Annotated in this window: 39 protein-coding genes; 31 read left to right on the top strand and 8 right to left on the bottom strand. The window is 60.3% G+C overall.

Features of this window, described 5'->3' with window-relative positions:
- Nucleotides 1-190 precede the first annotated feature (190 nt).
- From DW189_RS00190 to DW189_RS00185, 3 genes are all read left to right on the top strand, one after another.
- Nucleotides 191-1,771 (top strand): MutS-related protein, encoded by a 1,581-nt coding sequence (locus tag DW189_RS00190; RefSeq protein WP_117506464.1) that lies wholly within the window; start codon nucleotides 191-193, stop codon nucleotides 1,769-1,771.
- A 115-nt stretch (nucleotides 1,772-1,886) separates the two neighbouring features.
- Nucleotides 1,887-2,039 (top strand): hypothetical protein, encoded by a 153-nt coding sequence (locus DW189_RS14320; RefSeq protein ID WP_022333364.1) that lies wholly within the window; start codon nucleotides 1,887-1,889, stop codon nucleotides 2,037-2,039.
- 149 nt (nucleotides 2,040-2,188) lie between these two features.
- A complete protein-coding gene (locus tag DW189_RS00185) occupies nucleotides 2,189-3,559 on the top strand; it encodes an FAD-dependent oxidoreductase (RefSeq protein ID WP_117506463.1) in 1,371 nt (456 codons plus the stop codon).
- Between the two features lie 198 nt (nucleotides 3,560-3,757).
- Here the strand turns inward: DW189_RS00185 and DW189_RS00180 are convergent, their stop codons facing one another.
- Nucleotides 3,758-4,360: an NUDIX hydrolase gene (locus DW189_RS00180; RefSeq protein WP_018695160.1), complete on the bottom strand. Its 603-nt coding sequence runs from the start codon at nucleotides 4,358-4,360 to the stop codon at nucleotides 3,758-3,760.
- Between the two features lie 76 nt (nucleotides 4,361-4,436).
- Between DW189_RS00180 and DW189_RS00175 the strand changes: the two genes are divergently transcribed.
- The 8 genes from DW189_RS00175 to DW189_RS00140 all read left to right on the top strand — a co-directional run bounded on the left by DW189_RS00175 (nucleotide 4,437) and on the right by DW189_RS00140 (nucleotide 18,116).
- Complete coding sequence (locus DW189_RS00175; RefSeq protein WP_259295415.1) at nucleotides 4,437-6,563, top strand: alpha/beta hydrolase family protein; 2,127 nt, start codon at nucleotides 4,437-4,439, stop codon at nucleotides 6,561-6,563.
- A gap of 396 nt (nucleotides 6,564-6,959) precedes the next feature.
- On the top strand, nucleotides 6,960-9,341 hold the full coding sequence (locus tag DW189_RS00170; protein ID WP_117506461.1) for a PCMD domain-containing protein: 2,382 nt from the start codon (nucleotides 6,960-6,962) through the stop codon (nucleotides 9,339-9,341).
- Between the two features lie 454 nt (nucleotides 9,342-9,795).
- A complete protein-coding gene (locus DW189_RS00165) occupies nucleotides 9,796-10,596 on the top strand; it encodes a DUF4493 domain-containing protein (RefSeq protein WP_259295414.1) in 801 nt (266 codons plus the stop codon).
- 14 nt (nucleotides 10,597-10,610) lie between these two features.
- Nucleotides 10,611-12,332: a DUF4493 domain-containing protein gene (locus DW189_RS00160; RefSeq protein WP_117506460.1), complete on the top strand. Its 1,722-nt coding sequence runs from the start codon at nucleotides 10,611-10,613 to the stop codon at nucleotides 12,330-12,332.
- A gap of 12 nt (nucleotides 12,333-12,344) precedes the next feature.
- Entirely contained in the window at nucleotides 12,345-14,498 is a 2,154-nt protein-coding gene (locus DW189_RS00155; RefSeq protein WP_117506459.1) for a DUF4493 domain-containing protein, read from the top strand.
- A gap of 23 nt (nucleotides 14,499-14,521) precedes the next feature.
- Nucleotides 14,522-15,361 (top strand): hypothetical protein, encoded by an 840-nt coding sequence (locus tag DW189_RS00150; RefSeq protein ID WP_117506458.1) that lies wholly within the window; start codon nucleotides 14,522-14,524, stop codon nucleotides 15,359-15,361.
- Between the two features lie 13 nt (nucleotides 15,362-15,374).
- A complete protein-coding gene (locus DW189_RS00145) occupies nucleotides 15,375-16,424 on the top strand; it encodes a hypothetical protein (protein ID WP_117506457.1) in 1,050 nt (349 codons plus the stop codon).
- A 3-nt stretch (nucleotides 16,425-16,427) separates the two neighbouring features.
- A complete protein-coding gene (locus tag DW189_RS00140) occupies nucleotides 16,428-18,116 on the top strand; it encodes a PCMD domain-containing protein (protein ID WP_117506456.1) in 1,689 nt (562 codons plus the stop codon).
- 110 nt (nucleotides 18,117-18,226) lie between these two features.
- Here the strand turns inward: DW189_RS00140 and DW189_RS00135 are convergent, their stop codons facing one another.
- The 3 genes from DW189_RS00135 to DW189_RS00125 are packed head-to-tail and all read right to left on the bottom strand — an operon-like array spanning nucleotide 18,227 to nucleotide 21,894.
- Entirely contained in the window at nucleotides 18,227-18,925 is a 699-nt protein-coding gene (locus tag DW189_RS00135) for a transglycosylase SLT domain-containing protein (RefSeq protein WP_018695149.1), read from the bottom strand.
- Between the two features lie 44 nt (nucleotides 18,926-18,969).
- Nucleotides 18,970-21,120 (bottom strand): putative porin, encoded by a 2,151-nt coding sequence (locus tag DW189_RS00130; protein WP_055202555.1) that lies wholly within the window; start codon nucleotides 21,118-21,120, stop codon nucleotides 18,970-18,972.
- A 48-nt stretch (nucleotides 21,121-21,168) separates the two neighbouring features.
- Nucleotides 21,169-21,894 carry a CDP-alcohol phosphatidyltransferase family protein gene (locus tag DW189_RS00125; protein ID WP_055202553.1) on the bottom strand — a complete coding sequence of 242 codons (726 nt, stop codon included), beginning with the start codon at nucleotides 21,892-21,894 and terminating at the stop codon, nucleotides 21,169-21,171.
- A gap of 88 nt (nucleotides 21,895-21,982) precedes the next feature.
- On the opposite strand from DW189_RS00125, the gene DW189_RS00120 reads away from it, so the two are divergent.
- The 5 genes from DW189_RS00120 to DW189_RS00100 all read left to right on the top strand — a co-directional run bounded on the left by DW189_RS00120 (nucleotide 21,983) and on the right by DW189_RS00100 (nucleotide 29,130).
- On the top strand, nucleotides 21,983-23,056 hold the full coding sequence (locus DW189_RS00120; RefSeq protein WP_055202551.1) for a mannose-1-phosphate guanylyltransferase: 1,074 nt from the start codon (nucleotides 21,983-21,985) through the stop codon (nucleotides 23,054-23,056).
- Between the two features lie 5 nt (nucleotides 23,057-23,061).
- Entirely contained in the window at nucleotides 23,062-24,123 is a 1,062-nt protein-coding gene (locus tag DW189_RS00115; protein WP_141404848.1) for a family 43 glycosylhydrolase, read from the top strand.
- Between the two features lies 1 nt (nucleotide 24,124).
- Nucleotides 24,125-25,369 (top strand): UDP-N-acetylmuramoyl-tripeptide--D-alanyl-D-alanine ligase, encoded by a 1,245-nt coding sequence (locus tag DW189_RS00110; RefSeq protein ID WP_117506454.1) that lies wholly within the window; start codon nucleotides 24,125-24,127, stop codon nucleotides 25,367-25,369.
- Nucleotides 25,370-25,517: 148 nt separating this feature from the next.
- Nucleotides 25,518-26,447: an alpha/beta hydrolase gene (locus DW189_RS00105; protein WP_117506453.1), complete on the top strand. Its 930-nt coding sequence runs from the start codon at nucleotides 25,518-25,520 to the stop codon at nucleotides 26,445-26,447.
- An 82-nt stretch (nucleotides 26,448-26,529) separates the two neighbouring features.
- On the top strand, nucleotides 26,530-29,130 hold the full coding sequence (locus DW189_RS00100) for a 4-alpha-glucanotransferase (RefSeq protein WP_117506452.1): 2,601 nt from the start codon (nucleotides 26,530-26,532) through the stop codon (nucleotides 29,128-29,130).
- A 94-nt stretch (nucleotides 29,131-29,224) separates the two neighbouring features.
- Here the strand turns inward: DW189_RS00100 and DW189_RS00095 are convergent, their stop codons facing one another.
- Together DW189_RS00095 and DW189_RS00090 are read right to left on the bottom strand one after the other, a co-directional pair.
- Entirely contained in the window at nucleotides 29,225-29,977 is a 753-nt protein-coding gene (locus DW189_RS00095) for a LytR/AlgR family response regulator transcription factor (protein ID WP_032136028.1), read from the bottom strand.
- 1 nt (nucleotide 29,978) lies between these two features.
- Nucleotides 29,979-31,361, bottom strand: coding sequence for a sensor histidine kinase (locus DW189_RS00090; protein WP_117506451.1), 1,383 nt, complete (start codon nucleotides 31,359-31,361; stop codon nucleotides 29,979-29,981).
- Between the two features lie 222 nt (nucleotides 31,362-31,583).
- On the opposite strand from DW189_RS00090, the gene DW189_RS00085 reads away from it, so the two are divergent.
- The 15 genes from DW189_RS00085 to gdhA all read left to right on the top strand — a co-directional run bounded on the left by DW189_RS00085 (nucleotide 31,584) and on the right by gdhA (nucleotide 56,009).
- Nucleotides 31,584-32,891: an MFS transporter gene (locus DW189_RS00085; protein ID WP_117506450.1), complete on the top strand. Its 1,308-nt coding sequence runs from the start codon at nucleotides 31,584-31,586 to the stop codon at nucleotides 32,889-32,891.
- A gap of 43 nt (nucleotides 32,892-32,934) precedes the next feature.
- A complete protein-coding gene (locus DW189_RS00080) occupies nucleotides 32,935-35,976 on the top strand; it encodes a SusC/RagA family TonB-linked outer membrane protein (protein ID WP_117506449.1) in 3,042 nt (1,013 codons plus the stop codon).
- A gap of 13 nt (nucleotides 35,977-35,989) precedes the next feature.
- Complete coding sequence (locus DW189_RS00075) at nucleotides 35,990-37,648, top strand: RagB/SusD family nutrient uptake outer membrane protein (RefSeq protein WP_117506448.1); 1,659 nt, start codon at nucleotides 35,990-35,992, stop codon at nucleotides 37,646-37,648.
- A gap of 23 nt (nucleotides 37,649-37,671) precedes the next feature.
- Nucleotides 37,672-39,486 carry a SusE domain-containing protein gene (locus tag DW189_RS00070; protein ID WP_117506447.1) on the top strand — a complete coding sequence of 605 codons (1,815 nt, stop codon included), beginning with the start codon at nucleotides 37,672-37,674 and terminating at the stop codon, nucleotides 39,484-39,486.
- Between the two features lie 107 nt (nucleotides 39,487-39,593).
- Nucleotides 39,594-41,912 (top strand): alpha-amylase family glycosyl hydrolase, encoded by a 2,319-nt coding sequence (locus DW189_RS00065; RefSeq protein ID WP_117506446.1) that lies wholly within the window; start codon nucleotides 39,594-39,596, stop codon nucleotides 41,910-41,912.
- A 40-nt stretch (nucleotides 41,913-41,952) separates the two neighbouring features.
- Nucleotides 41,953-43,260, top strand: a complete 1,308-nt coding sequence (locus DW189_RS00060; protein WP_117506445.1) for an alpha-amylase family glycosyl hydrolase — start codon at nucleotides 41,953-41,955, stop codon at nucleotides 43,258-43,260.
- 197 nt (nucleotides 43,261-43,457) lie between these two features.
- A complete protein-coding gene (locus tag DW189_RS00055; protein WP_117506843.1) occupies nucleotides 43,458-45,335 on the top strand; it encodes a glycoside hydrolase family 13 protein in 1,878 nt (625 codons plus the stop codon).
- 12 nt (nucleotides 45,336-45,347) lie between these two features.
- Nucleotides 45,348-47,543, top strand: a complete 2,196-nt coding sequence (locus DW189_RS00050; protein WP_117506444.1) for a glycoside hydrolase family 97 protein — start codon at nucleotides 45,348-45,350, stop codon at nucleotides 47,541-47,543.
- Nucleotides 47,544-47,833: 290 nt separating this feature from the next.
- On the top strand, nucleotides 47,834-48,160 hold the full coding sequence (locus tag DW189_RS00045; RefSeq protein ID WP_117506443.1) for a nucleoside triphosphate pyrophosphohydrolase family protein: 327 nt from the start codon (nucleotides 47,834-47,836) through the stop codon (nucleotides 48,158-48,160).
- 4 nt (nucleotides 48,161-48,164) lie between these two features.
- Entirely contained in the window at nucleotides 48,165-48,572 is a 408-nt protein-coding gene (locus tag DW189_RS00040) for a hypothetical protein (protein ID WP_117506442.1), read from the top strand.
- The gene (locus DW189_RS00035) at nucleotides 48,573-50,579 is read left to right on the top strand and encodes an OPT family oligopeptide transporter (protein WP_117506441.1); all 2,007 of its coding nucleotides are present in this window, start codon (nucleotides 48,573-48,575) and stop codon (nucleotides 50,577-50,579) included.
- Nucleotides 50,580-50,598: 19 nt separating this feature from the next.
- Nucleotides 50,599-51,816: a peptidase T gene (pepT, locus tag DW189_RS00030; protein WP_117506440.1), complete on the top strand. Its 1,218-nt coding sequence runs from the start codon at nucleotides 50,599-50,601 to the stop codon at nucleotides 51,814-51,816.
- A gap of 12 nt (nucleotides 51,817-51,828) precedes the next feature.
- On the top strand, nucleotides 51,829-53,754 hold the full coding sequence (locus DW189_RS00025) for an NAD(+) synthase (protein WP_117506439.1): 1,926 nt from the start codon (nucleotides 51,829-51,831) through the stop codon (nucleotides 53,752-53,754).
- Nucleotides 53,755-53,777: 23 nt separating this feature from the next.
- Entirely contained in the window at nucleotides 53,778-54,413 is a 636-nt protein-coding gene (locus DW189_RS00020) for a DUF4923 family protein (RefSeq protein WP_174760531.1), read from the top strand.
- Between the two features lie 240 nt (nucleotides 54,414-54,653).
- Complete coding sequence (gdhA, locus tag DW189_RS00015; RefSeq protein WP_022332465.1) at nucleotides 54,654-56,009, top strand: NADP-specific glutamate dehydrogenase; 1,356 nt, start codon at nucleotides 54,654-54,656, stop codon at nucleotides 56,007-56,009.
- A 320-nt stretch (nucleotides 56,010-56,329) separates the two neighbouring features.
- Here gdhA and DW189_RS00010 read toward each other — a convergent pair whose 3' ends face one another.
- Nucleotides 56,330-57,220 carry an IS3 family transposase gene (locus DW189_RS00010; protein ID WP_014774758.1) on the bottom strand — a complete coding sequence of 297 codons (891 nt, stop codon included), beginning with the start codon at nucleotides 57,218-57,220 and terminating at the stop codon, nucleotides 56,330-56,332.
- The coding region (locus tag DW189_RS00005) for a hypothetical protein (RefSeq protein WP_229107556.1) at nucleotides 57,217-57,671 on the bottom strand (455 nt) is incomplete at its 5' end. The genes DW189_RS00010 and DW189_RS00005, both read right to left, overlap by 4 nt.

The raw sequence follows: 57,671 nt of genomic DNA, 5'->3' as shown, positions 1-57,671 counted from the left end.
TGCAAACCGGGCACGGTTCCGCAGGCACGATGCCCCGGGGTGATGATTCCGGGCAGGGAGAGATGTTTGCGGCACAGGCCGGGGATACGCAGCCAAAGGCGGTATGACGCCGTACCGCAGGTTCAGGCAAGGATCACGCAAGCATTCGTCGGCGCGACGCGCACACGAAAACCTATAAACGCACGCGATTATGAAACCGACAAGCTATCTATCAGCCCTTTTCCGGCCTTCGGCGCCTCCCGCCGGAGAACGCCCGCCGTACGACTTCGACCTGATCAGCCGCTATTTCTACAACTGCCCGGCGGAGGACGCCAGCCACACGATCGACGCCGAAACCACGGCCGACCTCGACCTCAACGCCGTATTCGAGCGGATCGACCGCACGACCTCGAAAGTCGGGCAGCAATGCCTTTATGCCCGCATGCGCACGCTCCGGGGAGAGGAGGATGCCGCGGCTTTCGGCCGCAGCACGGACTGTTTCTCCCGAAACGGGGAACTTGCGGCCAGTTGTACCAAGTCCCTCTCCCGGCTCACCGACGAGGATGCCTACGGGCTGCAAAGCCTGATTTTCGACACGCCGGCCAAAGTCCGTTATTTCGCCTGGGTATACCCGCTCACCCTGCTCGCCGTGGCGACGCTGCTCGCCGCCCCGTTCTACCCGCTGTCGCTGCTGCTGTTCATGGCTATCTTCGCCGTGAACCTCTATATCCATTACAGCAACAAACTCAACGTCTCGCTTTATGGCTCGGCCGTAAAACAACTTTCGCTGGCATTGCGCACAGCCCGGGAACTGGCTGTCGAAGAGGTGCCCGGCACGGAGGAGGCCACCGGACAAATCCGGCAGGTCGCCGAGGTCGAACGCCGCAGCCGCGTGGTCGGGACGCAGGGCGACTCGGCAAACGAGCTGGCCGCCATCGCATGGCTTTTCATCGAACTGGCCAAAGTCGCCTTCAATATAGAGGTGATCCTCTTCCAGCGCTTTATCGGCAGCATCACGGCCCGGCGCGATGCGATCCACGGCATGTTCCGCTTCATCGGGGAGACCGATGCCGCAATCTCCGTCGCACGCCTGCGCAGCGAAACCCAGACCTGCCGCCCGCAGTTCGTCGACGGGAAATACCTCATGGCCGAGCAGGTCGTACATCCGCTCATCGACGGCTGCGTGCCCAATACGCTCGTCCTCGACGGCACGGGGCTGCTGCTCACCGGCTCCAACATGTCGGGCAAGACGACCTTCATCCGCACGCTGGTGCTCAACGCCCTGACGGCCGAGACCCTCGACATATGCTTCGCCGGCTCCTATACGGCCCCGTACATGCGGCTGCTGAGCTCGATCCGCATTTCGGACGACATCGCCGAAGGCACGAGCTACTACCTGCAGGAGGTGCTGACCGTCAAACGCTTCCTCGAAGCTTCACAGGATTCCGTCCCCTGCCTGATCGCCCTCGACGAGTTGTTCAAGGGGACGAACACCACCGAACGCATCGCCGCCGGGAAAGCCGTCCTCGCGCACCTCAACCGCGGCCCGCACATCGTGCTGGTATCGACGCACGACATCGAGCTGGCGGAGTTGCTCGACAGCGACGGCTACGAACTGCACCACTTCCGCGAAGAGGTGGTCGACGGGCAGCTGGTCTTCGACTACCAGCTGCACACGGGGCCGCTGACGACCCGCAACGCAATCCGCATCCTGGAACTGTACGACTATCCGCCCGAACTGATCGCCGAAGCCTATGCGGTGCAGGAACGGCTGCTGAAAAAACCGGAATGACGGTCAAACGACAAGCGGGAGCGCCGGCCCTTAGAGGCCGCCGCTCCCGCTTCAGATTTTCGGTTTCTGGAGCATCCGGATAACCAGCGACGCCCCGTAAATCAGCATTCCGTACATGACCGAGATAAAAGACACCTTGAAACCGCCGGCCAGCAACGTCGGCGAATACCACCCCTCGCGGGTCAACGTCGGCGGACAGGAAATCGAAATTTCCCGCAAATACAAGGACACCGCACGGCTGCGGTTCGAGTCCCCTGCGGGCGAATAACGCCCCGCAACCCGCAAACGGGAATTATTGCCAACACATCCGGCAGTGCGGCCATTTCCCCGACGGCATAAAACCCCGATATTTGCATTACGGGAACAATGAGCCGGAGAAGGCCACATGCCACCGGGAAACTTAAAACAGGGAAAGTTATGAAACAATATGATGCCGTCATCATCGGCTTCGGCAAAGCGGGTAAGACCCTCGCCGCCGAACTGGCCGCACACGATTGGAGCGTCGCGATGGTCGAACGCTCGGACAAAATGTACGGGGGAACCTGTATCAACATCGGCTGCATACCGACCAAAGCCCTGATCCACAGCGCCGGGCTCGCAGCCGCAGGGCATCCGCTGACCTTCGGGCAGCGGCGGGATTATTACAGGGAGTCCGTCGCCTCGAAAACGGCGCTGGTCGACCTGTTGCGGGACAAGAATTACCATAAACTGGCCGACAACGCCCGCATCGACGTCTACACGGGCGAAGGCAGTTTCGCCTCACCGGAAGCCATCGCCGTGAAAACCGCCCGGGGGACACAGCAGATCGGCGGCAAATACATCGTCATCAACACCGGCGCCGAGACGGTAATCCCGCCCATCGAAGGCATCGCGCAGAGCAGGCGGGTCTATACCAGCACCTCGATCATGGAGCTCGAAGAGCTTCCGCAGCACCTGGTAATCGTGGGCGGCGGATACATCGGGCTGGAATTCGCCTCGATGTACGCCTCATTCGGATCGAAAGTCACCGTGCTCGAAGGGTTCGCGGAGCTGATCCCGCGCGAAGACCGCGACATTGCGGCCGCCGTGCGGGAGGCGCTGGAAAAAAAGGGCATCGAATTCCGCATGGGCGCACGGGTCGAATCGGTGAGCGACACCGCCGGGGGCGTCACGGTCGCCGTCGCCGACACGCAGACGGGCAGAAAATACGAAATCGTCGGGGACGCCGTGCTGCTCGCCACGGGACGCCGCCCCGCCACCGCAGGGCTGAACCTCGCGGCCGCCGGAATCGAAACCGACGACCGGGGTGCCGTCAGGGTCGACGCACACCTGCGCACGACGGCTCCCCATGTCTTCGCCGCAGGCGATGTGACGGGCGGGCTGCAATTCACCTATGTTTCGCTGGACGACTTCCGGATCATACGCGACGTGCTGCTGGGCGACGGAGCCCGTACCACGGCCAACCGGGGCCCCGTTCCCTATTCGGTCTTCATCGAACCGACGCTCTCGCACGTGGGCATGCACGAGGAGGAGGCACGCAAGGCAGGGCGCGACATCCGCGTCAACAGGATCGCCGTCGCGGCATTCCCGCGTTCGCGGATACTGGGTTCGACGGAGGGTGTGCTCAAAGCCGTCATCGACGCCAAGACCGACGAGATACTGGGGTGCACGCTCTTCGGAGCCGAATCGGGCGAAGTCATCAACACCGTCGCCACAGCCATGAAGCACGGCGTCACGGCACACGACCTGAGCAATTCGATCTACACCCATCCGAGCATGAGCGAATCGCTCAACGACCTGTTCGCCTGACGGGAACCGGGATGGGGCTCCGCCGGGCATCGCCGGGAAAGTATCCGGGGAAGGGTCAGGGGAAGGTCAGGGGAAGGCTCCGAAGAGAAAGCCACGGGGAAAGCCACGGGGGAGGGCGGGGAAACACACCGGTTACGCCGGCCAGAAAAGACAGCCGGAACGCCCCGGCGTCACCGCAACCCTATGATCGCCGCCGCGCTACTTTCCCATCGCCGCCGCCACGCAGCGGATCGTCGGGAAAGCATCCCGCAGGTTGCGGGCGACCTCCGCGGGCGTACACCACGCCGCCCGCTCGATCCCCTCTTCGAGCTGGGGCACAAGCCGGTCACAGGATGCCGTGTGAAGCTCGTACCAGTGGGTGCGTTTCAGCTCCCAGCGTTCGGTCTTGGGGAAATAATAGGCATGCAGCGTATCGCACAGGGGTCGCACCACCCCGGCGCGGACACCCGTCTCCTCCTCGATCTCGCGGGCCGCGCACTCCTCGATCCGCTCGCCGCATTCGAGGTGCCCCTTGGGTAAGTCCCAGCGGCCGTTGCGGCGGATCATCAGCCATTGGCCGCAATCGTTGACGACCACGCCGCCCGCCGCCTCTATAAGCGCGAACTCCGCGGCAAAGGCCCCGAACGCTGCCCCGGGATCGGGCGTGACGACAGCCGCCTTGTTGTACGATTCGAGAATTTTCGTTACCTTCGCTCGTGATATGCCGCCGTCCGGTGCGGGCGTCACGGCATACCAGTCCTCGCCAGGGGTCTTCGCAGTGAAAACCACGGCTTTATCTGCAAAATATACGGTATAGTCCATGCTGGCTCGATTTGAACGCGAAAATACGAATAATATAGAAGAAACCCCGACCAAAATGAAAAAATTACTCCTTTTTATGGCTATTGCAGCTGTGGGACTGGGCGCATGCGACGACAGGCGCCCGCAACCACTTACGATCGACAACGCCCTGACGGCCGACGAAATCGCCGCAGGCAGGCTCACCCCCGAGGTGATGTGGAAAATGAGCCGTGCAGGCTCCTCATCGCTCTCACCCGACGGCAAGACGCTCCTCTATGCGCAGACCGACTACAACATGGCCCAGAACCGCGGCGTGACGACCCTCTGGGTGCAGGATATGGCATCGGGCGCCGTAACGCGGCTCACCGACACGGCCTCGAACAACGCCGCCCCCGAGTGGAGCTCCGACGGGCGGAAAATCTATTTCCTGTCGGATCGCAGCGGCTCGATGCAGGTATGGCGGATGAACGCCGCTGGCGGCGACGCGACCCAGATAACGGGCAGCGGCGGGGGCGAGGGTGTCCCCGACGTCGAAGGATTCGGTGTCAGCCCCGATGAAAAACACATCTGGTGGGTACAGGCCGTGCAGACGGCGCGGCGCAAATCGTCGGACGTATACGAGGACATGGACAAGTCGAAGGCCCGCATCTACGACGACCTGATGGCCCGCCACTGGGACTACTGGGACGAAGGCTCCTACCGTCATATCTTCATCGGCGAACTGGGCAAGGGCCTCGTGACGGGAGGCACGGACATCATGCCCGATGCACAGTGGGACGCCCCGCTGGCGCCCTATTTCGACATGGCCGAAATCACCTGGAACAACGCAGGCACGATGCTGGCCTATACCTGTAAGCCGCTCACCGGCACCGAATACGCCGTTTCGACCGACTCGGACATCTTCGTCTATGTGCTCGAAAGCGGCGTGACGCAGAACATCTGCAAGCCGGTCAATGTCAATACCGGGGAGCCCGTCGCAAGCGACAAGGCCGTCATGGCCGGTTACGACAAATACCCCGTATGGTCGCCCGACGATACGAAAATCGCCTTCCTTTCACAGCGCCGCGCAGGCAACGAGTCGGACAAGGCACGCCTGTTCCTCTACGACTGTCGGACGGGCGACATGCAGGATCTGACGGAAGATTTCGACTACAACGCCATGAACGTCGTCTGGGAGGACAACGACACGATCTGGTTCATCGCACCGATCGAGGCGACGCACCAGCTCTGCCGCATCTCACCCTCGGTAGGCGAGGTCGAGGTGGTAACCCGCGGCGACCACGACATCAACGCCTTCTCGATGGCCGGCGATAGGATCGTCGCCGAAATGTGCACGATCTCGATGGCCACCGAGTTCTTCGGCGTCGACCCCGCCGACGGCACGCTGACGCAGCTTTCGGCCATCAACAAACCGGTTTACGACAACATCAGGATGGGCGAGGTGCAGAAACGCTGGGTGAAGACCACCGACGGCAAGCAGATGCTGACGTGGGTGATCCTGCCGCCCGATTTCGACCCGGCCAAGAAGTACCCCACCCTGCTTTACTGCCAGGGCGGCCCGCAAAGCGTCGTGTCGCAGTTCTGGAGCTACCGCTGGAATTTCCAGCTGATGGCTGCACAGGGCTACGTCGTCGTGGCGCCCAACCGCCGCGGCCTGCCCTCGTTCGGGCAGGAGTGGCTCGACCAGATATCGGGCGACTACGCGGGGCAGAACATCCGCGACTACCTCTCGGCCATCGACGACGTGGCCGGGGAGCCGTGGGCCGACGAAACCCGCATGGGCTGCGTCGGGGCATCGTACGGCGGTTACTCGGTATTCTTCCTGGCCGGCTGCCACGAAAAGCGTTTCAAGGCGTTCATCGCCCACTGCGGCATCTTCAACTTCGAGTCGATGTACGGCGAGACCGAAGAACTGTTCTTCATCAACAACGACTACGGAGGCCCCTACTGGGATCGGTCGAACCAGGTCGCACAGCGCTCCTACGCCAATTCGCCGCACAAATTCGTCAGCAAATGGGACACGCCGATTCTGATCTTCACGGGCGAGTACGATTTCCGCATCCCCTACACGCAGTCGCTCGAAGCCTTCACGGCAGCCCGCGTGCGCGGCATCCCGGCGCGGCTGGTGGAATTCGAAAACGAGGCGCACCAGGTCTTCAGACCCCAGAACTCGCTCGTCTGGAACCGCGAATTCTTCGGCTGGCTCGACAAATACGTGAAATAACAGACAGGGGCACCCTCGTCACAAGGCCATCCGGATTTCCCGGATGGCCTTTTTTGTCCACCGTACATACTTTTACGTTTTTCATCTTATCATTTCAGTCCGGCCGCCATCCCTCAAATCAGCTGATTCATTGGAAAAATCCTCCGGTTCATTGAATTTATTTTCATTTACGGCTACGCGAATCTACTTTTGTTACGTAACTTTAAACTATTGCATATCATGGGAATTGAATTAGCCAAACAAGGGGGGGGGAAGTACTCTGTCCCTACCATCGAAGTAATCGAGATTACGACTGAAAAGGGGTTTGCCACATCAAATCCAAGCGGGCCTGTTAGTCCGATGTCCTATGACGACAGCTTCATGAGCGAATCCGACGAAGCCTAACACCGCAGCGCCATGAAAAAAATTCTTAAACCGCTCTTCTGTGCAGCCGCCATCGTATCGCTGGCCGGCTGCAACAAGTTCGACGAGGCGAATGCCACTCCGGAAACCAGCAACGGTTCGCTTATTAAAGTCTATGCCAATGTCGCCGAAAACGACGGCACCCGCGCCAACATCAATGTCGGCGAAAGCGTCTTCACGGCCGAATGGGAAGCCGGCGACGCCCTGGGCATCCTGCCGGTCAAAACCGGCGGCACGGCACCCGCCACAGCCGCTAAGTTCGACTACAACACCGCCTCGGCCGCATTCGAAGGTTCGCTCAACGATTTCGTAGCGGGCGGCGGCAATTACTATGCGTTCTTCCCCCACGCGCAGGTCACAGGTACCACGGCCAACCTCCCGTTCGGGAACCTGCGTACGCAGACGGGCAACGATTTCAACAGCGCCTACGACGCGCTGGTCGCTACTCCCCAGGCATACGGCGCAGCCGACGAGGCGGGCAAAGTGGACGGCAACCCCGTCGCTTTCACGCTGCACCGCCTCACGTCGATCCTCGATTTCTCCATCGCCACGCAGGCCGACAAGGTGAAATACCTGCTGCTGACCGCCGGCGGGGAAACCCAAAAGCTTTCGGCCTCGAGCCTCGATTTCGCCCTCGAGAACGGAGGTGCCGAAACGGCTGCCACCCTCAGCACAACCGACCAGTCGAACGTCATCGCACTGCAATACACGCCCGATGGGGCGAGCGCCGACAAGGTCGAAGCCTTCTTCAACGTCCCGGCCGACCTCTACCCCACGCTGACGCTCGACGTAATCGGCTCCGACAACCAGATGGCTACGGTCACGGTCAACCGCACCGAAGCCTTCAAAGCCGGAACGCTCTATACGAAAGCGGTCTCCGACCTGCAGTTCGCCCCCATCGACGCCCCGTCGCTCGTATGGCCGGAGGAAGACGGGAAAACAATCGACCAAGTGCATTACATTACCACCGATGAAAGTGGAATGAGCCTCAATTATTCTGCGGCCGTAACAATCAATGTCCCGGGAGGAATTGCCGGCCTTTCGGTAAATATAACGTCCGATTATCTCAACAATGATATGGGCATCACGACCCTTGACCTTTTCAACGAAACGTCTATTTTAGGAGCAATCGAATTCAAAGATCTTGGGCTGGCCTGCACATCAGAGATTCAATACAAAAAATCTACAATTTTTAATATTACCAACCTTGTCCCACTGGTAAAATTAGGCGCTGCACCTGGCAGTACGCATATCTTTGAAGTCCAAGTTACAGATTTGGCCGGGCAGAAAACCGTACAAAAACTGACGTTCCAAATTCCGACACCTATTACATACAATAACGACGCTGACTTATGGACTAATACGGCGACGTTTACTGTGACCGATGTCCCGTCGGATGCGACCAACGTCAAAGTGCAGTACCGCATAAAAGGCACAACGGATTGGAAAGATGCTTCGGACAGTGGAAATGGCATTTGGACGATTGAACCTGTATGGTCTGAGGGAACAGCCAATGCATCGGGCAAGATGACCTATACGGTTGACAATACGACAGGTGTTTTTGCCGGAAACGACTATGAATACCAACTTATATACACGGATGCCCAAAATACCCAGCAGGTAATATCGGGAGAATTCCCAAAAAAGTCAGGAGACACAATACCGACCCTTGCGGGAAGCTCATGCTACACTACAGATAATACGAATGCAACATTCTGGGGAAGCGGCAATAATATAATGACCAATGGAACTAAAACTCTCTGCTCTTTCGCTACTCCCTATACGGTAATGACGGCCTCGGGAGTGAACATCGCGAATATCATAAAGGTTCTGGCTCCTGGCAACTTGTTTACAGGGACATTTACATTCACCAAATCTGGAGTTTTAGGCGCGAGTTCTTACGGGACAGTCGGGTTCGGGCAGCCATACACCTACACAGCCCGACCTACCGCACTCGAATTGACATACAAAACCTCTTTCGGTTCCGACTTTTATACAAAGTGGAGTCATGCCAATGAACTTACGTCAGGACATGACCAGGCAAGCATTATGGTATGCATTGTCAATTGGGATGCAAGGCACAATGTAACATCAGGAAACAATGCATCACCGAGCGGAGTATGGAACCCTGAAACACTGGACGGATTGAGTGAAACCGAAAAAACAGGGTTAATTGCATACGGCGTTGTCTATCTCGAAGAGGATAAGAGTGCGGATCAATTATTGAGCATTCCTCTTACTTACTATGACAAAAATGCCCCGGCACCGAATGGGAAATACACGATTATCATATCCTGTTCAACAAGCCGTTATGGCGACTATCTGAATGGAACCGTAAATACCCTTTCAGTCAAAGATTTCCAGTGGGTATACTAACCCGCCGGAATATCCGGAAGGCCAGAGGCCTTTATCCCCGACCTCCCTGCAATCGCAGGGAGGTTTTTTCTTGCGGGGAGGGACTGCCACGGCAGGCCGTCGCGCAACCGACGGACAAGCGACACAGCGGCCATCGGGTGCATCGGGTGTTGTGAAAGGCGAAAACGAGATACGGGCATGCTCGCCGGACAGGGTGTTCGTGATGAAAAACCGCACGTTCGTTGAATTTATTTCCAAGATACGCGCCGCATGGCTATTTTTGCACATTGCCAATAAAAAACTCGTACCCATGCGCATAAAATCCCGGACATCCGGCCTCATGCAAACGCCTCGGGAGATTTCACATACCGGTAATCCGACCGGCGGTGCTGAGGCACATCCCGCCGTACTCCCGGCAGCGCACGAGGCAACCGACAATCCCGACAACATCTTTTACCGAACGATCCGGACTGCTATGAAAAAACAACTTATATATCTATTGGCATCGGCGTGCCTGCTGGCCGCCGGATGCTCCACGGAAAACAAGACGGACGAGACGGGGTACGGCACCCTGTCCGTCAATTGCACGACCGACACGTCGATCGACACGGCTTCGGCCGAGGCTTCAGGCACGCCCGAAGCGCCCGAAGCCGGGGCTTTCTCGCTCACGGTAACAGGCGAAACGGGCACGCAGAAATGGGATACGCTCACCGAGTTCGAGCAGAGCCAAACCGTCTTCCGGATGGGCGCCTACACCGTCGCGATCGCCCACGGCGACCCCGATGCGGAAGGAGCCGGCAAACCTTACTATTATGCCGAACAAAAGATCGAAGTGCTGCCCCGGCGCACGGTAAATGCAGATCTGACCGCCACGGTGGCCAATTCGCAGGTGGTAATCCGCGCCACGGAGCAGTTCCTCGCCTATTTCCACGACGCCAGGTTCACCGTGACGACGGCCTCGGGCAATGAATTCGCCTTCACGCCCGGCAGCGACCCTGCCGACGAACCGGTGTTCGTCAGGGGCGGCACGCGGCTCACGGTGACCGGCACGGCACGCCGCCAAAGCCCGACGGGCACGGGGGAAGGCCCCGAAGTGACTTTCTCCGCCCAGACGCTCGACGCCACGACGCCGCGCACCTGCCACATCATCACCTACGATGCAAAAAACGCGGGCAGCGCCACGCTGACCATCACACTCGGCGACAGCTACACTGATACCCGGACGCTCGACTGCGAGGTCAACGAGGGAGCCATCGACGATACCGAAAAGAAATAAAAACAGGGAAAGATATGAAAACATTTACCAAATTTCTCACGATGTTAGCGGTTGCGGCACTCTTCGCAACCGGCTGTGTAAACGAAGAGCCCCCGTACAAGGAGGATCCGAACCCCGAGCCCGCCGGGATGACCGGCTATCTGTCGATCGGCAACCTCTCGATGACGGTCGTCTACGACGAAACCGAAATCCGTCCCGACGACACGTCGGATGAGACGCAGGCCGCACGCACCGCATCCGGGACGCGCGCCACGGCTCCCGACGTGGACAGCTTTATCGTGGAGATCCTCGACGACGCCGACGCGCAGGTACTCGAAATGACCTATGCCGAGCTGAAGGAGCAGCTCAAGACGCCGATGGAACTGAAGGTGGGCGCCTACCGCATGGAAGTCCGCTCGGAAGACACGATGCCCGGCGCGGACTGGGAACACCCCGTCTACGGTGCGACGAGCGACTTTACGATCACCAAGGCACAGACGACCTCGCCCGAAGAGGTGGTCTGCACCCTGCAGAACATCAAGGTCTCGGTGGAATATTCGCCCGAACTGGCCGACATGCTGGCCGACACCAGCAAGGCCACCGTATCGCTGGGCGACACCAGCCTGGATTTCCCCAAAACCGAAACCCGGGCGGCCTATTTCAAACCGCAGGCACTGGAAAACACCCTGGACTTCGCATTCGACGGCACCTTCGCCGACACCGGTGTCCCCGCTAAATTCAGCAAGCAGATCACCGGGGTCAAGGCCGGGCAGTGGCGCAAGGTTTCGGTCGTAATCGGCTACGCCGACAAGGGCAACATCCTCTTCTCGGTCAAAGTCGACAACAGCATCCTCCAGGACAACAAGTTCGTCGTCGACGGTACGGAAAACCTCGGGGAAGAGCTCCTCGAAGACCCCAACGCCCCGGCACTCACCTGGCCCGGGCACGACATGACGCAGCCCTTCACGCTGACCGACGCCATGTTCGACGCGGAGGGGAACTGCATCGAGCCGTTCGCATTCGACCTCTCCTCGCGCAACGGCATCGAATCGCTGCAAGTGACCGTCGGCTCCACCAACAGCCAGTTCCTGGCGTCGATGGCCGCCATCCAGTTGCCCGAAACATTCGACCTCTGCGCCCTCGACGCATCTTCGGTGGCAGGGATTATCCTCAAGGGCTTCGGCTACCCCGTAGGCAGCGAGCTCAAAGGACAGACGGCCAAGAGTTTCAACATCGCAGGGCAGATCAGGGCGCTCTATGAATTCGACGGTACGCACACCTTCGCCTTCACGATGACCGATGCAAAAGGCGTCTCGTCCGAAGCCGTACTGACGCTCGTAGTCGATAAAAGCTCGGGGCAGACGGGCCCCCGGATCACGTGGCGCGGCTACGACATCGACCAGCAATACGAAGTGCAGAAGGACATGGTGATCGACATCGACATCGAGGCCGACAAAGGCATCAAGTCGTTCTTCGTGACGATCGACTCCGAAACGCTGAGGCCGCTGCTGCCGGTGATCAACCTGCCGGAGAAATTCGACATCTGCGACATCCCCGACGAACTGGTCGAAGTCCTGCACGGCGAATTCGGGTTCCCGATCAACGAGCAGGTAAAGAACCGGACGTCGGTGACCTTCTCGATCACCAAATTCGTCGAGATACTGCTGGAAATCCCGGGCGAGCATAATTTCGTCCTCGACGTGACGGACAACGATAATGTACTGACGCACAAGACTGTCAAACTCATCGTCCACTAAAGCCGACCGATAATGAAACGATATATCTCATATTTTGCCGTACTGCTCGCGGTGCTCCTCGGCGCGGCCTGCTCGAAAGACGACGCAGCCCCGGGCACCGACGGGCGCACGGGCTTCATGGCGATGACGGTTTCGACCCGGCAGACGGCCGACACCGGCGAATACGACCCGTTGCAGCACCAGACCGTCTACATCTACAACGACGAGGGCGGCCTGCTGCGCAAATACACCTCGAAAGAGGCCTGTCCCGAACGGTTGGAACTGTTGGCCGGCACTTATCGCGTAGCGGTCGAAGCCGGAGAGGAAGCCCCCGCCGATTTCACGAAACGGTTATACAAGGGCGAGGAGACGTTCACCGTCAAACCCGGCGAAACCACAAACGTTGCGGTCGTCTGCCAAATCGTGAACACCGTCGTAGAGGTGAAATTCGACGATTCGATCCTCCAGAACCTCGCCCCCGGCTATTCCGTATGGATCGCCGGCGGGGAAAAGGTCGACGAGCAAGCCGCCGAAGCGGGCAGTGTCCCGGCGCTCAGGTTCACGACCGAGGGGACGGGTTACTACACCCTGCCCGCAGGCACGACGTCGCTGGCCTGGCTCTTCCGCGGAACGCATGTCGAGGGTAAGAACGTGGAAATGGAAGATTACATCACCAATGTCAAAGCCGGCGGCAAGTATACCCTCACGTTCAAATATTCGCCCGATCTGCCCGGTTATATCGACTGCGTGCTGATCAGCGTCGACCCCGGTACCGACGACAAGGACGACGAAATCATCTTCAGCCCCGATCCGGCCGTCATCAGCGAAGGGTTCGACATCGCCGAAATCCAGAAGTACCGATCCGGAGAGAAGAAATACCGGATCATGGCCTTCTCAGAACTGACCCGGTTCACGGTTTCGGTCGGCGACGAGAGCTACGACGCGCTCGGCGGCACGACCGAGGGTATCTCCCTCGAACCGGTCGACAAATACAACGTCCGGCTGACGCTCTCCGATGCGTTCTTCGCTTCGTGCCAGGCCGGCGACCAGGAGGTGACGTTCCGCATCGAGGACGCCAACGGCGGTTCCTCGGAGGTCGCTACGACCTACCGCCTGGAGGGACTGGTTCCCGTAACGGCGGACGACTACGACCTGTGGGCCAATACGGTCACGCTGCGCGTGGTTTCGTTCACGCCCGGCACCACCGTGCAATTCGGCCTGCGCAGCAGCGGCGGCGAGTGGCAGCCGATGGCAGGGACGCCGCAGGGCGACGATTTCATCACGGCGACCTATGCGCCCCAGTGGGAAGAGAAAACCACGGCGGACTGGAGCACTCCGGCCACGGTACTGCCCTATTCGCGTCTCAAAAAGGGCACCGGCATATCGGCAGGCAATACGTACGACTACAAAGCGACGGTCGGCTCGAAGGAACTCAGCGGCCGGTTCACGGCCGACGAGGGCGCTCCCATGACCGACGGAAGCCTGGAATCGTGGAGAAGCGCCCAGCAATTCCCGGGTTCCGGCACCAACTATACCTTCTGGGGCAGCGGCTACAACCCGTTCGCCAAGGAACTCTGTACCCGTGACGAGGCGATGCCGGGACGCGTCGGGACATACTGTGCCAAACTGTCCGCGACATATAATACGCTGGCCAAGGTTCCCGCACCGGGCAACCTATTCACGGGAGACTTCGCCATCCAGGTTCTCGGCGGGATGGGCGGCAACGTCTCTTTCGGCAAAAAGTTCGCTTACAACGCCCGCCCGAGAGCCGTCAGGTTCAAATACCACGCTACGATCGGGGAAGTCAACTACAATCTCCATGGCGGGAAAATTCCCGTCGGCGAAATGGACAAGGCCCGGATATTCGTCTGCATCGTGGACTGGACGGCCCAACAGAAAGTATTTGCCGGGACAAAAGCCCCGACGGGCACCTGGGATCCGGAGACACAAACCGAAGCGGCCAACGGCCCCATCATCGGGTATGCCTCCAAATTCATCGAAGAAACGACCCAGGGCGATGAAATGGTAGAAGTTATATTGCCGATAAACTATTACCAGGACACGGCCGCCGCTCCCGATGGGAAGTACAATATCGTCGTATCCTGTTCCACCAGTGCATACGGGGATTACATGGATGCCTGCACCACCAACGTGATGTACGTCGACGATTTCGAATGGGTATATTAACGATTAAACGCAAACGCACGACAATGCGCAAGATAACCACCAGTACGCTCCTGGCACTCCTGCTCCTGGCAGGCACGGCGCCGGAGAGCCGTGCACAACAGACGGACGCCACGGCGTCCCTCGCCCCGCAGGCCGACAGCACGAGCTGTATGCTGCACGAGGAGCATCCTCAGACCGTCAACGAAATGCGGCGCCAGCGCGGCCTGACCGACAAACACAACCTCTTCGTCCCGCGCGGGCAATGGATCTTCGGAGGGACGGCCTCCTACTCGACCCACTCGAACGACACGTACAGGTTCCTGGTCGTCGAGGGCATCGAATCGAAGGGCTACACGTTCAAGGTCAGCCCGATGATCGCCTATGCCTTCCGCGACAACATGGCACTCGGAGGCCGTTTCATCTATTCGCGCTCGCTGCTCAAGCTGGACAAGGCCGACCTCAACTTGGGCGGCGAGGACTCCGACCTGAACTTCGAGCTGAACGACTGCTACTCGCTGCAACAGAGCTATTCGGTGGCCATGATCTGGCGCCAGTACATCCCCCTGGGCCGCAACAAGCGTTTCGCGCTCTTCAACGAGATGCAGCTCTCGGGCGGCGGCACGCAGGCACGCTTTGCCAAGGACTCCCCGGTGAAGGGCACCTACCAGACGGGCTATACCTTCTCGCTGGGTATCTCGCCGGGTATCATCGCCTTCGCCACGAACAACATGGCCGTCGAGGTCAACGTCGGCGTGATGGGCATCAGTTACAGCCACACCAAACAGGTACACAACCAGGTGACGGTCGGCAAGCGCGACGCCAGCATGATGAACTTCAAAGTCAATATCTTCTCGATAGGGCTCGGCATGGCATTCTATCTCTAAACACGGCACGCACATGAAACGAATCATACTTTCCATTTTATCGGTATTCATCACGCTCGGCGCCGCAGCGGAGACGGGACAAGCCCTCCCCGCGGTGCAGCGGGCCGCTACGGCCGCAGTCGAAGAAACCCCCTCCGGCAACGAGGACACCGTGCCCCCGGAAACTTCGGACACCCCCGGAACGGGCACCGAAGCCACGGCGGAAACAACTTCGGGACTCGCCGCAGAAACGGACACCGCAGCCGCAGCGGGTACCCTTGGCGCCCCGGCGGCCTCCCCGGCGACGATGCCCGCAGCCATGCCGGCCGAAAAGCACAAGCGCCCCCAGGTGGAGCGTTTCCTGCCCACGCGCCGCCGCATCGACCGCGAGATCAACAAACTCAAATTCGCCTACAAGGGAGAAGTGATGATGGGTCTTACGGCCTCCTACGGTACGGTTTCGAGCGACGACACCGACCTCATGCTCATCTTCGACAACATCGATGCGGATGCCACGATCGCAACGGTAAAACCCTTCGTCGGTTATTTCTACCGCGATAACAACTGCATCGGCATCCGTTTCGGATACAGCCACATGGGCGGCACGCTCGACAACACCTACTTCGATGCGGGCGAGGGCAATGACCTCTCGGGGCAGCTCCCTTACGTCGATCTTTCGAGCGACGAATACTCATTCGGCATTTTCCACCGTTCTTATGCGGGGCTCGACCCCAAAGGACGCTTCGGACTCTTCGCCGAGTTCGAGCTAGCGCTCTCGACGGGACATTCGAGCTTCGCATACGACCCGGATCATAACGAAGGCGGCGCACCCAACCGCACCTACAACGACAAAACGCAGGTAAAGCTGGCGTTCAACCCGGGAGCTGCCGTATACATCTTCCCCAACGTCTGCGCGACGATTTCGTTCGGGCTGGGCGGCATACAGTATACGAGCATCACCCAGAAGGATGCCGACGGCAACAAGATCGGTTCACGCAAGGCTTCGAACATGCGTTTCCGGCTCAATATCGCGGCCATCAACTTCGGTATGACGATACATTTGTGGGACAAGAAAAAGCAGTAAACTATGAAATACCTACGCATACTCTTTTCGGCGGCGGCGCTCCTGCTGGCAGCGTCGTGCATCGAGAACGACCTACCGTACCCCACCATCGAGCTCAACATCCGCAGCATCGAGGGCGAGGGGTTCACCGTGGCCGGCATCAGCCTCGTGAACCGTACCGTGACGCTCATGCTGGACGAGAAGACCGATATCCGCAAGGTCACCATCGACAAGGCGGAATTCGACGTCGCCACGTCCAACCCGATGATGACCGACAAAGAGAAATTCATCAGCCAGATCAGGACTTCGCAGCCGCTGTGCGGGGAGTTCGACCTGCGGGCGCCGCTCTACGTCACGCTCTCGCTCTATCAGGACTACGAGTGGACGATCGTGGCCGAGCAGCCCATCGCGCGGTCATTCACCGTCGCCGGGCAGATCGGATCGACACTGATCGACACACAGGCGCGTACGGCCACGGCCTATGTCGCCGAAGGCACCGACCTGAAGGCCGTCACGGTCTCCAGCCTCAAACTGGGGCCTGCCGACATCACCACCTACTCGCCCACGGCCGAGGAACTTTCCGCCACGGGTTTCGAAACGGTACGTCTGGTCGACGTCACCTGCCACGGCCGCACGGAGCGTTGGATGCTCCATGTCCAGCCCACCAACGTGAAGATCGGTATCCGCGATATCGACCTCTGGAACAACACGGCCGTCGTAACCACGATGGTTACGCCCGAAGATTACGCCACCGCCGAAGTCCAGTACCGTCTGAAGGGTACCGCCGACTGGCAGACGACGCAGAAGGGCGCACAGGACGAAAGCGGTATCTTTACGAGCACGATCGCACCCGAATGGACAAGCCTCACCAACGATGCGGGCATCCCCGTAAAACGCCTCGTCACGACCAAGGGCTTCTACGCCGGACAGACCTATGAATTCCGGCTGCTCGTCGGCGGGGAGGAAACCGAAACCGCCGAATACACGGCACCCGCGGGCGACACGATTCCCGACGCGAACATGGAGAACCCGGGGCTGTCGTGCTTCACCTCGGACAATACCAATGCGGAGTTCTGGGCCAGCGGCAACAACTCGTTCGCCCGGTCGCTCTGCACGCAGGGCACCTACGCCGGAATGGGCGGCAGCTATTGCGCAAAACTGGCCGCGGCGGCACCGCCCATCGTCAGCATCGCAGCCGGCAACCTAATGTCCGGCATCTTCTACAAGGACGGCCTGACGACGGGCGTAGTGGAATTCGGACAGCCCTACAACTGGACGGCACGCCCTTCGGGCATGAAGGTGAAATACCACGCAACATTGGGCACGATCGACGCCAGCAAACATCCCGGGGCCCCGGTCGGCAAAGGCGATCCGGACAAGGCGCGTATCTTCGTGGCCATCGTAGACTGGAGCAGCCGCCACCGGGTCGCATCCGGGACGGGTGCCCCCACGGGCACCTGGGATCCGGCGGAAACCACCCAGACCGCAGAAGGGAAGCTCATCGCCTACGGGTCGCTGTTCATCGACAAGTCGACCGAAGGCGGGCAGATGGTAGAGGCTACCCTGCCGCTCAACTTCTACGACCCGGCTGCGGGACGCCCCACCGGCAAGTACAGCATCATCATCTCCTGCTCCACGAGTGCCTACGGCGATTACATGGTGGGCTGCACGACAAATGTAATGTACGTCGACGATTTCCAGTGGGTCTATTGACCCGGCGCCGGACAAGTCCGCCGGCAACTCAGAAGATATAAAGAGAAAAGGCTGAACCCAGGGGTTCAGCCTTTTTGCTGTAGATTCAGACTTTTCAATTCCTGCCGGAGTTATCTCCGAGCAATCCGGCAGTATTTGTCATAGCGTCCTATCACGTCGTTCACGTAGGCCAGCGTCTGCCGGCTGCCGGTGAAACGTCCGCACTTGACCGCCTCGCTCTCGTAATACTCGGGCTGCGCCTTGAGTTGCAGGTAGCGGGCCACGACCTCCCACGAATTGGGATCCTCGCCGTTGAGCCGTGCCAGGCGCCTCGCATCGTTCACATGGCCGATCCCGCTGTTGTACGAGGCCAGGATGATGCTCATCCGATCCTTCTCGGGAGTCCCCTCGGGGAAACGGAGCGTGTTCATAATCTTCGACATCAGCTTGTTGGCCAACCATATGTTGGTCTCGGGATTGGAGACCTGCTCGGTCGGGACGTCGAACTGGCGTGCCACCGAGGGCATGATCTGCATCAGCCCGCGGGCCCCGCTGCGCGAGGTGATGTCGGGCGTGAACCGCGATTCATGGTAGGCGATGGCGCTCATCAGGCGCCAGTCGTGGCCCTCTTTTTCGCTGATGTTGCGAATGACATTGTCATAAGCCGAGATCACATAGTCGCCCTCACCGAGCAGCGAATTGCCGAAATCGGCCGCATCGTCGTTCAGCAGCATGTCGTCCGTCACGGGTGTGCTGAACTGGGCGTTAAAGCCGTAAAAAGTCGTCAGGATTGTTAAGAACGCAAAAGTTAAAACTGTCTTTTTTAACATAAAATGTTGTTTTGCGGGCAGTTCATACCGCGCAGAACAATACGCTAATCATAGAAACCCCATGAGATACCGATTTTAAACATGCCCGGATTGAGCGGGTAACCCGCCGCGGAGAAATACTCCCCGTTTCCGAACAGTCCCTTGTTCACATGCTGATATTTGAGGAATATCCGCATTCTCTTCCACTTTCCCATGACGAAGGCGTCCATGTAGGGGTAATTGCCTACTTCGACGTCCCGTTGGTTGTAATAGGCCGACAGCGCAGGGTTGTAACTGGGCGCATAATAACGCGTGTTATAGCGTCCGTCCAAACCGATCTGAAGGCGTAATACGTTGCGCACGACCCAGAACTCGTAATAATACGAAAGGAACGCGCTCAAAAGCGGAACGGGTGCAACTTCTTGATTCGTACTCCACTGCAACAATACCCTGTTGTCCAAATGAAGTCCGCCTAAGCGGAAATCTTTGCGAGCGTACACACTCGTGAGGCTTACGTTGTCACTGCTTTGGGCGATCTGGCTCTCCTTGTCGTAAAAGATCTTGTTGCCGACGACGCCCTGCCATGCCCCCGCTTCAAACGCATAATCGGGGACTGAAAACTTCACCTCGAACCGAGTTTCATTCTCCTTATTCAAAGGAGTGGACCACACGTAGTGGTTCGAGAACAGATTCTCCTGCCAGTAGTTGGGCGAACGCCGATCCATCGTGAACCGGCCTTCGAGAATCAGGGGGTGTCCGCGGAGATATCCCGTCAGCGCCAGGTGGGCGCCGATGGTGAGGTCTCCGCCTCTGTATCCCGACGGGTAGAACTTGAGGTTCGCGTCCCAGTCGACATATTTCTTTATCTTTCCTCCGACGGAACCGTATGCGAAATAGCTGGTCTTGTTGACCTTCGTATACTTTCCCGTCTGGTAATCCCTCATTTCGAATTGCGAGTAGGTATGCATGTCGATACCGATGCCTGCATCAATCGTGCCTACCACGCCGTTACGATCCCAGGGCTGCGCCTGCACGAAGAAGCGGTTCGAAATCACCCGCTCGTAGATCGAGTCGCGCGTCTGGTCGGGGTTGATATACCAGTTCTGGTAGTAGTCCAGCGTATCGGGCACGAAATTGCCCTGTTCGTCCCGGTGCGCCCTTTCGTCGATATACCGCGCATATTTGTCCGAATAGACCTTGCTCCACGAACTGTACTGGAACGAATGGCCGATATAGACCGCCGACAGGTCGGCGAGCGAAAAGTCGTTCTCCGTCACGCGTTGCAACGGCAGGGCGTAGGACTGCGTGATGAAAAAGGCGTTGTTGCGGTAAGTGTTCTGCGCCTCGGCATCCGACAGCTTCATCGGCACGCCCGAAGGCATCTGGAACGTCGTATCGGCGATAGCCCATGTCCCGACCACGCCGCCGTTCTCCTGCTGTTCGATGTGGTTGTTGTAATAGGCCGCATGCACCGAATAGCGCTTGCCCGTATGGCTGAAGGCGACCGACAGGTTGTGGTTCTTCGTCCGTGACCAGACATATTGTCCGCGCGTTCCCCGTGCCTTGTAGTCGACGTTGAACCCGGTCGTGGGCGAAATATTCTGCGCGTGCATGATATTGAAGTTCTCCTCCCGGAAACGCTTCTGCCCCGACTCGAGGTACGTCATGCGGATGATGGGCTTCTTCGTATTGTAGAACGGAACGTTCTCCATGTCGTACGTATACGCATAGTAGGGACTCGCAAAACTGAAATCAAAGAACTGCGGCCGCCGGAAATAGTTCATCGGCAGCGATGTCTGCCCGAGGGCGCCCTGCGCGATGTCGCCCACCTCTTCGCGGAAGAAGGGGTAGTCGATCCGCCAGTCGGTCAGCGTCGTGTCGAGCGGGCTTATCTCCACGCGGTTGTAGTCGCGCTTGACGCTCCAGCGAAAATTGTTCAGGGCGCGGATCGAATCGCTGAAAAAATACGATTCGAGCGGCTTGCGGATCCGGCGTTCCTTCTTGGTCGTATCCTGCGGCTGGCCGTCCTGGCCCTCCTCTCCCTCCTCGCCGGTCTGCTCGTAAGGGTTTGTACCGTAAAGGTTCCCCGTCTCCCCGCGCTGCTGGGCACGCTGCAGCGTCCTGGCGTTGAAACCCTGCGAACGGACGATGCCGGGCGCTGTAAGGAACAGACCGAGCAAAGCTGCCAGCAATATTCTATTCGTCAACCTCGACATGGAACGCTAATCCGGGGCAAAATTAATAAAAATTCTTAAAATACACAACTATCCGGCTTGTCCACAGCCTTTTGCCTTCATCGACAACCAGCGTACGACCGAGGTTGCGATGTAGAGGACGATCACGACCGGCACGGCACGAACACCCAGCACGGCCAGCAGGAGCGCCGCCGATACAATAAAAACATAACGCACCCCGTTGCCTTTCCAGGCGAAGTGCTGGAATTTGAAGGCGAACATCCGCACGGGCGAAACGAGCAGCCACGACATCACGGGAATGAGCAGCAGCAACCAGTAACCCAAGTCGAAACCCGTCTTCACCTTAATCCACCCCAAAGATATGAAAAACAGCGCATTGGCAGGAGTAGGAAGGCCGCAGAACTCGGTATGCTGCGTCTCGTCGATATTGAATTTCGCCAGCCGCAGCGCCGAGAAGGCCGCCACCGCGAAACAAAGTGCACTGCCGCCGTAGCGCAGCCATGCTTCGGCATCCGCAGGCAGGGAATTGTTCCACAAGACGAAAAGCACGGCCGACGGGGCGAAGCCGAACGAGACCATGTCGGACAACGAGTCCAGTTGTACGCCGATGGCGGAAGGGCATTTGAGCAGCCGGGCCACGAAACCGTCGGAATAGTCGAAAACACCGGCGGCGATCGTGAGCCAGAAAGCCAGCGCCAGATCGCCGTAAACCAGTGCCGAAACCACCGCGAACGAGCCGCAAAGCAGGCTCGCAAGGGTCAGCAGGTTGGGTATGGTGAACAGTCTTATCTTCATCGGGAGTACAAAAATATTATTCCTGCAATAGGCGGCAAAGTTACAAAATATTTTTATCTTTGTCTCACTTAATTCCATATTATAACTTATGGCAAGCAATAAATATTGTGTCATCATGGCCGGCGGCATCGGATCGCGTTTCTGGCCCAAGAGCCGGCAGTCGATGCCAAAACAGTTCCTCGACATCCTCGGAACCGGGAAATCGTTTATCCGCCACACCTACGAGCGCTTTGCAAAAATCGTCCCCGCCGGGAATTTCCTCGTCGTGACGAACCACAAATACAAGGATCTGGTATTGCAGCACATCCCCGAAATCGGGGAGAAACAGGTGCTCTGCGAGCCGATCGGCCGCAATACGGCCCCCTGCATCGCCTATGCGGCCTATACGCTGCTCAGGGAGAACCCCGACGCCGAGATGATCGTCACGCCGTCGGATCACCTGATCCTCAACGAGGACGATTTCCGCACGATCATCGGCGAGTGCCTCGAATTCGCCGACCGGCACGACGCACTGCTGACCGTGGGCATCAAACCCACACGCCCCGATACGGGTTACGGCTACATCCAGGTTTCGGACGACCACACCATCAGCAAAGTCAAGTGCTTCACCGAAAAGCCCGATCTCGAGCTGGCGCAGACCTTCCTCCAGACCGGCGAGTTCTACTGGAATTCGGGTATCTTCATCTGGAAGGTGCAGGCCATCGTCGAGGCCTTCCGCAAATACCTGCCCGAGCACCATGCCATGTTCAGCGGCGTGATGAAGGCGCTGGGCACCGATGCCGAGAAGACCACCGTGGAGATCGTCTTCTCGGAGTGCCGCGCCATCTCGATCGACTACGGCATCATGGAAAAGGCCGACAACGTCTATGTCCGCTGCGGCGACTTCGGGTGGAGCGACGTCGGCACATGGGGCTCGGTCTACCAGCACGCCCGCAAAGACCGCTACGCCAACGCCGTCCCCGAAGAGGGGTGCTATGTCTACGACACGCGCAGCAGCATCGTCTCGCTGCCCAAGGGCAAGGTAGCGGTCATCAGCGGCCTGAAGGAATACATCGTCGTGGACACCGACGACGTATTGATGATATGCCCCCGCGCCGAAGAACAGAACATCAAGAAATTCATCGACGAAGTAAAGTTCCACAACGGGGACAAACATATCTGACACCTATGAAACGCATGCCGTTCCATACCACAGCCTTGCTGCGACGATTCGCTGCGGGCTTTTTTTTAGTGGCGGGGATGCTCTCGTGCTCCGCGCCGCAGGCCACCTTCACCAACCCGCTGCGCGACGGCGCCGACCCGTGGATCACCAAATACGACGGGCGCTATTACACCTGCTTCAAATCAGGACGCGGCATCGCCGTGACCGAATCGGACGACATGACGCGTTTCGAACGCGAGCGTGTTGTCTGGCAGCCCGCCGACAGCGGGGCGTGGAACAGCTTCAACATCTGGGCACCCGAGCTGCACCGCCTCCGCGGCAAATGGTACATCTACTACGCCGCGGCACCCGTCCCCGGCAGCCCCTTCACGGGGCAGCGCACAGGCGTGCTGGAGTGCGACACGCCGCTGGGCGACTACCGCGACCGCGGCATGCTCTACACCGGCGACAACCCCGACGGCAAGACGGACAACATCTGGGCCATCGACATGACGATCTTCGAACACCGGGGAGAGCTCTATGCCGTATGGTCCGGCTGGGAGCGCCAGCGCGATACCGACGCCACCGACCAGCTGCTCTACATCGCCCGCATGGAATCGCCGACCCGGATCGGGCCGCGCATCCTGCTCTCACGACCCGACCAGCCGTGGGAACAGGGCGACCACATCGCCCTGCAGGAAGGCCCGTCAGCACTGCGGCACGGCGACGACCTCTTCATCGTCTACTCCACGCGCGGCTCGTGGTCGCGCCACTACAAGCTCGGGCAGCTGCGCCTGCGCACCCCCGACAGCGACCCGCTGAATCCCGCATCATGGATCAAGAGCGGCCCCATCTTCACCGGCAACGACCGCATACACGGCGTCGGCCACGCCAGTTTCACCACCTCGCCTGACGGGAACGAATACTGGATCTATTACCACTCGAAAAAAGATACGGTACACAACTGGGGGCGCGACGTACGCCTGCAACGCTTCGACTTCGACGCCACGGGCAACCCCCGCTTCGGAGAGCCCGCAGAGCCGGGGCCCTACCCCATGCCCTCGGGGACACCCAAACACGCGAACTGATATGTCCGAACTATACGATATTTTCCGGGAACACCCGCACATCTCCACCGACACGCGCGACATCGGGGCTGATTCCATCTTTTTCGCCCTGCGCGGCGCGACGTTCGACGGCAACCGCTTCGCGGCGGAGGCGCTGGACAAAGGCGCGGCCTATGCCGTCGTGGACGACCCGGCAGCCGTCACCGACGAGCGTATGGTGCTGGTCGGCGACACGCTCGGGGCGTTGCAGGAGCTGGCACGCGAACACCGCCGCCGGCTGGCGATCCCGATACTCGCCATATCGGGCAGCAACGGCAAGACCACGACCAAGGAACTGGTGAACCGCGTGCTGGCCGAACGCTTCGAGGTCTACGCCACGCGCGGCAACCTCAACAACCACATCGGCGTGCCGCTCACGCTGCTCGCCATGACCCGCGACACGCAGTTCGGCGTGGTCGAAATGGGAGCCAGCGCCTGCGGCGAAATCGCCCTGCTGGCCTCGATCGCCGAGCCCAACTACGGCATCCTGACCAACATCGGCCGTGCACACCTCGCAGGCTTCGGCGGCCCGGAGGGGGTGCGCCGCGGCAAGGGCGAACTGTTCGACTACCTGGCCGCGAACGGCGGCCGCGCCTTCGTCCCCCGCGAGGACGAGACGCTGACGAACATGGCCGCCGAACGCGACGGGCTGGCCGTGGAATATTACAGCGTCACACTGGCCGAGGGCCTCGAAAACCACCTCGAAGGGCATTACAACCGGTTCAACATCGCCGCAGCCGTGGCCGTCGGACGTTATTTCGACGTCGCCGACGAGCGTATCCGCCATGCTGTCGGCAGCTATGTCCCCGACAACAACCGCTCGCAGCGCACCGAGACGGGGCGCAACACGCTCATCGTGGACTGTTACAACGCCAACCCCTCGAGTATGCGGGCATCGGTCGCGAATTTCCTCGCCGAGCCGCCCGGCGCGCGTACCCGCCGCCTGCTGATCCTGGGCGACATGCTCGAACTGGGCGCCTGGTCCGAGCAGGAACACGCCGCTGTCATCCGCCTCGCAGCGCAGGCTCCGCAGACAGAAGTGATGCTCGTCGGCACGGAATTCGCCAGGGCCCATGCCGGCATGGAACCGCAACCCGCCCGGATCACGCTCTTCGCCGACCGGGAACACCTCATCGCAGCGCTCCGCGCACACCCCGTGGACAACGCGCTGGTGCTTATCAAGGGTTCGCGCGGCATCGGACTGGAAAAGGCGGTCGGGGAGCTGTAACCCCGCCGCCACGACCCGCCGGACACAGGCCCGGCACCGACCCGGTACCGGCACGATACGCAGGAACAAAACGCCGGCAAACAGACCGGAGCGACACGCCGCACAGGCAAAAAAACACCGACTGAGAACAACCTGAAACCCATAAGCCATGAAACACCTGCTGACAGCCATCCTCCTGCTGGCCTTCGCGCATACCGCCGCCGGCGAAAGGAACGTCTCGCTCGAACGCGATTTCGGAACGCTTTACGGCACGCTGCTCACCCCCGATGCAGGTACGGAAACCGTGGCTGTCATCATCGCCGGTTCGGGGCCCACTCCGCGCAACGGCAATGTAAACAGCTATCTCTACCTGGCGCAGGCGCTCGAAAAGGCAGGCATCGCCTCGCTGCGCTACGACAAACGCGGCATCGGTGCGAGCCGGTTCACGGAGCCGGAAAAAATGGCCGACGCCGTACTGGGGGATTTCATCGGCGACGCCGCGGCATGGGCCGACTACCTTACCGGCGAGGGCTTCCGCCGTGTCATACTGATCGGCCACAGCGAAGGGGCGCTGATCGCCTTCTGCGCGGCGCAACAGACCCCGAAGGTCGCTGCCGTCATCTCGGTGGCCGGCGCCGGCTACCCGCTCGACGAGATACTCCAGCTGCAATTGGCCTCACAACTCCTGCCCGACAACATGGATCTGCTCTTGCAGGCCAACGCGATCACCGCCTCCCTGAAACGGGGCGAACGGGTCGAATCCTGCCCGCCGCAGCTCGAAGCGCTGTTCCACCCTTCGGTACAGACGTTCTGGATCTCCAGCCTGCGCTACGACCCGCGCGAGGAGATCCGCAAGGTGCGGGTTCCGATCCTCGTCGTGGGCGGGGACAACGACCTGCAGGTGCCGCCCGGCAATGCCGAGGCGCTGGCGAAGGCACAGCCCCGGGCCCGGAAGGCAATCATCGCAGGGATGACCCACCCGCTCAAAAAATGCACGGGACGCACGCGCATCGACCAGATGGGAGCCTACGGCGACAGCACGCTGCCGATCGACCCCGACCTCGTGGCCGTCGTTACGGAATTCATCCGGGGTCTCTGAATTTTCCCTGCCGGAAAGACAAAACCGGATTATTTTTTTAATTTTGTATAAACCGATTCCGAACCAAACGACATACCGAACCATGAAACTCCTGATCAGCATCGAATACCGTACCCGCTGGGGCGAACAGCTCGTCATGCGGATCGGCAAACGGCGCATTGCGCTGCAATACGCCGACGGAGGCATCTGGACAGGCGCCATCGACCGCTATACCCAGAGGGATGATACCGAATACCGCTATGAAATCGAACGCGACGGCACATGCATCCGCAGCGAATGGCGGCCGCACACGCTGCGGCTCCCGTCCCGGGAGGGGGTGCGCACGCTGCGCATCCGCGACCGCTGGCAGGAGATGCCCTCCGACACGCCGTTCTACTCCTCGGCATTCACCCGGGGCATCTTCGGCCGCGGGAAAACCGGCAGTCCGAAGAAGGCTACGGGCAACATCACGCTGCGCGTCGTGCTGCCCACCCTGCGGCCGGACGAAACGCTCGCCGTCGCCGGCAGCGGCCGTGAGCTGGGCGACTGGAAACGGATCGTCCCGATGGACGACTGCCGCTTCCCGGAATGGGAACTCACGCTGCATACCGCCCACCGGTTCGAATACAAATTCCTGATCGCCGACCGCAAGACCCTCACCCCCATCCTGTGGGAGGAGGGTGCCAACCGCACCTGGGGCGAGCTGCCCGGCGCCGGCGAACACGCCCTCGACGCCGCGGCATACCCGCGTTTCCCCGAGCGCAGGTGGCGGGGCGCCGGGACGGCGATCCCGGTCTTCTCGCTCCGCACGGAAGAGGATTTCGGCGTCGGCGAGTTCTACGACCTGAAACGGCTCATCGACTGGGCGGCCGCCACCGGGCAGCGCGTCATCCAGGTACTGCCGATCAACGACACCACCATGACCGGCACCTGGGAAGACTCCTACCCCTACAACGCCAATTCGACCTTCGCCCTGCACCCGCAGTTCATCCGGCTGCCCGCCGCGGGCGTCGTGGAGGACGACGAGTACCGCACCCTGCGCAGCGAACTGAACGCCCTCCCCGAAATAGACTACGAGCGGGTCAACCGGCACAAACTGCGGCTGCTCCGCCGGGCGTTCGAACGCCACGGCGCCCGCACCGCGGCACGCCGCGACTACAAGGACTTCATCGCCGCCAACGAACACTGGCTCATTCCTTATGCCGCCTTCTGCACGCTGCGCGACCAAACGGGTACGCCCGACTTCACCCGCTGGGGTGGCTTCGCCCGCTATGACCGCAAAGCCATCGACGCCTACTGCCGCAGCCACAGCCGCGACATCGCATTCCACTGCTATGTCCAATACCACCTGCATACGCAGCTGTCCGAGGTCTGCGCCTACGCCCGCGACCACGGCATCGTCCTCAAGGGCGACCTGCCCATCGGCATCAGCCGCACGAGCGTCGACGCATGGCTCTACCCGCACCTGTTCCACATGGACTCGCAGGCCGGGGCCCCGCCCGACGCATTCTCGGCCGTCGGGCAGAACTGGGGATTCCCGACTTACAACTGGGAACGCATGGCACGCGACGGCTACGCCTGGTGGCGGGCACGCATGGCCAAGATGGCCGAATACTTCGACGCCTTCCGCATCGACCACATCCTCGGGTTCTTCCGCATCTGGGAGATTCCCACGCATGCCGTACACGGGTTGCTGGGCTATTTCAACCCCGCCCTGCCCTATTCCGCAGATGAACTGCGCGGCATGGGCTTCGACACGCAGGGCGGACGCTACACCACTCCGGCGCCCGACGAGCACACGCTCGGGGAACTGTTCGGCGACCTGGCCGGCGAAGTCCGCGCCACCTGCATGAAGGAGGGGCGGTTACTGCCCGCCTACGCCACACAGCGCAAGGTCGCAGCCCGCTTCCCGGGCGACGACGAACACCAGACCCGGCTGCGGGAAGGGCTTATGGCATTGCTCGACGACGTGCTCTTCATCGAAGACCCGCGCCGCAAGGGCTATTTCCACCCCCGCATCGCCCCCCACTCGACACATGCCTACCGCCGGCTCGACGGAGAGCGCCGCGCGACCTTCGACCGGCTCTATACCGACTTCTTCTACCACCGGCACAACCGTTTCTGGCAGGAATCCGCCCTGCGCAAGCTCCCGGTACTCCTCTCGGCGACCGAGATGCTGACCTGCGGCGAAGACCTGGGGATGATCCCCGACAGCGTCCCCGAAACGATGCACGAACTGCAAATCCTCTCGCTCGAAATCCAGCGCATGCCCAAGACGCCGGGGGAACTCTTCGCCGACCCGGCGCACTACCCCTATTTCTCGGTCTGCACCACTTCGACGCACGACATGAACCCGCTGCGGGCATGGTGGGAGGAAGACCGCGAACTCACGGCGCGCTTCTACCACGAAGCACTCGGCATCGGGGGCGACGTTCCCTATTTCTGCGAGCCGTGGATATGCCGGCGCATCCTCGACATGCACCTCAACTCCCCGGCGATGCTTACCATCCTGCCGTTGCAGGACTGGCTTTCGACCGACGGGGAGCTGCGCTACCCCGACCCGGCCAAGGAACGCATCAACGTCCCGTCCATCCCCCGCTACCACTGGCGCTACCGGATGCACCTCCCGCTCGAGGAGTTGCTCCGCAAGGAGACCTTCAACGAATCGCTGCACGACATGATCGCCTGCAGCGGGCGCCGCTGACGGGCGTACTGCCGCACAGCCGCTCCCGGCTACAAAAAAGGGGTACCCCGGATTCTCGGGGTACCCCTTTTTATCATGCCGCCGCGACGAAGGCTCAGCCATTCCCCTCCAACCACTTTAGGAAGTCGTCGACCCGCGACCGGCTCACCACCATCTCGAACTCCGGACGCGGTCGTGCCGTGATCTTCAGCCGGTTGCCCAGGTATTTCACGATGCTGACGATCGCCGGCATGGCGATCATACAGCCGCGCGATATGCGGAAAAACCGACCGGGATCCAGTTCGTCCGAAAGGACGTCGAGCGACTGATCCACAACATAGCGGTTGTTGTCGCTCGTGACAAGGTAGGTGTTTTTCTCTTCCGAGTAGAAATAGGCGATGTCGGTGGTTTGTACCGGAACGATCCGGTCGTTGAAACGCACGACATAGCGCTGTTTGTATTCGCGCGGGCTGCGGATTGCGTTCAGCAATACGTCGGGGTCGATACCCCCGCTCCGCACCCGGCAACGCTCCACGGCACGCCGCAGCGCCGCGGGGTCGATCGGTTTGAGCAGGTAGTCGATGCTGTTGACCTCGAACGCCCGCACGGCGTAATTGTCGTATGCGGTGGTCATGATGACCCGCGCCGTCACGTCCGCCTGGCGGAATATCTCGAAGCAATCCCCGTCGGAGAGCTCCACGTCCATGAAAATCACATCGGCACTGTTCCCCGGCGTGCGCAGCCAGAGCACCGTCTCCCTGACCGAGCCGGTCGTCCCGACGATCCGTACGTCGGGAAAATGCTGGGTCAGCGCTCGCGCCAGGTTTGCCTGGGCCATCATTTCGTCTTCTACGATCAGTACGTTCATATTACAGCAACGGTAAGGTGACACAATATTCGGTATCGGTACGGCGTATCCCGATCGGGATGCCCGACAGGTCGAGGTACTGCTGGCGGATGTAGTTCAGCCCCACACGGGTCGAGGTAGTGCCGGATACCTTCAGCTGAAGGTTGTTCGACACCGTCACGGCTCCGGCCCCGGCGACGATGCGGATCACCAGCGGCCGGTCGGCCCCCACGGAGTTATGCTTGATGGCGTTTTCGATCAGCAGCTGCACCGAGCAGGGCAGGACATGGCGGTTCATGGCCTCGTCCGGAATGTCGGTCTCCACGCGAAACCCCTCGGGGAAACGCACCTGCAACAAGTCGACGTACATCCCCACGAAAGCCATCTCCTCGCGCAGGCGCACGAGCGTCTCCTCCTCGTTCTGGAGCATGTAACGGTAGATGCCCGCCAGTTTATGGATGTAGGCGCTGGCCTGCTCCGTGCGCTGCTCGCAGACCAGGCAGTCGAGGATATTGAGCGAGTTGAACAGGAAATGGGGGTTGACCTGCTGTTTGAGTTTCATGTAACGGAACTGCGCCTGGTGCGCCTTACCGCGCTCGGCACGCAGCACGGCACGCGCGACCAGGGCGTAATCGACCATAAATACGACCGAATAGAGGGTTACCTCGACCAGCAGGGTGACGATCCACAGTTGCAGGAACTCCCGTGCGGAGAACGAGCGGTCGAAGGCGAACGGCAGGTGCAGCCCCGTAATGAGCGCCACGCAGGCCGACGTGAACAGCACGAACAGGAGGAACGCCGCGATTTCGGCGATCAGACCGTGCCGGGTTTCACGCCTGCGCGTATACCGGACATAGATAATATTGACACACAGCAGGATAATCAGTGCCGCGGAATTCGAAGCCAGCAAGTCGGCCATGTGGTAAAGGCGGTCTGTGGAGAAGGAAGGCGATGAGAAGAGCTCGACATAGGCCAGCCTCAGCACGAAAATCACCCCCACGGCCAGCAGCAGCAACCCGATGCGGGGCGTCCAGGCCGAGGAGCGGCTCGCCGTGTCGTCGCCGCGGCGGAACAACTTGGTGAACCAGACGATGCTCCAGCCCAGAATCTCGGTGGTGATGAAGGTCGAGACGGCATGCACCACAGGCGGGGCGTGCAATAACAGCTCGATCAACTGCGCACCGCCCGTACCCAGCAGGTAGCCGATCACGTTGACGACGATCACGCTGGCAGCAGTGAACTCCACGTTCAGGCCGCGTTTGAGGCAGATCAGCACGATCAGCACGATCGTCAGCAGCGTCAGCACCAACTCGTCGTTGATCCCCGCCAGATGGCATGAAAGGGCGACCACGGCATGGAGCACGGCGAACAGGTGGATAATTCCGGACACTTTGAGCGATCGCATATAGGCTGACTGAGGCTGTATTAAGTATATACGGGTTTCGTTTATTTATGAATAAAGGTAGTGTTTTTCCGCGTAAATTCCAAATCGTCCCCCTCGGGCTACCGTTCGTCGTAAAAATCCGCCCGTTCATCCGGCTGATCCCTCCGTTCGTCGCCCGGCGGTTCGCCATCCGGATTTTTTTATTAAAATTTGTATAACCTGAAAACCAACCGAAAAACCGAAATGACCAAACCTAAACTCTCATTTTGGCAGATTTGGAACCTCAGCTTCGGCTTCCTCGGCGTGCAGATCGGATATTCGCTCCAGAATTCCAACACGTCGAGCATCTTCGAATCGCTGGGGGCAGATGTCAGCCACCTGAGCTACTTCTGGCTGGCGGCACCGCTGGCCGGCATGATCGTCCAGCCCATCGTGGGGCTCTTTTCCGACGGCACCTGGACGCGCTGGGGCCGCCGCATCCCCTACATCCTGGGCGGGTCGCTGATCTCGGCGCTGGCGCTGGTGCTCATGCCCAACTGCCCCAAACTGCTCGCCTTCGCCCCGCTCGCCATGGGGGCTTTCATCCTGCTGTTCATGGATCTGTCGTTCAACGTCACGATGCAGCCTTTCCGGGCGCTGGTGGCCGACATGCTCGACGATTCGCAAAAGACGCAGGGCTACGTGGTACAAACCTTCCTGATAAACCTCGGTGCGGTCGTCGGCGCTATCCTGCCGCTCGTCATGACATGGCTCGGCGTGTCGGACGAGGCCGCTCCGGGGCATGTTTCGCCGCACATCGCCTACTCCTACTACGCCGGGGGCGCGATCCTGCTGCTCACGGTGCTCGTCACCTCGTTCAAGACGCGGGAATACCCGCCCGCGGAGTTCGCCCGCTACAACAACCTCTCCGGGGAGGATGCCAAGCCGATGAGCTTCGCCGGCCTCATGCGCAACGTCCCCGGCGTGATGGTGCGGCTGGGCGTCACGCAGTTCTTCTCGTGGGCGGCGCTCTTCCTGATGTGGACTTACCTCAAACCTGCCATCACGGGTGTGGTCACCGACCATGCCACGGGCGAAGTACTCTCGGCCGGTGCCACGCAGACCTGGGTCGGCGTGCTCAACGGCACCTACCCCATCCCCGCCTGCATCGCCGCATTGTTTCTCGCACGCGTCGCCGCGCGCTACGGCAACAAGCCCGTCTATGCCGTCTGCCTGCTCGCCGGGGCGCTGGGCTTCGCGGGGTTGTGCCTGCTGCACGACCAGTACGCGCTGATGCTCCCGATGGTGGGGATCGGCATCGCCTGGGCGGGCATCCTCGCCATGCCCTACGCCATCCTGTCGCGCGCGGTCGAGCCACGCCGCATGGGCGTATACATGGGTATCTTCAATTTCACGATCACCGTCCCCCAGATCGTCATCGGACTGACCGGCGGTGCCATCGTCAAGTACTGCTTCGCCTCCGATGCGGCCGACATGCTGGCGCTCGCCGGGGTATTCATGCTGCTGGCCGCCGTGTCGGTCTTCCTGGTCAAAGAACACAAGGCCCAATGACCTACAATCCATAAAATCAACTTATAAACTAACCAAAATTCTTATGAAACGATTTTTAACTATGTGTGCGGGTATCTTGCTCATATGTCAATTTACCCCCCCCCTCACGCTGGCGCAAAACGCTGGTTATGAGGTAAAAGGCGTAGTTGTCGACAAGTCCGGGATGCCGATCCTGGGCGCTACCGTCGTCGAAAAGGGCACGACCAACGGTGTCTCGACGGGCATCGACGGCGACTATGCCATCCGCGCCGCCGGCCCCGAGTCGGTCATCGAGGTCAGCTATGTCGGTTACAAGACCGTCAGCCTGGTGGCCAGTTCGTCGCTGCTGGCGCACCTCACGCTCGAAGAGGATGCCATGGGTATCGACGACGTGGTGGTGATCGGCTACGGTACGGTCAAGAAGAACGACATGACCGGTTCGGTCGTGGCGATCAAGGCCGAAGAGTTCAACCGCGGCGCCGTGGTCTCCACACAGGACATGCTCAAGGGTAAGGTTCCGGGCGTGCATATCATCCCCGGCGACGGAGGCCCCGGATCGAGCGCCACCATCCGCGTGCGCGGTGCGGCTTCGCTCAACGCCTCGAACGACCCGCTGATCGTGATCGACGGGGTGCCCATCGCAGTCGACGGCGGCAAGGGTATGGCCAACCCGCTGGAGACGATCAACCCCAACGACATCGAATCCTTCACCGTGCTCAAGGACGCTTCGGCGGCGGCCATCTACGGTTCGCGCGCCTCGAACGGCGTCATCCTCGTCACCACCAAGAAGGGGCGCGGCAACACGCCCCGCGTATCGTACAGCGGCAGCGTGAGCGTCCAGACCAACTCCGACGAGCTGCCCGTGATGTCGCCCGGCGAGTTCCGCACCTACATCGACCAGGTATACCCCGCAGGTACGACCACGGGCGACAAGGTGCAGTCGATGCTCGGCGACAAGAACACCAACTGGCAGGATCTGGTCTTCCGCACCGCCATTTCGCATGACCACAACGTCAGCCTGATCGGCAACATCAACGACCGCATGCCCTACCGCGCATCGGTGGGCTACACCAACCAGCAGGGTACGCTCGAAACATCGAAATACGAACGCGGGACGCTCGACCTGAGCCTCTCGCCCAACTTCTTCGACAAGCACCTCACGGTCAACCTCAACGCCAAGGGCGTCATCACGTCGCAGCGCTACGCCTCGGGCGGCGTGGTGGGTTCGGCGGCCTTCTTCAACCCCACGATCGACCCCTATTTCCGCAACGACGACGGTTCGGTCGACTACACGACCACCAACGGATACTGGAACTACGGATCGGGCCGCGGCGAGGACTTCACGCCCAACACCCTGCTGGGCGCAGGCCCGCTCTCGCAGCTCTACGACCGCGACAATACGGCGCGTGCCAAGCGTTTCATCGGCAACGCCCAGATCGACTATAAGGTTCACGGCTTCGAGGCGCTGCGCTTCAACCTCAACCTCGGCCTCGACGTATCGAGCGCCAAGACCTACGACGGCGTGAACCCCGGCTCGTTCCAGGCATACACCGACACCGAGGCCCGCGGCTGGGGACAGTATTCGTGGACGACGAACTTCCGCCGCAACCAGCTGCTCGAATTCTACGCCAACTTCAATAAGGAGTGGGGCATCCACCACCTCGACGTGATGGCCGGTTATTCGTGGCAGCATTTCTACAGCTCCGACCACTCGGTATCCTATTTCAACGAGACGCACGAGCAGAAGGGCGAGGATTCGCGCTACCCGTTCAACCGCCAGGAGAATTACCTGCTCTCGTTCTACGGACGCCTGAACTATTCGATCGCCTCGAAATACCTTTTCACCTTCACGCTGCGTGACGACGCCTCATCGCGTTTCTCGAAGGATACCCGCTGGGGCCTCTTCCCTTCGGGCGCCTTTGCGTGGAACATCGCCGAGGAGAATTTCCTGAAGGATTCGCGTGCCGTCTCGGCCCTCAAGCTGCGCGTGGGCGCGGGGCAGACCGGGCAGCAGGAGATCTTTTCGAACTACCCCTATCTGGCGCGTTACTACATGTCGACCGACGTCTATAAGACCTATTACATGGGCAGCGCCGGCCACATGTTCTACCTCACGCCGGGCGCCTACGACCCCAACATCAAATGGGAGACCACGACGACCTACAACGTCGGCCTCGACTTCGGATTCCTCGGCGGCCGCATCAACGGCAGCGTCGACTGGTACCTGCGCCAGACGGACGACCTGCTGAACAACGTCATCACCCCCATGGGCTCGAACTTCGGCAACACGGTGCTCACCAACATCGGCTCGATGGAGAACAAGGGCGTGGAGTTCAACCTGAATTTCATCCCCGTGCAGACCAAGGACTGGAACCTCACGGTCGGCTTCAACGGTACGTTCCAGCACACCGAGTTCACCAAGCTCAACAACACCGACGACCCCGACTACGCCATCCAGGTGAGCAGCATCACCAAGGGTACGGGCAACCTGCTCCAGCGCCACATGGTGGGTTATGCACCCTACACCTACTACTGCTTCCAGCAGGTTTACGACCAGGACGGCAAGCCGATCCAGAACGCATTGGTGGATCGCAACAAGAACGGCCAGATCGACCAGGGCGACCGTTACATGACCGACAAGAGCCCCAACCCCGACTTCTTCTACGGCATCAGCCTCAAGCTGAGCTACAAGAACTGGGACTTCGGCTTCAACGGCCACGGTTCGGCGGGCAACTGGGTCTTCAACGACTTCGCCTCGGCCAACTCGACGTCCAACATCGACATCAACGCCGGCAACCTGCCCAACTTCGCACGGCTGGTCAAGAAGACCGGCTTTACGAAGGCCAACAGCGGCGAGCAGTGGTATTCGGACATGTTCCTCGAAAACGCTTCGTTCTTCCGCATGGACGACATCAACCTCGGGTACACGTTCAACAAGATTGGCAACTGGAAGGGCTCGATGCGCGTCGCCTTCGGCGTGCAGAACGTATTCGTCATCACCGATTACAGCGGCGTAGACCCCGAAATACCGGGCGTCAACGGCATCGACGGCTCGATCTGGCCGCGCCCGCGCACCTATTCGCTGCGTCTGAATGTAAACTTCTAAAAACGAACGAACCATGAAAATCGACATAAAACATTTCGCCTTGGCGGCGGCAGGCGCAACGATGCTGCTCACTTCGTGCATCGGGGATCTCGACACCCTGCCCCTCAACCCGTCCGACTCGACCTCGGAGACCGTCTACGGGAAAGACGAGAACGGCTACCTGGCCGGGCTCACCAAACTCTATTTCAATTTCGTCTCGAACGACACCACCGACCTGCAGATCAGCGACGGCGGCGCCTCGGAGCTCATCCGCGCATTCTGGACGATCCAGGAGGTTACGGCCGACGCCTGCAAATGCGCCTGGGAGAACGACGTCTGGGTTCGCGCCATGAATACCGACACGTGGTCCGACGCCGACAACGACGCGACCTACGCCGTCTACGTACGTACGTTGCAGGGCATCGCCTACGTGAACGAGTACCTGCGCCAGACCGCCTCGGACAAACTCTCCGACCGCGGCGTGAGCAGCGAACTGGCCGCCAGGATCCAGAGCTTCCGTGCCGAGGCCCGTTTCCTGCGCGCCTATTTCTACTGGATCGCCCTCGACGTGTTCGGCGACGTGCCGTTTACGACCGAGACCTCGCCCTTCGGCGGCGGTGTGAACCCCAAACAGGCCTCGCGCAAGGATGTCTTTGACTACTGCATCTCGGAGCTGACCGACCTGGCTTCGGACGAAAGCGCGATGCCTGCCGCACGCTCGAACTACCCGCGTGCCGACAAGGGTGCGGTCAACGGCCTGCTGGCCCGCATGTACCTCAATGCCGAGGTTTATGCCGGCACCCCGATGTGGACGGAGGCCAAATCCGCCTGCGAAGCGATCTTCGGCATGGGCTACTCGCTCTGCCCGGAGTATTCCGACCTCTTCCGCGGCGACAACGGCGAGAACGCCGACGCCCTGAAGGAGATCATCTTCGGCGTGGCATACGACGCCGAGCAGACGCAGTCCTACGGCGGCACGTCGTACCTGACGCTGGCAGCCATCGCCGCCACCGACGTGACGGCCGAACAGAAGATCAACGGCGTGAACAACGGCTGGGCCGGCATCCGCGTACCCTACGAATACGTACAGAAATATTTCAACGCCCGCAACGCGGACTACACCACGGGCGAATATACGGTCAACGACAAACGCGGCGGAATGTTCTACATCAAAGGCCGCCAGGAGTCGATGAACGATGCGCTCTATGTCTTCCTCAACGGGTGGACTTGCCTCAAGTTCAACAATATCCCCCACGACATGACCAACGACGAATTCCTTGCCACGGCTGCATCGAAGGCATACAGCGACATCGACTTCCCGATGATCCGCCTGGGCGAGATCTACCTGATCTACGCCGAGGCCTGCATGAACCTGGGACAGGCCAACACCGCGCTGCCGAAGCTCAAGGAGCTGACCGACCGCGCCGGGGTATCGGCCCCCTCGTCGGTCACGGCCGACTACCTGCTCGAGGAGCGTGCCCGCGAGCTGATGTGGGAGGGGCACCGCCGCACCGACCTGATCCGCTACGGCAAGTTCACCACCCCGTCGTTCCTCTGGACATACAAGGGCGGCACCTTCACCGGACAGGGGTTCGATGATTACATGAAAATCTTTGCCATCCCTTCGTCGGAGCTCGCTTCCAACCCCGAACTGCACCAGAATCCCGGCTACGGAAACGCAACCGATAAATAACCAACCCTAAAAATCGTACGACTATGAAAATTACACGATATGCGATGATGCTGGCGGCTGCGACGGGGCTCCTCTCCGCCTGCCAAAAGCTCGACGAGGTAAAGGCCTACGACCCCGACAAGGTCGTGGCGCCCGTGCTGCATGCGCTGCCCGGGGAGATCGTCATTACGCCCGACAACATGGGCTCGACGCAGACCTTCACCTGGGACGCCGCCGACTTCGGCGTCCGCACCCAGATCAACTACTCGATCGAAGCCTCGTACAACGACGGTGCGAAACTGGTGCTCTTCACGGGAATGAACGGCACCTCGTCGGAACAGACCTATGAAAGCCTCAACAACATCCTTGCGCTGTCCGTGGAAGACGGCGGCCTGGGGGTTCCCTCGGGCGAACCTACGGACGTGGATTTCTACATCAGCGCCACGATCGGCACCGACTTCGAGAAATTCTACTCCGCCCCCGCCACCGTCCGCATGACCGTGACGACGGCCGAGCGTACCTATCCCCAGGTCTGGGTAATCGGCGATTACTGCGGCTGGAATTTCGACAACGCACAGGGACTGTTCTGTTTCTCCGGCGACGAGGTCACCTACGAAGCTATCGTTGACTTGGGCGAAAAAGCCGCCAACGGCTTCAAACTGAGCGGCGAAGCCGGTTGGAACGATGCCTGCAACTGGGGCACCGACGGTGATGCTGCGGCACCGGAAACGGAAGCCCCGTCGATCACGCTGATCTCCAGCGGCGGTTCCGGAAACATCATGGTCTATTCCAAGCGCTTCTACCGCTTCGTATTCGACCGTTCGACATTAACGTTAAGCAATAAGCTGTCGTTCAACTCGATGGGTATTATCGGCGATGCCACTCCGGGCGGCTGGGACACCGACACGGAGATGAATTTCGACACCCAAAAACAGCGTTTCTGGGTCGACGTCACACTGACCGCCGGGGAATTCAAATTCCGTGCGGACAACGACTGGGCGATAAACTTCGGCGGGGCGGACGGACGCCTTTCGCAGAACGGCGACAACATCAAGGCCACGGCGGGCAACTACCGCGTATACGCAACCCTGAACAACTCTGCGGAGATCACCTACGAACTCAATGCCGGCGACTACGGCACGGGCGGCGGCGAAGAACCCGACCCGGGGCCGGAAAAGGCCGACTGGTACATCCACGGCCAGACCGTCGCAACCCCCGACTGGGGCCCGACGGCCATGGAGAGCGCCAGCTCGAACATCGTGGCCTACAAGGCCGCAGGGGTCGAGGTAGCCGCCAACTCGGAATTCCTCTTCAAGAGCGGCGACGAGTCGCAGTGGATCGGGGCCGACGCCGCATTCGCCGGCAGCAGCCCCTACACCTGCACGATCGGCTCGGCCTTCAAGGTTTCCGCCGACAAGGTCAATGCCGTGATCGCCGAAGCCGGCACGTACGACTACTGGCTGCTGCCCGAGGCGGGACGCGCCTACGTGATGGCCGCAGGCGCCAAGCCCGAGCTGGTCGCCGACACATGGGGACTGGTCGGCAACATCACCGGATGGGGTGACCTGGGCGATTTCTCCATGAGCGAGGAGGGCGCCTACCTCGTTCGCAAAGGCGTAGCCCTGACCACCGCCAGCGAGTTCAAGATCCGCTTCAACAACGCCTGGGACGACTCCAAGAACTACGGCACGGCGTCGGGCGGTGCGGTCGACATCAACAAGGCGGTCGCCATCATCTCCAGCGGCGGTTCACAGAACATGAAAGTCCAGCTCGACGGCACCTACGACATCTATTTTGACTTGACGAATTCGCTGATATACATCATGTCCGAGGGGAAAACCCCGGCAGAGGCCGAATAACGGCCACCCTTTCACGGGACGGCACACAGAGATTGCCGTCCCGTTTCTGGCCTGCCGCCCCTGACCGGACGGCAGGCCCCGAAACGAACTTTAACCGAGATTCCGCTATGAAAAAATTTCTTTTCCTGCTGCTGGCACTCGTACTTTCCGTATCCGTGTCGTGCAGCGACGACAAGACCGGCGATACCGGCGGCAGTATGCTCTCCGTGACCCCCACGGAGATAGAATTCGAAGCCGCAGGCGGCAGCCGGCTGCTCGACCTGCGCACCGATGCGGGCGCGTGGTCGCTGACGCAGAGCGACAATACCGCATGGTGCACACCGGCCCTCACATCGGGCAAAACCTCCACGTCGTTCGCGGTCACGGCGATCGCAAACGAGTCGTCGAAACGCTCCGCGACGCTTACCTTCACCGCCCCGGGTTGCGATCCGGTCGTCGTCACCGTGACACAGGGCGGTGATGCCTCCCAGGATTTCGAGGGCGAAGAGGTCGTCGCCCAGCCCGATGCGTGGGACAACCGCAAACGCGCCGACATAAGCTACCAGCTGCTGGTATACAGCTTCGCCGACGGCAACGGCGACAAGGTGGGCGACCTACGGGGGCTGACCCGGCGGCTCGACTACATCGACCCACTCGGCGCCTCGGCCGTATGGCTCTCGCCGATCCATCCGGCGGCTTCGTACCACGGTTACGACGTGCTCGACTACGAGGCAGTCAACCCCGCCTTCGGGTCGGACGCCGACCTGAGGACATTCATCGACGCGGCCCATGCCCGCGGCATCCGGGTCTACCTGGATTACGTGCTCAACCATACGGGCAAAGACCACCCGTGGTTCAAATCGGCCGCCGCGTCCGAAGGGAGCCCTTACCGTGACCGCTATATCTTCTCCGAAGACCCGCAGGCCGACATCGCGGCCGGGCGGATCGACCAGATCGCCACGGAAGGCGCCGCAGGCTACGATGCCGGACAATGGTTCTCGACCGACACGGGGGCGGGTGCCGCCGGGCGCTTCAAGTTCGTACTCGACTGGACAAATGCCGACAGCCCGACGGTGACCGTTACCGAAACGACCGACGCCGCGGACGCGGACAACACGCAGGGCGGCCCGGACGACAAGTACCTCTATTTCGGCAACGGCACGAGCAAACGCTTCTACACCAGGGGCGGCAACAGCTACGAACTGACGCTCGACTTCGATTCCGACTGGGGATTCCTCGTCCGCACCTCGACCACGTCGTGGGCCGCAGGCACCAAATACGGCGCCCCGGACAACCGGACGATCATCCGGTTCGGGGAGCCCTTCACCCTGACATCGAACCGCTCGGCCGACCCGGCCAACGTGCAGTTCTCGCTGCCGACGATGTACCATTCGCACTTCTGGACGGCGGCATTCGCCGACCTCAACTACGGCAAAGCCGCCGAGGCGGAGCAGTCCGGGGCGTTCAAGGCCGTCGCCGAAGCGGCTGACAAGTGGGTACGCATGGGCGTGGACGGGTTCCGCCTCGATGCCGTGAAGCACATCTACCACAACGCCTACAACGACGAGAACCCCACGTTCCTCAAGAAATTCTACGACCGCATGAACGAGACCTACAAGGCCGCCGGCGGAGAGGGCGATTTCTACATGGTGGGCGAGATGCTCGACGAAGCGGACAAGGCGGCACCCTATTACCGGGGGCTGCCGGCACTGTTCGAATTCACGTTCTGGTACAAGCTCAAATGGGCGCTGCAAAACGGCATCGGATGCTATTTCGTCAAGGACATCCTCGACGTGCAGCCCCTCTACGCACAGTACCGCAGCGATTACATCGAAGCCACGAAACTTTCGAACCACGACGAGGATCGCACGGGCTCCGACCTGGGGCAGTCCGTCGAAAAGATGAAGGTGGCGGCCGCCGTACTGCTCACGGCGCAGGGCGCACCCTACATTTACCAGGGCGAAGAGCTCGGGTACTGGGGCACCAAATCCAACGGCGACGAATATGTCCGCACCCCGATCCTGTGGGACAAGGCGGGCAACGAACTGGCTTCGGGAAGCCTCTCAGGCAAGATCGACATGCAGATGCTGACCGCAGCGATCTCGGTCGAGGCGCAGGCCGACGACGACGGTTCGCTGCTCAACCTCTACCGCACGTTCGCCCGGCTGCGCAACACCTACCCCGTGCTGGCGCAGGGCAAGATGGTCAAACACCCGGTCTACAACGACGGCAACACCTCGCAGCAATCCATCGCGGCCTGGTACCGCGAGCTGGACGGCGAACGGATGCTCGTCGTGCACAACTTCGGCCGGGAGGAGCAGATACTGACCCTTACCGACCAACCGGACAAGGCCGTAGGCGTCTCAGGTGAAGTGAAGCTCCAGCGCGGCGACGCTTCGTCGAAACTGCTCATGGGTGCCTGGTCGTCGGTCGTGTTCACGCTCTAAACGACCCGCCATGAAACGGTTGCCCGCATTACTTCTCGCAATGGTACTGGTTGCCTGCGGCACACGGCCGCAGCAACCGGCCGCCCACCCCGACTGGAGTTACAACTCGGTCGTCTACGAAATGAACGTGCGCCAGTACACCCCCGAAGGGACGCTGACGGCAGCCGCACGCGAACTGCCCCGGCTCAGAGAACTGGGCGTGGACGTCGTCTGGCTGATGCCCGTCTACCCCATCGGCGTCAAGGAGCGCAAGGGAACCCTCGGCTCGTACTACGCCATCTCCGACTACGAAGCCGTCAACCCCGAATTCGGCACGCTGGAGGATTTCGACCGGTTCGTAGCCGACGCCCACAGACTCGGGCTGCGCGTAATCCTGGACTGGGTGGCCAACCACACCTCGCCCGATGCCCGCTGGATCGAGGAGCATCCGGCCGACTGGTATGTGCGCGACTCGCTGGGCAACACCATCGTGCAGTACGACTGGACGGACATCGCCAAGCTCGACTACGGCAACACGGACATGCGTGCCGCAATGGCGGCCGCCATGCGTTTCTGGCTCAACCGCGGCATCGACGGATTCCGCTGCGACATGGCGTGCGAGGTACCCATCGACTTCTGGCAGCAGACGCTGCCCGCACTGCGGAAGGAGTACCCCGGCATCTACCTGCTCGCCGAGGGCGAAGCCCCCGCATTGCACGACGGGGCGTTCGACGCCTCGTATGCGTGGGAACTGCACCACCTGCTGAACGACATCGCACAGGGACGCAAAAGCGCCGCAGACCTGCGTGCCTACGTCGCCAGAGACTCCGCTGCCATGCCGCGCGAGGCGTTCCGCCTGATGTTCACCTCGAACCACGACGAAAACTCGTGGGCCGGGACGGAATTCGAGCGCATGGGCGACGCAGCACGCGTGATGGCGTTGCTGACCTTCACGCTGCCCAACGGGCAGCCGCTCGTCTATACCGGACAGGAGATGGGGTTCGACCACCGCTTCGAGTTCTTCGAGAAAGACCCCGTACCCGCGTGGGAACATAACGGGTTTACGGATTTCTACACCGCACTGATCCGGCTGCGCCACGAGAACCCGGCGCTCGCGGCCGGAGAACGCGGCGGGCAGGCCGCATACCCGCTCGGAGAACGAACACCCGACGGCCTGATGCTGTTTTCCCGCACGGCCGGCGGCAACGAGGTGACAGTCGCTGCGAACCTCAGCGCGGAGGAGGTCGCATTCGACCTGCCGTTCGAGGGCTCGCGCCGCGAGTTCTTCACCGGGAAGGAATACACGGGCGGCACCCGCACCGTGCTTCCCGCATGGCAGTGGCTGGTCTTCGCACAAGACAGGAGATAAGGGTTGCGGACATGCGCCGGGGATGCGCGGAAACAGCGCCGGGAACCCGATAGCACCCGACGGGAATAGACAGTAAACCATCCGAGAAGCACGGGGATGCGCATGAGAAGCACAAGGATGCCCCGGGCGAAACGGGAATCGCTGGAAACCGATTTTTTGCTAACTTTACAAACGACGATATTTTGAACCGATTTTTCATGACACTCGCAGCAGCCGGACTGCTCTCCTGCACAGGGACAGGACAGTCCGCATTCGACCCCGCCTCGGTGGCAGACGCCTCGGGCGAGGTTACCCGCGTCGAACCCCTCTCGTGGTGGACGGGAATGCAGACCCCGCTCCAGTTGCTCGTCAACGGGGCCGGCATCGCGGCATACGACGTCCGCATCGAAGGCGGACAGGGCGTCGGGGTGAAGGCCCGCCACAAGGCCGACAGTCCCAATTACCTATTCGTGGACGTGGAGGTGAAGCCCGACGCGGAGCCGGGCACCTACTACCTCGTATTCTCGCAGGGGGAACGGCAGTTCAAGGTTCCCTATCAGATCGCGGCACGCGCCGAAGGCTCGGCCGCACGCAAGAGTTTCACCACGGCCGACATGATCTACCTCCTGATGCCCGACCGCTTCGCCAACGGCGATGCGTCGAACGACTCGACGCCCCACACGCGGGAGCGCGCCGACCGCAGCGCCTTCTTCGGCCGCCACGGGGGCGACCTGCAGGGGATAATCGACCACCTGGATTACATCGCAGGGCTGGGCGCCACGGCCGTATGGCCCACGCCGCTGCTGCTGGACGACGAACCCGAAGGTTCGTACCACGGCTACGCCTGCGGCGACTACTACCGCATAGACCCCCGGTTCGGCTCGAACGAACTGTATAGGGAGTTCGTCGGCAAAGCCCACGAGCACGGGCTGAAGGTGATTATGGACATCGTCACCAACCACTGCGGCACGGGCCACTGGTGGATGAAAGACCTGCCTTTCAGGGACTGGATACACCAGTTCCCCGAATACACCGGGACGAACGTCTGCTTCTCGACGAACATGGATCCCAACGCTTCGCGCTACGACCTCGACCTGCAGGAGAGCGGCTGGTTCGTGCCGTCGATGCCCGACATGAACCTCGACAATCCCTACGTGCTGCAATATTTCAAGCAATGGGCCGTGTGGTGGATCGAGTATGCCGGCCTGGACGGGTTCCGCGTCGACACCTACCCCTACAACGAAAAGGTGCCGATGAGCGAGTGGTGCGCGGCCGTACGCAGGGAATACCCTGATTTCAACATCGTGGGCGAATGCTGGACGTCGTCGATCCCGCAACTGGCATACTGGCAGGGCGGCAATCCCAACAAGGACGGCTTCGACTCGCACCTGCCGTCGATCATGGATTTCCCGCTGCAGGAGGCCATCTGCCGGGCGCTGCCCACCGACTCGCTCCGCTGGGGCGAGGGCATGACGCGCGTCTACGACTGCCTGTCGCACGATTTCGTCTACCATGACCTGTCGAAAATGATGATCTTCGTCGCCAACCACGACACCGACCGCATCGGCGACATCGTACGCGGGAACCCCGACCGGCTGAAACTCTCGATGGCGATGCTGGCCACGATGCGCGGCATCCCGCAGATATTCTCGGGCGACGAGATGATGTTCACCTCGAAAGACCTCTCGCAGGGACACGGCGGGCTGCGCGTGGATTTCCCCGGCGGCTGGGAGGGCGACGCGGTGAACCTGTTCGACCCCGCGCAGCGCGATGCGGTACAGGCGGGGCTCTTCGACTACACGCAGCGGCTCTTCCAATGGCGCAAGTCGAAGCCCGTGATCCACAACGGCCGCACGATGCACTTCCTCTCGCGCGACAACACCTACGCCTATTTCCGTTATGACGACACCGACGCGGTATTCGTCTTCATCAACAACTCGCGGGGCAAGAAACAGGTGCCGTGGTCGCACTATGCCGAGATCGCCTCGGGGCTGAGCGACGGGCGCAACGTCCTGACGGGCGAAGCCACGGAGGTGGACGACGCCACCACGGTCGGCCCGCGGCAGGCGCTGATCGTAGAATTCAAACGTAAATAACAAGACCGAACCATGAAGAAAATATTTTTATATATCTGCGCGCTGCTGGCCGGTGCAGCCTGCTCGGCACAGGAGACGCTACTCTCGCCCGACGGCCGCCTCCGCCTGGAATTCAGCCTGGCGGACGGAGGCCGCCCCACCTATACGCTCGATTACAAGGAGCGCCCCGTGATCCTACCCAGCGGCATGGGGCTCGAACTGCGCGGCGAAGCTCCGAAGCTGGAATTCGGGACTGAAATCCGCAAGGGCGAACCGGGGCGCCCGGTATCGCTCTACGACGGGTTCACCCTCGGGCAGGTGGCCCGCAGCGAGTCCGACCAGACATGGCGTCCCGTATGGGGCGAGCAGGCCGAGATCCGCGACCACTATAACGAAATGGCCGTCACGCTGCGGCAGGCCGCGACAGGCCGCGACATGACGATCCGCTTCCGGCTCTACGACGACGGGCTCGGATTCCGCTACGAATTCCCCGAACAGGAGTCGCTGACCTATTTCGTCATCGGCGAGGAGAAAACACAGTTCGCCATGACGGGCGATCACACGGCGTTCTGGATCCCGGGCGACTACGACACGCAGGAGTACGACTACACGGAGTCGAAGCTCTCGCAGATACGGGAGCTGATGCCCGGCGCCATCACGCCCAACTCGTCGCAGACGCCCTTCTCGCCCACGGGCGTACAGACGGCCCTGCAGATGAAGAGCGACGACGGGCTCTACATCAACATCCACGAAGCGGCGCTGGTCGACTATGCGTGCATGCACCTCGACCTGGACGACCGGAATTTCATCTTCACCTCGCACCTTACGCCCGACGCACAGGGATGGAAAGGCTACATGCAGGCGCCCTGCCACACCCCGTGGCGCACGGTGACGGTCTCGGACGACGCCCGCGACATCCTCGCCTCGCATTTGATCCTGAACCTCAACGAGCCGTGCGCTTACACTGACACCTCGTGGATCAAGCCCGTGAAATACATGGGCGTATGGTGGGAAATGATCACCGGCAAGAGCGACTGGGCCTATACGCGCGACGTGCCGTCGGTACAGCTCGGCGTGACGGATTACGCCCGGTGCACGCCCAGCGGCCGCCACGGCGCCAACAACGGGAACGTGAAGCGCTACATCGACTTCGCGGCGGCACACGGGTTCGACCAGCTGCTCGTCGAAGGCTGGAACGTCGGCTGGGAGGACTGGTTCGGGCACACGAAGGATTACGTCTTCGATTTCGTGACCCCCTACCCCGATTTCGACATCGCCGCGCTGAACGAATATGCGCACGGGAAAGGCATCCGGCTGATGATGCACCACGAAACGTCGGCTTCGGTACGCAACTACGAACGCCACCTGGAAGCGGCCTACCGCCTGATGAACAAATACGGGTACAACTCGGTCAAGAGCGGATACGTGGGCGACATCCTGCCCCGCGGCGAGCACCATTACGGGCAGTGGATGAACAACCACTACCTCTATGCCGTCCGCCGGGCCGCCGAACACAAGATCATGGTCAACGCCCACGAGGCGGTGCGCCCGACGGGCCTCTGCCGCACCTACCCCAACCTGATCGGCAACGAGTCGGCACGCGGCACGGAGTACCAGGCGTTCGGCGGCACGAAGCCCCACCATGTGACGATCCTGCCCTTCACGCGCCTGCAGGGCGGCCCGATGGACTACACGCCCGGCATCTTCGTGATGGACGTCGCGGAGGTCAACCCCGGCAACCACTCGCACGTCAACGCGACGCTCGCCAACCAGTTGGCGTTGTACGTGACGATGTACTCGCCGCTGCAAATGGCGGCAGACCTGCCCGAGCACTATGAGAAATACATGGACGCGTTCCAATTCATCAAGGACGTGGCCGTCGATTGGGAAGAGAGCCGCTACCTGCTGGCCGAGCCGGGCGACTACATCGTCGTGGCGCGCAAGGCCAAAGGCACGGGCGAGTGGTTCGTGGGCGGAGTGACGGACGAGAACCGCCGTACGGTGACGCTCCCGTTCGACTACCTCGCCCCCGGCAAGGAGTATGTGGCGACGCTCTACGCCGATGCCCCCGATGCCGATTACCAGACCAATCCGCAGGCGTATGTCATCCGCACCGGGAAGGTCGGACAACGCACGGAACTCGACGTGGAGATGGCGCGCGGCGGAGGCTTTGCAATCTCCATACGCGAGGCAACCGACGCAGACCGCAAACTCCGCAGGCTGAAATAACGGGATTTGCCGTTCGCACGGCGATCATGCCGGGGCCCACACAGCCGGCGCCGGCGCTGAACCCGTACCCCGGCACGGCCGCGGACGGCAGCAGACCGTCCGGCCTCCACTGCCAGCCGGCATGCGGCACTCGGCAATGTCCGGCAACGGAATGCCCGCACAGCCCCCCCCCTCAAAAAATCCTTTGCCCCTTGTTCCACAGGAACAGGGGCTTTTTTATGCGTATTTTTAAATTATTTTGCTATTTTTGCCCTCGGTAGCACCCAATATTCACGCTCAAAATCAAAACCATGACACTCAACGAATACCAGCAGCACGCACTCGAAACGGCAATCTATCCCGAAAACCGTCGCATCATCTACCCCACGCTCGGGCTTACGGGCGAGGCGGGCGAAGTGGCCGACAAGGTCAAAAAGGTCATCCGCGACGGCCACGAGGAGTTCACGGACGAGAAGCGGCTGGAGATCGTCAAGGAGATCGGCGACGTATTGTGGTACTGCGCGACGCTCGCCCGCGACCTGGGGTACGAACTGGACGACGTGGCGCAGATGAACGTCGACAAACTCCGCTCGCGCATGCAACGCCACATCATCTCGGGCAGCGGCGACAACCGCTAAGGACATGGAAGATTATATCTTACGGGAGATCAACAGGATCGGGGAGCTGATCGCCGCCCTGCTGAATAAAATCGGGCTGATGAGACAATCAGCCTCCCCGGAGCAGATACGGACGACGGCCAAGACGGAGCTGGCCGAGAAACTGGACATCGACATCGACACGTTGCTGGATGAGCCGGATTTCATCGGCCGGCTTACGGACGAATACGGGTTCGGCGACCAGGAACTGGACAAGTTCGCCGAACTGCTCTTCGACATGGCGGCCGCATCGGAGCAGCACGCGGAACGGCTGCGCCTCGCGGCTGCCGTCGGCGCGATATACAGTTATCTCGACGCAAAGAAAGCCCCGGCGTCGCTGAACCGCTACTACATTCTCAAAGACCTGGACAAGTACATCAAAGAACCTCAATAAATGGAACAGGAAAAACAACTTACGTCATTGCCCGAGAACGCTTACCGGGAACTCAAACCGGGCGAAGAGTACACGCCCATCATGCCCGCCTCGTCGTCGCCCAGGGAGGTAACGCCCTACTCGGTCACGATGGGTATCGTCATGGCCATCGTCTTCTCGGCCGCCGCGGCCTTCCTCGGCCTGAAGGTCGGGCAGGTATTCGAAGCGGCGATCCCGATCGCCATCATCGCCGTCGGCATGGGCAACGTGATGGGTAAGAGGAACATGCTGGGACAGAACGTCATCATCCAGTCGATCGGCGCCTCGTCGGGCGTGATCGTCGCGGGTGCCATCTTCACCCTCCCGGCGCTCTACATCCTCGGGCTCGACGCGGCATTTTACCAGGTGTTCCTCTCGTCGCTCTTCGGCGGGCTGCTGGGCATCGTGCTGCTGATCCCGTTCCGCAAATATTTCGTCAAGGAGATGCACGGGAAATACCCCTTCCCCGAGGCTACGGCCACGACCGAGGTGCTGATCTCGGGCGAGAAGGGCGGCAACCAGGCCAAACTGCTGGCCGTGGCAGGTCTCATAGGCGGCCTCTACGACTTCGCGGTAGGCACGTTCGGCATGTGGACGGAGTCGGTATCGACGCGCATCTGTGCGTGGGGACAGGTGGCAGCCGACAAGTTCAAGGTGGTATTCTCGCTCAACACGTCGGCCGCCGTATTGGGCCTGGGCTACATCATCGGATTGAAATACGCCATGATCATCACGGCGGGTTCGTGCCTGGTGTGGTTCCTCGTCGTACCGCTCGTCGGGTCGCTGGCCGACACGATCGACCCGGCGGCCATGGCCTCGCTGCTGGGCGTGACGCGCGCCGACATCCTCGCCGACCCCGCCAGCATCTTCACGGCAGAAAACCTCTTCGCCTTCATCGGCAAACCGCTCGGCATCGGAGGCATCGCCATGGCGGGCATCATCGGCATCGTCAAGCAGTCGAAGATCATCCGCCAGGCCGTAGGGCTGGCCGTATCGGAATTGGGGGGGGGCAACAAAACCGCCCCGGCTGCGGTAGAACGCACGCAGCGCGACCTGACGATGAAGCGGATCCTCACGATCCTGATCGCCACGCTCATCTCGGTCTTCGTATTCTTCCACTTCGGCCTGCTGGACGGCTGGATACAATCCGTCACGGCCATCCTGATCGTCTTCGTCATCGCGTTCCTCTTCACGACCGTGGCGGCCAACGCCATCGCCATTGTCGGCACGAACCCCGTGTCGGGCATGACGCTGATGACGCTGATCCTCTCGTCGCTGGTTTTGGTGAGCGTCGGGCTGAGCGGCACGACGGGCATGACGGCGGCGCTGATCATCGGCGGAGTGGTCTGCACGGCGCTCTCGATGGCCGGAGGGTTCATCACCGACCTGAAGATCGGTTACTGGCTCGGCACGACGCCCCGCAAGCAGGAGGCCTGGAAATTCCTCGGCACGTTCGTTGCTGCGGCGACCGTGGCGGGCGTGATGATCATCCTCAACAAATCGTACGGGTTCGTGGGCGAAGGCGCCCTCGTAGCCCCGCAGGCCAACGCCATGGCCGCCGTGATACAGCCCCTGATGACGGGCGGGCAGACCCCGTGGATGCTCTACTTCTGCGGCGCGGCACTGGCGCTGGTGCTGACCTCGATCGGTGTTCCGGCCCTCGCATTCGCGCTGGGCATGTTCATCCCGATGGAGCTGAACGCACCGCTGGTCGTGGGCGGCCTGGTGGCATGGTTCGTATCGAACCGTTCGAAGGACGAGGGGCTCAACAAGGCGCGTTTCGACCGCGGAACGCTCATCGCCTCGGGCTTCATCGCCGGCGGCGCGCTGATGGGCGTGGTGAGCGCCCTGCTCAAGTTCGCCGAGGTGGACTGGTTCCTGAGCGGCTGGGCGGACTCGAACGCCGCCGAGTGGACGGGGCTGGCGATGTACCTCGTACTGATCGGCTATTTCGCATGGCACACGCTCCGGGCAAAAAAAGAGGAATAAACCATAAACAGATATTGTCATGGATTTAAAAGAAAGATTCCTGAAATACGTCTCCTACGACACCCAGTCGTCGGAGGAGAGCACGACGTTCCCTTCGACCGAAAAACAGAAAGTCCTGCTGGCCGCCCTGCGCGACGAAATGGAGGCATTGGGCATGACCGAGGTCTCGATGGATCAGTACGGTTACGTGATGGGCACCGTCCCTGCGACGCCGGGTTGCGAGAATGCCCCGGTGATCGGGTTCATCGCCCATGTGGACACCTCGCCCGACATGAGCGGCAAGGACGTCAAACCCCGCGTCATCGAGGAGTACGACGGCTGCGACATCGCACTGAACGGCCAGCTGACGATGCGGGTCGCGGATTTCCCCGAGCTGGAGTTCTTCAAGGGGCACACGCTGATCCATACTGACGGCACGACGCTGCTGGGTGCCGACGACAAGGCGGGCGTGGCGGAAATCATGACCGCCGCGGAGCACCTGCTCGCACACCCCGAGATCAAACACGGCAAAATCCGCATCGGCTTCACGCCCGACGAAGAGGTGGGCCGCGGGGTCGATTTCTTCGACGTCAGGGCCTTCGGCGCCGACTTCGCCTACACGGTAGACGGCGGTATGGAGGGTGAGCTGGAATACGAGAACTTCAACGCCGCAAGCGCCAAAATCGACATTCAGGGACGCAACGTCCACCCGGGATACGCCAAGAACAAGATGGTCAATGCGCTCGACGTGGCGTGCGAACTGCAAGGGCTGCTGCCGGCCGCCGAACGTCCGCAGTACACCGAAGGATACGAAGGGTTCTACCACTGCGTAGGGCTGAACGGCACGGTCGAGAAAGCCTCGGTCAGCTATATCATCCGCGACCACGATGCGGAGAAATTCGAGCAGAAAAAGGTATTCATGTGGGCCTGCGTCGACCTTTTGAAGAAGAAATACGGCGACGGGGTGCTGACCCTGACGCTCAAAGACCAGTATTTCAACATGCGCAAGATGGTCGAGCCGCACCCGCAGGTGATCGACAAGGCGCTCAGGGCCATGGAAATGGCCGGCGTGAACCCGATCGTACGCCCCATACGCGGCGGTACGGACGGCGCACGCCTGTCGTTCATGGGGCTGCCCTGCCCCAACCTCTTCACGGGGGGCATGAACTTCCACGGCAAATTCGAATATTGCTCGCTCACCACAATGCACAAGGCAGAGCAGGTGATCCTGAACCTGGCGCAGTTGTGGGCGGAATAACATAACGTATATATGGATAGCTTCGGTTTTCTGAAAGTGGCGGCAGCCGTGCCGCACGTACGGGTCGGCGACTGCGATTTCAATGCGGAGCGCATGGCCGCTATGGCCGACGAGGCGGCACAACGGGGCGTGGAGATCGTCGCGTTCCCCGAGCTGGCCCTGACGGCCTACACCTGCGGCGACCTGCTGCTGCAACCCGCACTGCTCGACGCGGCCGACGAGGCGTTAGCAAGACTGGTACGCGACACGCGCAAGCTGCCGCTGACGATGATCGCGGGGGCACCGCTGCGCCACACTCAGACGCTCTACAACTGCGCCGTGGTCTTCACGCAGGGGCGCATACTGGGCGTCGTCCCCAAAACCTATATCCCCGACTATACGGAATTCTACGAGAACCGCTGGTTCGCATCGGGCGCAGGCATCTCCGAAGAGACGATCCCCGTTGCGGGGCAGGCTGCGGATTTCGGCACGGGCCTCACGTTCGAGGTCAACGGCACGGAGTTCGGCGTGGAGCTGTGCGAAGACCTCTGGACGGCAGTGCCGCCCTCGTCGCACATGGCACTCAGCGGCGCGAAGGTGATCTTCAACCTCTCGGCATCGCCCGAGGCCGTCGGCAAGCACGCCTACCTGCGGCAGCTCGTGGCGCAGCAGTCGGCACACACGATCGGGGGTTATGTCTACTGCTCGGCCGGCTTCGGCGAATCATCGACCGACCTGGTATTCGCCGGGAACGGCATCATCGCCGAAAACGGAAAGATCCTGCGCGAAGCGAAGCGTTTCGTGCTCGAAGAGCAGTTGGTGGTGGCCGACCTCGACATCGAGCGGCTGGAATTCGAACGCCTCAGGAACACCTCGTTCCGCGTGAATGAAGGCGCGGCGGAGAACACCGTGATCGAAATGGAAATCCCCGAAGGGCTGCGCGCGGCGGCGCTCGACCGCGATATCGACCCGATGCCGTTCGTGCCGCAGGACGAAGCGCACCGCAGCCAGCGCTGCGAGGAGATCTTCCAGATACAGTCGCACGGGCTGGCCAAGCGGCTGGTACACACGCGCTGCGAGAAGGCCGTGGTCGGCATCTCGGGCGGGCTCGACTCGACGCTGGCGCTGCTCGTGGCGGTACGCACGTTCGACAAGCTGCAACTCGACCGCACGGGAATCATCGGCATCACGATGCCCGGGTTCGGCACCACGGATCGCACTTACAACAATGCGCTGGAGCTGATGCGCAGTCTGGGCGTCACCGTGCGCGAAATCCCGATCCGCGACGCCTGCCTGCAACACTTCAAAGATATCGGGCTCGACCCCGAAGACCGCTCGGCGGCCTACGAGAACAGCCAGGCACGCGAACGCACGCAGATACTGATGGACGTCGCCAACATGGAGGGCGGGCTGGTGGTCGGCACAGGCGACCTGAGCGAGCTAGCCCTGGGATGGGCGACTTACAACGGCGACCAGATGTCGATGTACGGCGTGAACGCCTCGGTGCCCAAGACGCTGGTGCGCCATCTGGTAAAATGGGTGGCCGACACCGAGTCGGATGCGGGGGCCCGCGCCACGCTGCTCGACATCATCGATACGCCGGTCAGCCCGGAATTGCTGCCGGCGGACAAGGACGGCAGGATCAGCCAGAAGACCGAAGACCTGGTAGGCCCTTACGAGCTGCACGATTTCTTCCTCTACAATTTCATCCGCGGAGGTTATCGTCCGGCGAAGATCCTGTTCCTGGCCGAACAGGCATTCCGCGGCAGCTACGACCACGCTACGATCCGGAAATGGCTGGAGGTATTCTTCCGCCGCTTCTTCTCGCAGCAGTTCAAGCGCTCGGCAATGCCCGACGGCCCGAAGGTCGGTTCGGTGGCCCTGTCGCCCCGGGGCGACTGGCGTATGCCTTCGGACGCCTCGGCAGCCGTATGGCTCAAGGAACTCGAAACACTGTAAACCGTAAATACGAATAAATAAAAATGAAGAAAACCCTTTTGTCCATCGCCGCGTCACTGCTGCTCGCAGGCGGCACCGCGTCGGCACAGGACTGGCAGGAAGCACTGAAAAAGGCCGCGACGGAGGCCGCAGACAAGGCGACAGGCGGCAAACTGACCCAATATGCGCTGGTCGGGACATGGAACTACTCCGCTCCGGGCGTGAAATTCGAAGGCAACGACCTGCTGAGCCAGCTCGGGGGATCGGCGCTCGAAGGTACCGTCAAAAGCCAGCTCGACAAGGTCTACCAAACGGTGGGCATCAAGCCCGGCGCAGGTTCGGTCACGTTCGGCAAAGACGGCGCATTCAGTACCCAAATGGGCAATTACAAATTGTCGGGCACCTATACGTTCGACCCTTCGACCCATGTGGCCGCGATGAAATTCGCCAAGGAGAAGCTCGGCAAGGAAAAGCTCGACCTGGGCGAGGTTCCGGGGCACGTCTACCTCAGCGGGACGAAGATGGTACTGGTCTTCCCGGTCAGCAAGCTCATCGAGATCATCAAATCATACGGCAGCAAAATCTCGTCGATGGAGACTATCGTCGCCCTGCTCGAACAGTACAAGAACGTATACATCGGATTCGAATTCAGCAAGGAAACGGGAGAAAATGCGAAATAGTTGAAAAAAATTCATAATTTTTTCAAAATGACAGATTCACGGCGGATCTGTCATTTTTTATTACGGATATTTACCGATCGCTCCCCGCACTTCCCCGGACAGTAAGCAGATGGGGTGCAGAAGTCGCAAACGGCATAAGTAAAATATTTTAGCAATTTCTTAAAGAACTTGCAAAACTCGAACAGATACATTATTTTTACCACCGAACAGATTCCACAAACCCTTAAACACAGATTGACTATGAACGAGCAAGCACATCAGTACGTCGAAGATTTCATGGCGCAACTAATCCTCCGCAATCCCAATGAGCCGGAATTCCACCAGGCCGTCCGCGAGGTCGCCGAATCGCTGGCTCCCCACATCGTGGCGAGCCCCGTATTGCAGAAAATGAAAGTTCTGGAACGCATCGCGGAACCCGAGCGCGTCATCATTTTCCGTGTGCCCTGGCTCAACGACAAAGGCGAGATCGAGATCAACCGCGGCTACCGCGTGCAGATGAACAGCGCCATCGGCCCCTACAAGGGCGGCATCCGCTTCCACCCTTCGGTCAACCTGTCGATCCTGAAGTTCCTCGCCTTCGAACAGACCTTCAAGAACAGCCTCACGACGCTGCCGATGGGCGGCGGCAAGGGCGGTTCGGATTTCAACCCCAAGGGGCGCTCGGACAACGAGGTGATGAAATTCTGCCAGTCGTTCATGACCGAATTGCAGCGCCACATCGGACAGGACACCGACGTCCCGGCAGGCGACATCGGCGTCGGCGGCCGTGAAATCGGCTTCATGTTCGGACAGTACAAGCGCCTGCGCGACGAATTCACGGGAACGCTCACCGGCAAGGGACGCGACTGGGGCGGCAGCCCGCTGCGCCCCGAAGCGACGGGCTACGGCACCTGCTACTTCGCACAGGAGATGCTCGCCACGCGCAAGGAGTCGTTCAAAGGCAAGACCGTCTGCATCTCGGGATCGGGCAACGTGGCACAGTATGCCTGCCAGAAGGCGACGCAACTCGGTGCGAAGGTCGTGACGCTCTCCGATTCGTCGGGTTACATCCACGACCCCGAAGGCATCGACGAGGCAAAACTGGAATATGTAATGGAATTGAAAAATATCTTCCGCGGACGTATCAAGGAGTACGCCGACCGCTATCCGTCGGCCAAGTACTACCCCGGCGAGCGCCCGTGGGGCGTGAAGTGCGACATCGCCATGCCGTGCGCCACGCAGAACGAGCTGAACGGAGACCAGGCGCAGGCGCTCGTGGACAACGGCTGCATCTGCGTAGCCGAAGGGGCGAACATGCCCTCGACCCCCGATGCCATCCGCATCTTCCAGCAGCACAAGCTGCTCTTCGCCCCGGGCAAGGCTGCCAATGCCGGTGGCGTTGCGACCTCGGGGCTCGAAATGACGCAAAACTCGATGCGTATCACCTGGTCGCCCGAAGAGGTCGACGCAAAACTCCGCTCGATCATGGTGAACATCCACTCGGTATGCGTGCAGTACGGCACCCAGCCCGACGGCTACATCAACTACGTAGTCGGAGCCAACATCGGAGGCTTCATGAAGGTCGCCAACGCCATGCTGGCGCAGGGTTGCGTATAAACCGGCAGTCAAGTATTAAGTATGGGAAATCCCGGGCTTTCAGTTAGTTTCCGGGGATTTACAAAGCAATGCTGTAACTGAATGAGTTACGGCATTGCTTTTTTATGAGGTAATGATTTAGAAACGCAAGTCTCGAATAAACTTACATCGAGGTTCATCCTGTCAAACAACTCTATACAAATATACGAAATATCTGATAAAAAAAGCAAATATGATTTTTATTACTCCATTTGCCGATTTATGGCGGACATCAGCGTCACCGTGTGTCCCGTCCTGAAAAAGGTTTACAGTGATTGATAATTAAAGATAAACATTTTGGTTCAAAAAATATTGTCCTGATATAAGTTTACATATGCCTTCCGAACAACCGTCTTTCGGCCCCAATGATGTTTGAGTTTCCCGGTTCTAAGTTCCGCTTCCAAGGGCGTAAGCCAATCGCAGCTGGCATGAGGTCTGAGTGAATTGTAAAGGATAACGATCTGGTCGATGCGTTCTTTTGCTGCCTGAAAACTTTCAAAACATTCCTCGTCGATCCATTCGCTCTTCAGAATACCGTTCACCCGTTCGGCAACGGCATTCTCATACGGATCGCCCTTTTCAGTCATGCTGATGCGAATCCCATTATCGGTCAGCAATTTCACATATTCTTTCGAACAATATTGGCATCCTCTGTCCGAATGATGGATTAACCCTTGCCGTTTTTGCTGCGGAGTCTGGTCTATGGCCATCCTCAGTGCACGGAGCGCTCCGTCCCGTTCCAATGTCGTATTCAGATCATAGCCTACGATCCGTTTGGAATAGGCATCCGTTATCAAAGCCAGATATGCAAATCCTTCTTTCAAAGAAATGTACGTAATATCTCCGACCCATAAACGATGCGGCCGCTCGAGGTCGAAACCCCGGATCAGATTCGGATATTTACGCATCCAGTGCCGCGAGCAGGTCGTAACGCTGTATTTCTTCCGACGTTTGACCAGAAGATTGTTTTCCGAAAGCAGCGTAAATAACCGATCCCGGCTGACCGGAAATCCGTCTTGTTGTAGCAAATGCCACAGTTTACGACCGCCGAGCCTGGGCATCAGTTTCCGGTAGTAACCCACCCGCTCCAAAAGAAGGGTGTCGGACAAGGATCCTTCCCTATTACGCCGTAAATGTTTATAATAGGCCTGACGGGTATAGCCGAACAACCCGCACAGAAACGACAGGCTCATTGCTGTGTGTCTTTCTTTGAGACGCTGGACTGTCCGGCTGCGGATTTTTTTAGCAGGTCGATACCGTATTCTTCTTGGAGGATATCTCCCATGATCTCATAGCCTTCCAGACGTAATAAAGCCTCTTCCAAGCGCCGCCGAAGGGCTTTGTTCTCGGATAATAATTCACTGGCTTCTTCACTCGTAACGCGGGACATGATCGGATAAGGATTAGGGGTACTCACAAAGCTACAACTATTTTTCGCTTTCCAGCGCTGACCCATCTTATGAATCGTAGACATGGGAATACCATGTTCTTCGGAGAGTTGGCGAGCCGTCTTGACTCCGCTCAAATACTCCTGTAAAATCAGATGACGCAACTGACGCGGTAAATAATGACGTGATAAGTCTGAATTCGTTGTTTGCTGCATAAGATTTACTCTTTTCTGTAAACCTTTTTCAGGACGGGACA

The organism is Alistipes sp. AM16-43 (genome assembly GCF_003435745.1).
Lineage (GTDB): Bacteria > Bacteroidota > Bacteroidia > Bacteroidales > Rikenellaceae > Alistipes > Alistipes onderdonkii.
Note: the sequence above shows the minus strand (reverse complement) of the source record. Positions and strands in the feature narration are given on the sequence as shown.

What these genes read in the sequence shown, in the direction of transcription:
- DW189_RS00125 (WP_055202553.1), bottom strand. Translation starts at nt 21,894, where the DNA reads ATGAAGATAAGACTGTTCACCATACCCAACCTGCTGACCCTTGCGAGC.
- DW189_RS00025 (WP_117506439.1), top strand. Translation starts at nt 51,829, where the DNA reads ATGGATAGCTTCGGTTTTCTGAAAGTGGCGGCAGCCGTGCCGCACGTA.
- DW189_RS00035 (WP_117506441.1), top strand. Translation starts at nt 48,573, where the DNA reads ATGGAACAGGAAAAACAACTTACGTCATTGCCCGAGAACGCTTACCGG.
- DW189_RS00100 (WP_117506452.1), top strand. Translation starts at nt 26,530, where the DNA reads ATGAAACTCCTGATCAGCATCGAATACCGTACCCGCTGGGGCGAACAG.
- DW189_RS00040 (WP_117506442.1), top strand. Translation starts at nt 48,165, where the DNA reads ATGGAAGATTATATCTTACGGGAGATCAACAGGATCGGGGAGCTGATC.
- DW189_RS00070 (WP_117506447.1), top strand. Translation starts at nt 37,672, where the DNA reads ATGAAAATTACACGATATGCGATGATGCTGGCGGCTGCGACGGGGCTC.
- DW189_RS00105 (WP_117506453.1), top strand. Translation starts at nt 25,518, where the DNA reads ATGAAACACCTGCTGACAGCCATCCTCCTGCTGGCCTTCGCGCATACC.
- DW189_RS00160 (WP_117506460.1), top strand. Translation starts at nt 10,611, where the DNA reads ATGAAAACATTTACCAAATTTCTCACGATGTTAGCGGTTGCGGCACTC.
- DW189_RS00115 (WP_141404848.1), top strand. Translation starts at nt 23,062, where the DNA reads ATGAAACGCATGCCGTTCCATACCACAGCCTTGCTGCGACGATTCGCT.
- DW189_RS00135 (WP_018695149.1), bottom strand. Translation starts at nt 18,925, where the DNA reads ATGTTAAAAAAGACAGTTTTAACTTTTGCGTTCTTAACAATCCTGACG.
- DW189_RS00020 (WP_174760531.1), top strand. Translation starts at nt 53,778, where the DNA reads ATGAAGAAAACCCTTTTGTCCATCGCCGCGTCACTGCTGCTCGCAGGC.
- pepT (WP_117506440.1), top strand. Translation starts at nt 50,599, where the DNA reads ATGGATTTAAAAGAAAGATTCCTGAAATACGTCTCCTACGACACCCAG.
- DW189_RS00050 (WP_117506444.1), top strand. Translation starts at nt 45,348, where the DNA reads ATGAAGAAAATATTTTTATATATCTGCGCGCTGCTGGCCGGTGCAGCC.
- DW189_RS00045 (WP_117506443.1), top strand. Translation starts at nt 47,834, where the DNA reads ATGACACTCAACGAATACCAGCAGCACGCACTCGAAACGGCAATCTAT.
- DW189_RS00140 (WP_117506456.1), top strand. Translation starts at nt 16,428, where the DNA reads ATGAAATACCTACGCATACTCTTTTCGGCGGCGGCGCTCCTGCTGGCA.
- DW189_RS00130 (WP_055202555.1), bottom strand. Translation starts at nt 21,120, where the DNA reads ATGTCGAGGTTGACGAATAGAATATTGCTGGCAGCTTTGCTCGGTCTG.
- DW189_RS00185 (WP_117506463.1), top strand. Translation starts at nt 2,189, where the DNA reads ATGAAACAATATGATGCCGTCATCATCGGCTTCGGCAAAGCGGGTAAG.
- DW189_RS00170 (WP_117506461.1), top strand. Translation starts at nt 6,960, where the DNA reads ATGAAAAAAATTCTTAAACCGCTCTTCTGTGCAGCCGCCATCGTATCG.
- DW189_RS00055 (WP_117506843.1), top strand. Translation starts at nt 43,458, where the DNA reads ATGACACTCGCAGCAGCCGGACTGCTCTCCTGCACAGGGACAGGACAG.
- DW189_RS00190 (WP_117506464.1), top strand. Translation starts at nt 191, where the DNA reads ATGAAACCGACAAGCTATCTATCAGCCCTTTTCCGGCCTTCGGCGCCT.
- DW189_RS00065 (WP_117506446.1), top strand. Translation starts at nt 39,594, where the DNA reads ATGAAAAAATTTCTTTTCCTGCTGCTGGCACTCGTACTTTCCGTATCC.
- DW189_RS00180 (WP_018695160.1), bottom strand. Translation starts at nt 4,360, where the DNA reads ATGGACTATACCGTATATTTTGCAGATAAAGCCGTGGTTTTCACTGCG.
- DW189_RS00150 (WP_117506458.1), top strand. Translation starts at nt 14,522, where the DNA reads ATGCGCAAGATAACCACCAGTACGCTCCTGGCACTCCTGCTCCTGGCA.
- DW189_RS00175 (WP_259295415.1), top strand. Translation starts at nt 4,437, where the DNA reads ATGGCTATTGCAGCTGTGGGACTGGGCGCATGCGACGACAGGCGCCCG.
- DW189_RS00120 (WP_055202551.1), top strand. Translation starts at nt 21,983, where the DNA reads ATGGCAAGCAATAAATATTGTGTCATCATGGCCGGCGGCATCGGATCG.
- DW189_RS00060 (WP_117506445.1), top strand. Translation starts at nt 41,953, where the DNA reads ATGGTACTGGTTGCCTGCGGCACACGGCCGCAGCAACCGGCCGCCCAC.
- DW189_RS14320 (WP_022333364.1), top strand. Translation starts at nt 1,887, where the DNA reads ATGACCGAGATAAAAGACACCTTGAAACCGCCGGCCAGCAACGTCGGC.
- DW189_RS00145 (WP_117506457.1), top strand. Translation starts at nt 15,375, where the DNA reads ATGAAACGAATCATACTTTCCATTTTATCGGTATTCATCACGCTCGGC.
- DW189_RS00165 (WP_259295414.1), top strand. Translation starts at nt 9,796, where the DNA reads ATGAAAAAACAACTTATATATCTATTGGCATCGGCGTGCCTGCTGGCC.
- DW189_RS00095 (WP_032136028.1), bottom strand. Translation starts at nt 29,977, where the DNA reads ATGAACGTACTGATCGTAGAAGACGAAATGATGGCCCAGGCAAACCTG.
- DW189_RS00085 (WP_117506450.1), top strand. Translation starts at nt 31,584, where the DNA reads ATGACCAAACCTAAACTCTCATTTTGGCAGATTTGGAACCTCAGCTTC.
- DW189_RS00155 (WP_117506459.1), top strand. Translation starts at nt 12,345, where the DNA reads ATGAAACGATATATCTCATATTTTGCCGTACTGCTCGCGGTGCTCCTC.
- DW189_RS00090 (WP_117506451.1), bottom strand. Translation starts at nt 31,361, where the DNA reads ATGCGATCGCTCAAAGTGTCCGGAATTATCCACCTGTTCGCCGTGCTC.
- DW189_RS00075 (WP_117506448.1), top strand. Translation starts at nt 35,990, where the DNA reads ATGAAAATCGACATAAAACATTTCGCCTTGGCGGCGGCAGGCGCAACG.
- DW189_RS00110 (WP_117506454.1), top strand. Translation starts at nt 24,125, where the DNA reads ATGTCCGAACTATACGATATTTTCCGGGAACACCCGCACATCTCCACC.
- DW189_RS00080 (WP_117506449.1), top strand. Translation starts at nt 32,935, where the DNA reads ATGAAACGATTTTTAACTATGTGTGCGGGTATCTTGCTCATATGTCAA.
- gdhA (WP_022332465.1), top strand. Translation starts at nt 54,654, where the DNA reads ATGAACGAGCAAGCACATCAGTACGTCGAAGATTTCATGGCGCAACTA.
- DW189_RS00010 (WP_014774758.1), bottom strand. Translation starts at nt 57,220, where the DNA reads ATGAGCCTGTCGTTTCTGTGCGGGTTGTTCGGCTATACCCGTCAGGCC.